The organism is Umbribacter vaginalis, from assembly GCA_001552935.1.
Lineage (GTDB): Bacteria > Actinomycetota > Coriobacteriia > Coriobacteriales > Eggerthellaceae > Berryella > Berryella vaginalis.
In genome coordinates, this window is record KQ959677.1 from 1 (window position 1) to 57,671 (window position 57,671).

At 48.7% G+C, this 57,671-nt stretch carries 45 protein-coding genes and 1 pseudogene (1 of these 46 running past the window's edge); 38 read left to right on the plus strand and 8 right to left on the minus strand.

The window, feature by feature from the left end; all coding sequences use genetic code 11:
* Window positions 1-214: 214 nt before the first annotated feature.
* The 22 genes from HMPREF3190_RS01735 to HMPREF3190_RS01840 all read left to right on the plus strand — a co-directional run bounded on the left by HMPREF3190_RS01735 (window position 215) and on the right by HMPREF3190_RS01840 (window position 23,441).
* Window positions 215-565 carry an Asp23/Gls24 family envelope stress response protein gene (locus tag HMPREF3190_RS01735; RefSeq protein ID WP_066779790.1) on the plus strand — a complete coding sequence of 117 codons (351 nt, stop codon included), beginning with the start codon at window positions 215-217 and terminating at the stop codon, window positions 563-565.
* Between the two features lie 41 nt (window positions 566-606).
* Complete coding sequence (locus tag HMPREF3190_RS01740) at window positions 607-2,244, plus strand: DAK2 domain-containing protein (protein ID WP_066779792.1); 1,638 nt, start codon at window positions 607-609, stop codon at window positions 2,242-2,244.
* A gap of 20 nt (window positions 2,245-2,264) precedes the next feature.
* Window positions 2,265-4,544 (plus strand): ATP-dependent DNA helicase RecG, encoded by a 2,280-nt coding sequence (locus HMPREF3190_RS01745; RefSeq protein WP_066779795.1) that lies wholly within the window; start codon window positions 2,265-2,267, stop codon window positions 4,542-4,544.
* 90 nt (window positions 4,545-4,634) lie between these two features.
* Complete coding sequence (locus HMPREF3190_RS01750) at window positions 4,635-5,228, plus strand: RsmD family RNA methyltransferase (protein ID WP_066779798.1); 594 nt, start codon at window positions 4,635-4,637, stop codon at window positions 5,226-5,228.
* Window positions 5,229-5,404: 176 nt separating this feature from the next.
* On the plus strand, window positions 5,405-5,884 hold the full coding sequence (gene coaD / locus HMPREF3190_RS01755; protein ID WP_055348456.1) for a pantetheine-phosphate adenylyltransferase: 480 nt from the start codon (window positions 5,405-5,407) through the stop codon (window positions 5,882-5,884).
* Window positions 5,885-5,995: 111 nt separating this feature from the next.
* Window positions 5,996-6,475 (plus strand): ATP synthase subunit B family protein, encoded by a 480-nt coding sequence (locus HMPREF3190_RS01760; RefSeq protein ID WP_055348455.1) that lies wholly within the window; start codon window positions 5,996-5,998, stop codon window positions 6,473-6,475.
* Window positions 6,476-6,483: 8 nt separating this feature from the next.
* Window positions 6,484-7,050 carry a DUF177 domain-containing protein gene (locus HMPREF3190_RS01765; protein WP_066779799.1) on the plus strand — a complete coding sequence of 189 codons (567 nt, stop codon included), beginning with the start codon at window positions 6,484-6,486 and terminating at the stop codon, window positions 7,048-7,050.
* 207 nt (window positions 7,051-7,257) lie between these two features.
* Complete coding sequence (gene rpmF, locus HMPREF3190_RS01775) at window positions 7,258-7,437, plus strand: 50S ribosomal protein L32 (protein ID WP_066779803.1); 180 nt, start codon at window positions 7,258-7,260, stop codon at window positions 7,435-7,437.
* Between the two features lie 82 nt (window positions 7,438-7,519).
* The gene (plsX, locus tag HMPREF3190_RS01780) at window positions 7,520-8,512 is read left to right on the plus strand and encodes a phosphate acyltransferase PlsX (protein ID WP_066779804.1); all 993 of its coding nucleotides are present in this window, start codon (window positions 7,520-7,522) and stop codon (window positions 8,510-8,512) included.
* Between the two features lie 12 nt (window positions 8,513-8,524).
* Complete coding sequence (rnc, locus tag HMPREF3190_RS01785) at window positions 8,525-9,571, plus strand: ribonuclease III (protein WP_082715081.1); 1,047 nt, start codon at window positions 8,525-8,527, stop codon at window positions 9,569-9,571.
* 19 nt (window positions 9,572-9,590) lie between these two features.
* On the plus strand, window positions 9,591-13,298 hold the full coding sequence (gene smc, locus HMPREF3190_RS01790; RefSeq protein WP_449676002.1) for a chromosome segregation protein SMC: 3,708 nt from the start codon (window positions 9,591-9,593) through the stop codon (window positions 13,296-13,298).
* A gap of 218 nt (window positions 13,299-13,516) precedes the next feature.
* Complete coding sequence (ftsY, locus tag HMPREF3190_RS01795; protein WP_066779807.1) at window positions 13,517-14,431, plus strand: signal recognition particle-docking protein FtsY; 915 nt, start codon at window positions 13,517-13,519, stop codon at window positions 14,429-14,431.
* Between the two features lie 2 nt (window positions 14,432-14,433).
* Entirely contained in the window at window positions 14,434-15,870 is a 1,437-nt protein-coding gene (gene ffh / locus HMPREF3190_RS01800; protein ID WP_066779809.1) for a signal recognition particle protein, read from the plus strand.
* A gap of 343 nt (window positions 15,871-16,213) precedes the next feature.
* Window positions 16,214-16,456 carry a 30S ribosomal protein S16 gene (gene rpsP, locus HMPREF3190_RS01805; protein WP_066779810.1) on the plus strand — a complete coding sequence of 81 codons (243 nt, stop codon included), beginning with the start codon at window positions 16,214-16,216 and terminating at the stop codon, window positions 16,454-16,456.
* A 5-nt stretch (window positions 16,457-16,461) separates the two neighbouring features.
* On the plus strand, window positions 16,462-16,713 hold the full coding sequence (locus HMPREF3190_RS01810; protein WP_066779811.1) for a KH domain-containing protein: 252 nt from the start codon (window positions 16,462-16,464) through the stop codon (window positions 16,711-16,713).
* A 73-nt stretch (window positions 16,714-16,786) separates the two neighbouring features.
* Window positions 16,787-17,263 (plus strand): ribosome maturation factor RimM, encoded by a 477-nt coding sequence (locus HMPREF3190_RS01815; protein ID WP_156425680.1) that lies wholly within the window; start codon window positions 16,787-16,789, stop codon window positions 17,261-17,263.
* Window positions 17,264-17,446: 183 nt separating this feature from the next.
* Window positions 17,447-18,247, plus strand: a complete 801-nt coding sequence (gene trmD / locus HMPREF3190_RS01820) for a tRNA (guanosine(37)-N1)-methyltransferase TrmD (protein WP_066779814.1) — start codon at window positions 17,447-17,449, stop codon at window positions 18,245-18,247.
* 27 nt (window positions 18,248-18,274) lie between these two features.
* On the plus strand, window positions 18,275-18,856 hold the full coding sequence (gene lepB / locus HMPREF3190_RS01825) for a signal peptidase I (protein WP_449676004.1): 582 nt from the start codon (window positions 18,275-18,277) through the stop codon (window positions 18,854-18,856).
* 367 nt (window positions 18,857-19,223) lie between these two features.
* The gene (locus HMPREF3190_RS01830; protein WP_066780194.1) at window positions 19,224-20,132 is read left to right on the plus strand and encodes a glycine--tRNA ligase subunit alpha; all 909 of its coding nucleotides are present in this window, start codon (window positions 19,224-19,226) and stop codon (window positions 20,130-20,132) included.
* Window positions 20,125-22,314, plus strand: coding sequence for a glycine--tRNA ligase subunit beta (glyS, locus tag HMPREF3190_RS01835; protein ID WP_082715083.1), 2,190 nt, complete (start codon window positions 20,125-20,127; stop codon window positions 22,312-22,314). Before HMPREF3190_RS01830 ends, glyS begins: the two co-directional genes overlap by 8 nt.
* Before the next feature lie 19 nt (window positions 22,315-22,333).
* Window positions 22,334-22,477: a hypothetical protein gene (locus HMPREF3190_RS07395; protein ID WP_156425681.1), complete on the plus strand. Its 144-nt coding sequence runs from the start codon at window positions 22,334-22,336 to the stop codon at window positions 22,475-22,477.
* An 88-nt stretch (window positions 22,478-22,565) separates the two neighbouring features.
* Window positions 22,566-23,441, plus strand: a complete 876-nt coding sequence (locus HMPREF3190_RS01840; RefSeq protein WP_066779819.1) for a pyruvate, water dikinase regulatory protein — start codon at window positions 22,566-22,568, stop codon at window positions 23,439-23,441.
* Between the two features lie 258 nt (window positions 23,442-23,699).
* Here HMPREF3190_RS01840 and HMPREF3190_RS01845 read toward each other — a convergent pair whose 3' ends face one another.
* Window positions 23,700-25,019, minus strand: a complete 1,320-nt coding sequence (locus HMPREF3190_RS01845) for a CpXC domain-containing protein (RefSeq protein WP_066779821.1) — start codon at window positions 25,017-25,019, stop codon at window positions 23,700-23,702.
* Between the two features lie 359 nt (window positions 25,020-25,378).
* Between HMPREF3190_RS01845 and HMPREF3190_RS01850 the strand changes: the two genes are divergently transcribed.
* The 10 genes from HMPREF3190_RS01850 to HMPREF3190_RS01895 all read left to right on the plus strand — a co-directional run bounded on the left by HMPREF3190_RS01850 (window position 25,379) and on the right by HMPREF3190_RS01895 (window position 40,357).
* Window positions 25,379-26,053 carry a response regulator transcription factor gene (locus HMPREF3190_RS01850; RefSeq protein ID WP_066779823.1) on the plus strand — a complete coding sequence of 225 codons (675 nt, stop codon included), beginning with the start codon at window positions 25,379-25,381 and terminating at the stop codon, window positions 26,051-26,053.
* Window positions 26,050-27,072: a sensor histidine kinase gene (locus tag HMPREF3190_RS01855; RefSeq protein ID WP_066779826.1), complete on the plus strand. Its 1,023-nt coding sequence runs from the start codon at window positions 26,050-26,052 to the stop codon at window positions 27,070-27,072. Before HMPREF3190_RS01850 ends, HMPREF3190_RS01855 begins: the two co-directional genes overlap by 4 nt.
* Window positions 27,073-27,174: 102 nt before the next feature.
* Window positions 27,175-27,978 carry an ABC transporter ATP-binding protein gene (locus tag HMPREF3190_RS01860; RefSeq protein WP_066779828.1) on the plus strand — a complete coding sequence of 268 codons (804 nt, stop codon included), beginning with the start codon at window positions 27,175-27,177 and terminating at the stop codon, window positions 27,976-27,978.
* Window positions 27,968-30,049 carry an ABC transporter permease gene (locus tag HMPREF3190_RS01865; RefSeq protein WP_066779830.1) on the plus strand — a complete coding sequence of 694 codons (2,082 nt, stop codon included), beginning with the start codon at window positions 27,968-27,970 and terminating at the stop codon, window positions 30,047-30,049. Before HMPREF3190_RS01860 ends, HMPREF3190_RS01865 begins: the two co-directional genes overlap by 11 nt.
* A 604-nt stretch (window positions 30,050-30,653) precedes the next feature.
* Window positions 30,654-30,881, plus strand: coding sequence for a transposase (locus tag HMPREF3190_RS01870; protein ID WP_066779832.1), 228 nt, complete (start codon window positions 30,654-30,656; stop codon window positions 30,879-30,881).
* An 84-nt stretch (window positions 30,882-30,965) separates the two neighbouring features.
* Complete coding sequence (locus HMPREF3190_RS01875) at window positions 30,966-34,196, plus strand: helicase-related protein (protein ID WP_066779834.1); 3,231 nt, start codon at window positions 30,966-30,968, stop codon at window positions 34,194-34,196.
* 13 nt (window positions 34,197-34,209) lie between these two features.
* Window positions 34,210-34,860 (plus strand): DUF4391 domain-containing protein, encoded by a 651-nt coding sequence (locus HMPREF3190_RS01880; RefSeq protein ID WP_066779836.1) that lies wholly within the window; start codon window positions 34,210-34,212, stop codon window positions 34,858-34,860.
* Window positions 34,860-35,330 (plus strand): hypothetical protein, encoded by a 471-nt coding sequence (locus HMPREF3190_RS01885; protein ID WP_066779838.1) that lies wholly within the window; start codon window positions 34,860-34,862, stop codon window positions 35,328-35,330. Before HMPREF3190_RS01880 ends, HMPREF3190_RS01885 begins: the two co-directional genes overlap by 1 nt.
* 44 nt (window positions 35,331-35,374) lie before the next feature.
* Window positions 35,375-37,282 (plus strand): site-specific DNA-methyltransferase, encoded by a 1,908-nt coding sequence (locus tag HMPREF3190_RS01890; protein ID WP_449676009.1) that lies wholly within the window; start codon window positions 35,375-35,377, stop codon window positions 37,280-37,282.
* A gap of 15 nt (window positions 37,283-37,297) precedes the next feature.
* Entirely contained in the window at window positions 37,298-40,357 is a 3,060-nt protein-coding gene (locus HMPREF3190_RS01895; protein WP_066779842.1) for a type III restriction-modification system endonuclease, read from the plus strand.
* Between the two features lie 307 nt (window positions 40,358-40,664).
* Here HMPREF3190_RS01895 and dinD read toward each other — a convergent pair whose 3' ends face one another.
* From dinD to HMPREF3190_RS07550, 3 genes are read right to left on the minus strand one after another with little or no spacing between them, the layout of a single operon-like run.
* Window positions 40,665-41,525, minus strand: a complete 861-nt coding sequence (gene dinD / locus HMPREF3190_RS01900; protein ID WP_066779843.1) for a DNA damage-inducible protein D — start codon at window positions 41,523-41,525, stop codon at window positions 40,665-40,667.
* Between the two features lie 44 nt (window positions 41,526-41,569).
* Window positions 41,570-42,247 (minus strand): DUF4357 domain-containing protein, encoded by a 678-nt coding sequence (locus HMPREF3190_RS01905; RefSeq protein ID WP_066779844.1) that lies wholly within the window; start codon window positions 42,245-42,247, stop codon window positions 41,570-41,572.
* 39 nt (window positions 42,248-42,286) lie between these two features.
* Window positions 42,287-42,448 (minus strand): hypothetical protein, encoded by a 162-nt coding sequence (locus tag HMPREF3190_RS07550; protein ID WP_449676012.1) that lies wholly within the window; start codon window positions 42,446-42,448, stop codon window positions 42,287-42,289.
* 929 nt (window positions 42,449-43,377) lie between these two features.
* Here HMPREF3190_RS07550 and HMPREF3190_RS01915 point away from each other — a divergent pair.
* Window positions 43,378-43,956 (plus strand): hypothetical protein, encoded by a 579-nt coding sequence (locus HMPREF3190_RS01915; RefSeq protein WP_066779848.1) that lies wholly within the window; start codon window positions 43,378-43,380, stop codon window positions 43,954-43,956.
* A 524-nt stretch (window positions 43,957-44,480) separates the two neighbouring features.
* On the opposite strand, the pseudogene tet reads toward HMPREF3190_RS01915, so the two are convergent.
* Both tet and HMPREF3190_RS07400 read right to left on the minus strand, forming a co-directional pair.
* Window positions 44,481-46,400 (minus strand): annotated as a pseudogene (tet, locus tag HMPREF3190_RS01920) (TetM/TetW/TetO/TetS family tetracycline resistance ribosomal protection protein).
* A gap of 1,494 nt (window positions 46,401-47,894) precedes the next feature.
* Entirely contained in the window at window positions 47,895-48,062 is a 168-nt protein-coding gene (locus tag HMPREF3190_RS07400) for a hypothetical protein (RefSeq protein ID WP_157966984.1), read from the minus strand.
* An 837-nt stretch (window positions 48,063-48,899) separates the two neighbouring features.
* Between HMPREF3190_RS07400 and HMPREF3190_RS01930 the strand changes: the two genes are divergently transcribed.
* Window positions 48,900-50,186 carry an MFS transporter gene (locus HMPREF3190_RS01930; RefSeq protein WP_005987410.1) on the plus strand — a complete coding sequence of 429 codons (1,287 nt, stop codon included), beginning with the start codon at window positions 48,900-48,902 and terminating at the stop codon, window positions 50,184-50,186.
* A gap of 261 nt (window positions 50,187-50,447) precedes the next feature.
* The gene (gene abc-f, locus HMPREF3190_RS01935) at window positions 50,448-51,917 is read left to right on the plus strand and encodes a ribosomal protection-like ABC-F family protein (protein WP_005987409.1); all 1,470 of its coding nucleotides are present in this window, start codon (window positions 50,448-50,450) and stop codon (window positions 51,915-51,917) included.
* Between the two features lie 205 nt (window positions 51,918-52,122).
* On the opposite strand, the gene guaA is transcribed toward abc-f, so the two are convergent.
* Window positions 52,123-53,838: a glutamine-hydrolyzing GMP synthase gene (gene guaA / locus HMPREF3190_RS01940; protein WP_449674006.1), complete on the minus strand. Its 1,716-nt coding sequence runs from the start codon at window positions 53,836-53,838 to the stop codon at window positions 52,123-52,125.
* 457 nt (window positions 53,839-54,295) lie between these two features.
* Here guaA and HMPREF3190_RS01950 point away from each other — a divergent pair, with 457 nt between their 5' ends.
* The 3 genes from HMPREF3190_RS01950 (at window position 54,296) to HMPREF3190_RS01960 (ending at window position 57,166) form a co-directional block, all read left to right on the plus strand.
* Window positions 54,296-55,381: an undecaprenyl-diphosphate phosphatase gene (locus HMPREF3190_RS01950; protein WP_066779852.1), complete on the plus strand. Its 1,086-nt coding sequence runs from the start codon at window positions 54,296-54,298 to the stop codon at window positions 55,379-55,381.
* Window positions 55,382-55,773: 392 nt separating this feature from the next.
* Entirely contained in the window at window positions 55,774-56,571 is a 798-nt protein-coding gene (gene aroF / locus HMPREF3190_RS01955) for a 3-deoxy-7-phosphoheptulonate synthase (RefSeq protein WP_066779854.1), read from the plus strand.
* Between the two features lie 193 nt (window positions 56,572-56,764).
* A complete protein-coding gene (locus tag HMPREF3190_RS01960) occupies window positions 56,765-57,166 on the plus strand; it encodes a chorismate mutase (protein ID WP_066779856.1) in 402 nt (133 codons plus the stop codon).
* Window positions 57,167-57,632: 466 nt separating this feature from the next.
* On the opposite strand, the gene HMPREF3190_RS01965 is transcribed toward HMPREF3190_RS01960, so the two are convergent.
* On the minus strand, window positions 57,633-57,671 hold the 3' portion of the coding sequence (locus tag HMPREF3190_RS01965; protein ID WP_449676015.1) for a hypothetical protein. It continues 132 nt past the right edge of the window; 39 of the gene's 171 nt are visible here — the last part of the coding sequence; its start codon lies off the right edge, out of view; the stop codon is at window positions 57,633-57,635.

Consider the following 57,671-nt stretch of genomic DNA (forward strand, 5'->3'; position numbering starts at 1 on the left):
AGTTTGTGTCTATAAATCTTACATTTCTCCTTGAAGCTCACCAAAATTTTAGAGCTTCTTTTGTTTATGCGTTTCTTTCGTTTATACTATAGTCAATACGCTGAATTTGTTACTGTCAATTGCGTCCTCTTGTATACTTCTTGTAAGTACTATGTACAGGACATATCTTTATAACAGTACATGTATGTCGCGCACCATCGGGAAAGGATGTGTTATGAGTACTTCCATTTCGGGAGAATTACACGTAGCTAATGATGTGCTCGTCGATTTAGTAGCATATGCTGCAGCCGATTGTTACGGCGTGGTAGCTATGTCGTCTTCATCGCAACAAAGTGGACTTTCTAAATTGCTTCCGCTTTCTCGTGTACGCAAGGGTATTGTAGTTGAAACGCTCGATGAGGGCATTCATGTCGATTTGTATGTCATTATTGAATACGGAACCAATATTAATACTGTGTCTCAAAATTTAGTTGATCAGGTTAGTTTCGCACTTACTCAATATGCGCAAGTACCTCTTGCAGGCGTTGAGGTTCATGTGGAAGGCGTTAAAGTACGCAAGCATTAACGAGGCATTTTGTCTCATTGTGGTAAGGAGATCCATTACTTATGAGTGAAACATATACGCTCAATGATGTGAAGCGCGCGCTTGCTCAAGCAAGCCAGATGCTGAGCTCTCAAAAAGATACCATCAACAAGTTAAATGTTTTCCCTGTTCCTGATGGTGATACGGGAACGAATATGTCGCTTACTATCGAGTCGGTTGTGCGCAGCGTCTCCGAGCTTTCTGAGAATACATCACGCGAAGAGTTCGCAAAAGCAGTGGTGCAAGGTGCTCTCATGGGTGCTCGTGGCAACTCGGGTGTTATTACGTCACAAATTTTGCGCGGCTTGTGTGAAGGAGCACTTCGCGCTGAGCATTTTAATACCGAAGGTTTAAGCGTTGCGTTTGCTCGTTCTCAAGAAGTTGCGTTTCAAGCAGTACGAAAACCAGTTGAAGGCACTATTCTTACGGTTATTCGCGATGTTGCCAGTGCTGCTCGCACTGCTCAAAAAAAGAAGCTTTCCACTAACGATGCGCTTGAGTTCATCGTAAACGAAGCGTTTGCAAGCGTCCATCGTACCCCTGAACTGTTAAGTGTACTGAAGGAAAATAACGTTGTTGATGCGGGCGGATACGGCCTTGCGCTGTTCATCGATGCGTTTGTATCGGCGCTGCTTGGGCGTGGTGCAGCACATCAAGATGAAGTGTTGTTTGCGCAAAATACAGCGCCAAAAGTAGAAATCGAGCACATTGAAGATTGGGAAGGCTCGGAATTTCGTTATTGCACCGAGTTTTTAGTGCATAGCGAAACGGTGGATGTGGAAGCGGCACGCGAGTTTTTACCCACTATGGGCGATTGCGATTTAATGGTAGGCGCGCATCCTAATTTTAAAGTGCACGTTCATACGAATCGTCCCGATAAAGTGCTTGCGTGGTACCTTGATCACGATGCGCAAATCTCAGAAGTACACGTGCACAATATGGATCTGCAAAGTGCCAAGCGCAATGAAGAACTAAGTGAAGAAGCGCATAATGAGCCTGCTACTCCCTTTGGTTTTGTAGCTGTCGCAAGCGGAGCGGGCAATGCGAATATCCTGAAGAGCCTTGGTGTAAACGTGGTTGTTTCAGGTGGTCAAACGATGAATCCATCGACCAAAGAGCTGCTTGATGCCATTGCGCGTGTGAACGCTAACAACGTGATTGTTCTTCCGAACAACTCAAACATCATTCTCGCAGCCCAAGCGGCATGTGATATGGCAGAAATTCCCTGTGCATTGGTTCCTACCACCTCGGTTCCTCAAGCGTTTAGTGCGCTGTTTGCCTTTGACGAAGCTACATCGCTTGAAGACAACGTTCACGCGATGACCGAAGTGCTTGATCAGGTATCCACAGGCGAAATTACAACCGCTATAAAAGATTCGCGCGATGCGCACGGAAATCCTCTTTCGGCAGGCGATATAATCGGTATCGTGAACGGGGATATCGAAGCTGTCGGAACCGACATTACCGATGTGTGCTTGCGCATGCTTGATACAATGCAGGCAGATAGCTTCGACAGCTTAACACTTCTTGCTGGCGCCGATTTCACTGATGATGCACTTTCAGCGCTCGAAGCAGCCATTGAAGAGCACTATGACGATCTTGAAATTGAGTCTCATCGCGGTGATCAGCCACTGTATCCTGTTGTCTTCTCGCTTGAATAGTGTTTAAGCGACACGCACGCATGGCTGATGGTCTAACAAACTCGTTACGGAGCGCCTCGCAATTAGCATTGTGCGAGGCCGCAACCACGCTTCCACAGGTAAGCGACAAGCGCGCACTTAAGCTGCAGCGTCTCCATCTGCAAACGGTAGAACAGCTTCTTGAACATTTTCCACGCCGCTACATCGATATGTCTGCCGTAAAAAAAGTAGCGCAGGCAAGCATCGGCTCTCAATGTAGTATTTTTGGAACTATTCACGCTATTACCCTTAAAACACCACGTCCACGCCTCAGTTTAGTTGAGATTTCCGTTCTTGATGACAGTGGGATATTGATAGTTACGATGTTTCGCCAGCCGTGGCTTATGAATAAGTTTCATGTGGGCGATACTGTCGGCGTGTCGGGTAAACTTGAATTCTCATATGGTTATAAGCGTATGACCAATCCCTTTATCGAATTGATAGATGCACCTACGCAGTGTGGTCTTATCGTTGCGCTGTATCCGCTTACGGAAGGTATCACGAATGCCTGGATGACGCGCTTTGTTCACGCTGCGCTTGCAAAAACGCGCGGCATGTACGATTTTTTGCCTCTTGACGTGCGGCTTCGTCGCAACCTTATGAGCCGAACTCATGCGCTTTGTGCGATTCATGCGCCACTTTCGATGGAAGAACTTGCGTGCGCGCGCAGGCGTTTAGTGTATGAAGAAGTGTTTACGCTCCAAGTTTCGCTGATGTCTCGCCACGCGCAACGAAGCATGGTATGTCCTGCTTGCACGCATGTCGTAAACGGCAAGCACGTTCAGGCGTACCTGCGTGCTATTCCCTTTGAGCTTTCATGCGAACAGCAGGCAGCGTGCCGCGATATTTGGGAAAAAATGGCCTTACCAACGGCACTTAATCATATGCTTTTAGGTGATGTAGGATGTGGTAAAACGGTGGTTGCGGGTAGCGCGCTTGCCTGCGTTGCCGATTCGCACACGCAGGCAGCTCTTCTTGCTCCAACAGAAATTCTTGCACGTCAGCATGCAAAAACGCTTGGTGCATTTTTTGATGCTGCTCATATTTCGTGGGCGCTTTTGTGTGGCTCTACGCCTCGTGCCGATAGAAAGCATATCTATGAGCAGCTTGCAAGCGGTAAGCTGAACGTGCTTATTGGCACGCATGCCTTGCTTGAAGATGAGGTTGTGTTTCACCAGTTAAGCTTGTGTGTGATCGACGAGCAACAGCGTTTTGGTGTATCTCAGCGTGCTGCACTTTTGAAAAAAGGACGCAATGTTGATACGCTTTATTTAAGTGCAACACCTATTCCACGTACCTTAGCTATGGCGTTGTATGGTGCGTGTACGTTTTCCTACATAAAGCATCCGCCCGTAAGTACGCGCGGTAAGCGCACAACACATGTGGTAGCAAAATCGCTGATGTATACCGCTTACGATGCTGCGCGCGATGCACTTGCGCGCGGCGAGCAAGTATATATTGTGTGTCCGCTTGTTGGTATAAAGCAAGGCGATAACTCCTTGGTGCTTGAGAGGGGTGGCACAAGCATACATGGTAAGCGTGCATCAGGTGAAAAGCGTGCGCATGAAAATGCGAAAGCGGGTTTAGATGAAAGCTTGACGCGTTCACAGTCTTTGTACGCTGACAATACGCAAGAAACGTACGAATATGCTGCTATCTGTATTGAAGATGAAGCCGATTATGCACCTTGTTCATCGCAAAGCGTGGCAAGCGCTCAAAGCGAAGCTCAGTTTTTACAAACGCAAATATTTCCTGGTGAAAAAGTTGGTTTGCTCTATGGTGGCTTGCCTGCTGAAGAAAAAGCAGCTGTCATGAACGCATTTTCGCGTGGTGACATTTCAGTACTCGTTTCAACAACGGTGATTGAAGTTGGCATTGATGTTGCTAATGCAACGATTATGATTATCGAAGATGCTGACCGTTTTGGCTTGTCGCAACTGCATCAGCTGCGCGGACGCGTGGGACGCTCCAATAAAGATTCGGATGTGTATCTTGTATCATCGTCACAATCACCCGTAGCACTGAACAGGCTTTCTGCTATGACACATTGCGATGACGGTTTCAAGCTTGCCCTGTTCGATTTGGCGCTGCGCCGGGAAGGTGATATTTTGGGCAATCGCCAACATGGCGCTTCGCATTTGTCGCTTGTGAACATTATTCGAGATAGCGCCATTATTCAAGAAGCGTATTCGGACGCGCAAGCGCTCGTTGCGCGCGATGCGTTTTTGCAGCTACCTGAACATTCGCTTCTTGCGCGTGAAGTGCGCACGTTGCATTCGTAATACGTATGTGCGAATGCTGTATTATGGCAGGTATCGAGCTCTGGTGGGCATTGGGGAACTAGCATTGGGAAAGTAAAAAAAGGGGAGTGTATGCGCATTATTGCAGGCAGTAAACGAGGGCAGAGTATAGATGCACCTGCGGGTATGAACACACGTCCCACGACCGATCGCGTACGCGAGTCGCTGATGAGCAGCATTATGAGCCGAAAAGGCAGCTTTGATGGATGCTGCGTTCTTGACGCATTTGCTGGCTCGGGAGCGCTTGCGTTTGAGTCGCTTTCACGCGGAGCTGTTCATGCCACCCTGTGCGATATTTCGCGCGATGCACTCAGCTGTATAAAGCGAAACGCAACGCGCCTTGGATATAGTGTTTATGCGGTATCAGTTCTTCACCTTGATTTGCTGCGAGATTGCGCGCGCTTGCGCACCAGGAGCTTTGATGTTGCATTTTTTGATCCGCCGTATCGTATAGAAGCGCGTGTCGTAGTGAGTCTTATAAATGCACTGTTCATAGAAGGTATTTTGAAGCCCGATGCCTTAGCAGTGTACGAGTTTAGTAACGTTTCCCAAGAAGACTTTAGTGAGCTGCTGGACCATACGCCGCTTCGCCTGGATGCGTATAAATCATTTGGGTCAACACGGTGCGCGTTTTTAGTTTATGATACGCAGAGAGAACGAAACTGACGTGTGCTGATGTATTTCCGCGCTTTTGCGCAAGAACCAACGCCGCAACGTCATCACACGTAAGCAGCGATACCCACATTATTGCTGTGCCCGTTGGCGCGAGCATGGGTTCCAAAAAACTGTAGATCAACCGATAATCGTGCGGTATTTTCCCGCCTTCCACGAAAGGAGCGTTTGTGAAACGAGCACTTACTCCTGGCACCTTTGACCCCATTACTAATGGCCATCTTGACGTTATAACACGTGCTGCACAAATTATGGATGAAGTGATTGTTGCTGTTGCGCGCTCGGCGAAAAAAAAGCCACTCTTTACGCATGAACAGCGCATTGAACTAGCGAAACAGGCAACAAGTCACTTGAGTAATGTGCGTGTTGTTGGTTTTGATAAGCTGCTTGTTGATTTTGCGCGCGACGTGGATGCGCATGTTGTTATAAAAGGCTTGCGTGCTATTACCGATTTCGAGTACGAATTTCAAATGACAGCACTCAATTACCAGCTTTCCCATGCTATTGAAACGCTTTTTATTATGTCACCGCCACAGTTTATGTATCTTTCGTCATCGATTGTGCGTGAAATTGCATCGCTGCATGGCGATATTTCGACACTTGTTCCTCCCGCAGTTGCAAAAGCGCTTCTAGAAAAATACCGCTCATAACGTATAATGCTCTATGATTGTATGATAAAATAATGCCTAGATGTGTAAGACGCTTTGCATGCTCACGTGTTGGTGTTGTGCATTTCGTCAGCTTACTGTGGAAGGAAAATCATGGATGATACTGGAGTTTTAGAGCTTCTTGAGGAGCTTTCTATATTACTTGAAGAGTCAAAACCCGTATTTGGCAAAAGCGGTATGAGACAGGTTGATATTGAAGCTGCATTTAGTATTCTCGATTCGATTAAAGATACCTTCCCAACAGAATTTTCACAAGCACGCCAGTTAGTACGCGAACGTCAATCACTGCTTGACGATGCACAAGCGCAGGCTTCTCGCATGATTGAAGATGCGCGCTCTCAAGCGATGACTATTGCAAGCGAGCAGGAAATTGTTCGTATTGCCCAGCAACAAAGCGATCAAATTCTCAGTGATGCACGTGAACTTGAGCGTCAAACACGCGCTGGCGCAGAAGATTATGCCGATGAAGTATTTGGTCATGTTGAGCAAAGCCTTGATTCGCTGCTTAACAATGTACGCCGTTGCCGTGATAGGCTGAATGCTACCGCTCAAACGAATACGCCCCGTTCATAGTGTGCAGTATGTCTGCATTTGAGGGGCTCACACGTCCGCACGTTTCCATAAAAATTCCCGCAGAGTTGTTTGAACCAGCTGCGCTTGAAACCTTTTCAGGAACGTTATCTCCCGTGGCATTGGTGCGTGGAGCGCAACGCTATAGCTTGAACGAACCACTTACGTATACCCTTACGCTTACGCATACCGGGGAAGCTTTTGTTGTTGCAGGTACCCTGCACGCTTCAGTAACAACTCCGTGTGCGCGGTGTTTAGACGATGCACGCTATGAGTGCAGCGCTTCGTTTACTGAGTATGTGTTTGTCAGTGAAGAAGCTGCTCAGTCTAAAGATTTGGAAGACGACGAATTCTTTGTGCTGCCTGCAAATCACGAGCTGGACATTATTGAGATGCTTTCTTCAGCGCTGGTGCTTGAGCTGCCAAATCTTATTGTGTGTTCTGATGATTGTAAAGGCTTGTGCAGTGTGTGCGGTTGCAACTTAAATAAAGAAACGTGTTCGTGTGCAGAAAAGCGTAAAGAAAGCGATGTCGAACAGCATCCATTTGCACAACTGCGCTCTCTGCTTGACGAATAGTGTGCGCCGCATAGCGCTTGGGCGTGCGCTTTTGTGTGCGCACAGCGTATCGTTTGCTAAGTTGTGGAGATATCGCTTGTTTTCGACATATATTTGTGCGCATGCGTATTTTATCTTGCAGCAAAGAGTGTTTTTTGTTAGTATCATTTTTCGCGTATTGTTACATATAAACGAGTATGAGCAAACTCGATGAAGGAGTAGATTATTATGGCAGTACCTAAACAGCGCATGGGACGTATTCGTACGCATACCCGTCGTAGTGTGCACGATCGCATTGATGCACCTTCACGTTCTGTATGCCCTCAATGTGGCGAAGTTAAGCTGCCTCATCGCGTTTGTTCTAATTGTGGTTTCTATAAAAAGCGCGAAGTTATTGTAACTGAGTAAGTATACTGTACAGTTCTTTGCGTGCCCTCTAGATCGCTTTGGTCTGGAGGGTTTTTGTTTTAAGGGTATAAGGGAGTACGGTATGGACAGTTCCGTTGTTATTGCAGTTGATGCTATGGGCGGCGATTTTGCTCCTGATGTTGTGCTGCAAGGGATTACGCAGGCTCTTGAAGCCGATGCTCAGCTATCCATTATTGTGTGTGGCTTGAAAGACGTTGTTGTTCCTTTTTGCGCGCATCATACGCGCTTGCAAGCAGAATGTTGCTCTGAAGTAATTACGATGGCCGAACATCCAGCACTTGCCGTTCGCAAGAAAAAAGATTCTTCGCTTGTGCGTGCGTGTCGTTTGGTTAAAGAAGGCAAAGCCCAAGGCGTGTATTCAGCCGGCTCAACAGGGGCGTGCCTCACAGCAGCTATTATGCATATGGGACGCATTAAAGGTATTATGCGCCCTGCGTTATGCGTGACGCTTCCTACGAAGAAAAATCCTGTTCTGTTGTGCGATGTTGGTGCAAATGCCGATTGTAAACCTGCCTATTTAGAACAGTTTGCCCATATGGCGCAAGCATATTGTCGTGCTACCTTGACGCTTCCGCATCCGCGTGTAGCGCTGTTGAATATCGGTGAAGAGCGCGAAAAAGGATCTCAGTTTGCACAAGACGTTCATGCTTTGCTGGAAGAACACATTGAGGGTTTTCAGGGCAATATCGAGGGTCGCGATTTGCTTTCAGGGGACGTTGATGTGGTTGTTTGTGATGGTTTTACGGGTAATGTTGCGCTTAAAACACTTGAAGGTACGGCATCGTTTTTGATGGAGGAAATGCGAGAGACTTTCCTTTCATCGCTTACCACAAAATTGGCAGCATTTCTTGTAAAAGATCAGTTTAGAGCTATGAAAGCGCGTTTAAATCCCGATACGTATGGTGGAGCTCCCTTGCTTGGTGTTGAGGGTGTATGTATGATCGGGCATGGCTCGTCGTCCAAAGATGCAATTTGCAATGGTATTTTAATGTGTGCGCAAGCAACACGTGGTAAGCTTGTAGAGTCAATTCGTCATTCAATTGGTGCTGAATAGGGGTCACATCATATGACAGATGATACCGATATTATCGATAGTTATGAAAAACAAGAGAAACTAGAGCGTGCGCAAGAAATTGTGCAACATCGCTTTGCGCGACCAGAAATTTTGCTGGCGGCTATAACGCATCCTTCTGCAAATGAAGGACGTGCTGTGAAGTATTCTTACGAGCGTTTGGAGTTTTTAGGTGACTCAATCTTAGGAGCGCTTGTAGCTGATAGAGTGTTTGAAACGTATCACGATATTGATGAGGGCGGACTGACACGCATTAAAGTAGCACTTGTGTCAGGAACATCACTTTCGCAGGTAGGTCGTGAGCTTGGCTTATCGGATGTTATCTTTTTTGGATCCTCTGAGCGCGGTACGGGAAAACGCGGTTTAACATCTGCACTTGAAAATGTATATGAAGCGCTTGTTGCTGCATTATTCATTGATGGCGGCATGGATTGCGCGCGCGTTTTTGTTGAGCGAACGCTTATTCCTCGCATGTCACTTGATATGGCAAAAGAGCCTGAGAACCCAAAAAGCTTATTGCAAGAGAAATTGCAAGTTGGCGGCATTACGCCTACATATAAGCTGGTAAAAACGCAAGGTCCACCGCATGATAGAACCTTTGTTTCTCAGGTATTTGCAGGCAGTCATGGTCTGGCGCAGGGTAGTGGACGCACCAAGAAAGAAGCTGAAAGTCAAGCTGCAAAGTCAACGCTTGCGCGTTTAAGTGAGTTTTTCGGTATTGGTGTTGATGAATGTGAGCGTGCTCGTAAAGGCGTGGAACATGCCCAAATAAAAGCTCACAAAACACTTACGAATGCACAGGAAAAAGCCGACCGAATTTATGCGAGTGCTCAAGCGAAAGTGCAAAAGGCGGTTGCGCGTGCTGCGCTTAAACAAAAAAAGCACAGCGCTGCGCAGCTTGCAAGCGAGCAGAGCACCAATGATGCTTCTGCTACCAGCGCCAATGCGGCGCCTGGCGCCACTCGTACCAACTCTGTTCCTCGTGCCACGAGCGCTCCCGTTGCGATGACGGATGTTTCTTCGCAGCATCCTTGCGAATAATACGGAGTGCTGCGTTGGTATGTATCTGAAAGCGCTGAACATACGCGGATTTAAGTCGTTTGCTGATAAGGTTTCACTGCGATTTTCCCCAGGTTTAAGCGCTGTTGTTGGGCCTAATGGATCGGGAAAGTCGAATATTTCTGATGCAGTATTGTGGGTTTTAGGTGAGCGCAATGCAAAAAAATTGCGTGGCTCTCTTATGAATGATGTTATTTTTGCAGGATCGAAAACACGTCAAGCGGCATCGTTTGCCGAAGTAGAACTGGTGCTCGATAATTCAGATCACACGCTTGCGCTTGATTTTAGCGACGTGTCAATCATGCGTCGTCTTACAAAAAATGGGGAATCGAGTTATTTCATCAACGGCGTTATGTATAGGCGCTGCGATATTATTTCACTGTTGCACGATACTGCGCTCGGAAGTGGCCTCAATTCGGTTATTGGACAAGGCAATTTAGATGCTATTTTGCAGTCCTCTCCGCTTGAACGCCGTGTTCTTATTGAAGAAGCTGCTGGTATTCTTAAAATAAAGCAACAAAATGAAAAAAGTAACCAAAAGCTTGCGCGTATGGATGACTATCTTGCTCAGGTACATACCTTAGAAGAAGAAATGCAGCGCTCACTTGTTCCCCTTGCAAAGAAAGCTGCGCGTGCTCAAAAAGCGCAAGACTTGCGTACGACCTACGATGCTTTGCGCTTTGATTTATGGACCGATGAGCTGTTAAGCATCTGTAAGCGTATTGATGCTCATAAAGCTGCGCTTGCAAAGCTTGCTGAAGATGCGCGCGAACTGCAAACATTGCAAGAAGAGCATCAGAGGTTCTTGCATGATGAACAGGAAAAACGTCACCAGTTTTCAAAGCAAGAAGAATGCTTGCAAGCACGTGAGCGTAGAGCGCACCATGTGCATGAAAAAATCCAATCGCTTAACAGTGTTATTGCGCAACAATTACGAACGTATAGCGCAATGTATGATTCGCAATTGCGGATGAAAGAGGCATATCCGCACCGTTTTGCAGAATTGAAGTGTCGTCTTGATACCCTCGCAGAACAGATTGTATCCTATCAACATACCTATGATGAACAGCAAGAAAAGCAAAATCAGATACGTGCTGAATTGCAAGAATTACGCTCAAAGCGCGCTGAGCGTACTACCGCTCTTGCATCGAAGCGTGAACAGTATAAAGACGCTCAGAAAGAACGTAGCGCGCATCAACAGAAGCTTTTTCAGAACAAGCAACGACACTCGGTACTTGAAGAGAAAATCTCTTCGCTCACAGCACGCATTGCTGAATTAAACGACGAGTGCCAGGCGTTGAAAACTGAGCAAGCAAACTTACAACAGAGCAGCGCACAGTTTGCGTTGCGCAATGAAGAATTACAACATGCTGCTCACGATGCACGCACGTCACAAGAAACTGCACAACAAGCATGGAGTGCTGCACAAGCACAGGTGCTTGATGTACAAGCTCGCTACCAGGCAGCACAGCAAAAACATGCTTCTCTTCTTGAGTTGAAACATCATATGCTTGCTCCTAATAGTGCGCATACGTGGTTTGCTGAGCACTTGCGCCGTGAAGGCACAAACGTATCATTGCTCATTGATGCACTGCATGTACCTGCTCATTTGGAGAATTTAGTAAGTGTTTTGCTCGGTGATTATGTAAGTGCGTTTATGTTTGATTCGTATGATGATGCACAGCGCTCCTTTCAGGTATTAGAACATATGAAAGAGAGCGGATGCGTATCGTTTTTGTATGGTGCAGCTGATAAAACATCCCGCTTAGAGAGTGCACACCGCGCAAGCTGCGAAGTGACAATGCACGATGCGTTTGCTTGTAGTGCAGACGCTCATGTTCCTTCACGCTACTACGATAAATTACTTGTTCATCAGCTTGATATTCCTGCTACGCTTTCGCCGCATTTGGTAAATTTACTTGGCAGCGTTGTGTTAATGCCCAGCTTTGAGCAGGCATGTAGCGCTGCACAAACATGTAATGAAGCCTTGTGTTTTGCTACACCTGCCTGCGAACTTGCCTATAGCGATGGACGTGTACTTGTCGCGCGCACCCAGCTAAACAGTGCGCAGACACCCTCTTTAGCTGAGCATGCAGGTAATGAACAATTCCATAAGCATACACAGGAAGATATTGAACAAGAACAGCAGGACTACAGTGTAAATCTACTTTCGATAAGTCGAGAATTACGTTCGCTTACATCTTCCATTGACGCACTTAAAGAACAGCTGAACAGCGCACATACGTACCATGATACCTGTAAAGCGCAGCTTGAGCGCTGTGAGCATGCTGCACATGATGCACTGCAAGCAGCACTTGAACATAGTGCAACGCTGCAAACACAGCAGCTCCAGCTTAAACGTATAGCTGACGCTCTCGAGAAAAATACTGAAAAGTGCACGCACATGAAATCGTTGTTAGAACCACTTGAACAGGAACTTCATGATACGAGTGCAGCAAGTAAGCAGCTCTCAGAGCGCTTAGCGCACTGTGAAGACACATTGCAGACGTACGAGCACGATATAGCTATTCTTGAGGACGAAGAAGATCATCAACGCAGCAAGCGCGCTGCGTTGCAAAATAACTTAAATGCTCTACAACTGCAAGCTGCGAGCATGCACGAACGCAGACAATCAGCATTGTTGCAAAAAGCACAAACAGAAGCTGAGCTCAACAAGTTAGAGCGTGAACAGGCTACATATTGCGAGCAAGAACAGCGTTTCCAGCAGCGCAAGGAGCATACGCGCGCTCTGCAAACGTTTCTGAGCGCACTTGATGAAAAATATCATAGTATCATGGGTGTGCTGACACAGGAAAAAGACCAGATAGCGCGTTCAAAATCGCACTTTGAGCAGCAATTTAATGAAACTTTGCAAAAGCGCTTATCCGTTCAGGAAAAGTGGAGTGAGCTACAAGAATTACAAACTGAGCAGCGCGTTGATATTGGGAAATTGGAAGTGTCGCGCGATAGTCTGCTTGAACGCCTTGAGCAAAACGGCTATCGTCAGCCTTATTACCCGTCTTCGCATTTTGAACGCGACCGTGCACGTAAGCAGTTTGAGCAGCTTGAAGTACAATTGCGTCAATTAGGAAATGTGGATGTTCATAGCATCACCGAATATGAAGCACAAAAAGCGCGCTTGACTGAATTACAGGCACAAGTTGCAGATATTACCCGCGCTCGTGAACATATTCAACACATTATAGACGTGCTTGCCAAACGTATACAGGTGCAATTTAAGCAGGCATTTGATGAAACTGCACGCAATTTTTCTGATGTTATTTCATATTTATTTCGAGGTGCTGACGCACGTTTACAGCTTATAACATCTGGTGATGATGCGGAAAATGCAGGTGGCATTGAAATATATGTATCGCCGTCAGGTAAAAAGATTTCATCGTTGCGCCTGATGAGCGGGGGAGAGCGTTCGCTTTGTGCACTTGCTTTTATTTTCGCTGTGTATCGTGTACGAAACGCTCCTTTTTTTCTCCTTGATGAGGTTGAGGCTGCCCTTGATGACGCAAACCTGCTAAGATTGATACGCTATATTGATACGTTACAGCATGACAGTCAGGTTATTATGATTACGCATCAGCGGGCAACGATGGAGCACGCGCAGATTTTGTATGGTGTCTCAATGCGTGGTGATGGTGTAACGCGTGTGCTTTCGCAATCGATTGATGAAGCGCATAAACCAGCGCTCGGGTAAAAACGTAAAATGTTTTCGCTCGTATAGCTAAGATACACGATGTACGCTGCATGGAGTGCACATAAAGCATGAATTACGAAACATGCGTGTCATGCACATAACGTATGACGCCTGCATGATGCACTTGAACACGCGCGTCGTGCATACGTATCGCATTCGAGTTGGTGTGTGCGGTGCATACTAAGCGTGCGGTGCATACGAAGTAAGTAGAGGTTGACATGGGGTTATTTGGTAAATTTAGCGAAGGACTTGAGCGTTCACGTCAAAAATTTCGCGAACACATGAATGTGCTGCTTGATCGCGGCCCCAAGCTTGACGATACCTTTTGGGAAGGCTTGGAGGAAACGCTCATCCTGTCGGACTGCGGTGCGCCGCTTGCAAGCGAGGTTGTTGCCGACTTGCGCCAGCGCGCGCGGCGTTTAGCGCTTCCCGATGCGTACAGCGTGCTTGAGAATTTGAAAGACAGTCTTGAAGAACGATTTACGCCTGCTGAACATGATTTTTTTGCCGAGCCAGCTATCATGCTGTTTGTGGGCATTAATGGCTCAGGTAAAACTACTACGTGCGGAAAAATCGCACGTACGCTGCACGATAGCGGCAAGCATGTGCTGCTGGGCAGCGCTGATACGTTTCGCGCAGCTGCCATCGAGCAGCTAGAAGCCTGGGCGCAGCGCGCTGATGTGGAAATTTGTTCCCGCACGCGCGGTAGTGATCCTGCAAGCGTGTGTTTTGAAACCATCGAGCGTGCAGAAGCATGCGGAGCTGATTATGTTCTTATCGATACTGCTGGGCGTCTCCACACATCGGCCGACTTAATGCGCGAGTTGCAAAAAGTATGCAACGTGGTAAAAAAGCGCGCTCACGTGCCCGTGTATTGTATTTTGGTGCTTGATGCAACAACCGGGCAAAACGGTCTTATGCAAGCACGCGAATTCAATACGGCGCTCGGACTTGATGGGCTTATCATCACCAAGCTTGACGGTAGCGCCAAAGGTGGAATTGCGCTTGCTATCTCGCATGATTTATCACTTCCTATTTTGAAATTAGGTGTTGGAGAACAGCTGTCCGATTTGAAAGACTTCGATGCGCGCAGCTATGTAGATGGTCTTTTAGGTACCTTTAACAAGGAGTAGCTATGTTTGAAAGTTTGTCACAGCGTTTGCAAAACGCGCTTGGAGCCTTGCGTGGAAAAGGCCGTCTTACTGAAGCGGATATTGCGCAAGCGATGCGCGAAGTTCGTCTGGCGCTGCTTGAAGCTGACGTTAACTTCAAAGTCGTATCGCGCTTTAGCATTCGCGCAACTGAGCGCTGTTCTGCAGCAGAGGTTCTGAATTCTCTTACGCCTGCTCAAAACGTTGTGAAAGTGGTTCTTGATGAACTTACCGACATGCTTGGCGGGCAGACGCAAACTCTTGAGCTGGCGCAAAACAAGCATCCCAATGTGGTGATGCTGGTTGGTTTGCAAGGTTCAGGTAAAACGACCGCCTGCGCAAAGCTGGCGTATTTGCTGAAAAGCCAAGGTAAAAGGCCGCTTCTTGCTGCGTGCGACGTGTATCGTCCTGCTGCGGCCGATCAGCTGGAAACGCTGGGTCGCGAACTGGACATTCCGGTATATCGCGGCGATGGACACAATCCACTTGCAATTGCGACGGAAAGCCTTGCGCACGCTACGAGCACCATGCGCGATGTGGTAATTGTTGATACTGCAGGTCGTTTGCATATTGACGACGCCATGATGGATGAAATGTACCAGCTGAAAGTTGCGCTTGAGCCCGATGAAATTTTGATGGTTATTGACGCCATGATCGGTCAGGATGCACTGAATGTAGCACACGCATTTGCGGAAAAAGTTGACTTTGATGGCGTTATTCTTTCGAAGATGGACGGCGATGCGCGTGGTGGTGCAGCGCTTTCTGTACGAGAAACTACCGGTAAGCCTATCAAATTTATTTCCATGGGCGAGAAGCCCGACTCACTTGAGCCGCTGCATCCCGATCGTCTTGCGCGGCGCATTTTGGGCATGGGAGATATGGTAAGCCTTATCGAAAGTGCTGTTAAAGTGCAGCAAGATGAGCTGCGTGAAGAAGAAGCACAGCGCCTTGCTCATGCCGATCTGAACCTAAACGATTTTTTGGAAATGAATAAGCAAATTAAGAAAATTGGCGGCATTTCAAAGTTTATTGGCGCTTTGCCTGGCGGTGATAGAGCGCTTTCATCAGGGAAAGTGGACGAGAAAATTTTCGAGCGCATGGAAACGATCATCTTTTCCATGACAAAAGAAGAACGTGAAAAGCCTGATTGCATCAATGGCAGGCGCCGTGCACGCATAGCTGCTGGTGCAGGGGTAAGCGTTACCGACGTCAATCAACTGATGAAAAAATATGGTGAAACGCGCAAAATGGTGCGCAAAATGATGCCTTCGCTTCAAGAAAGCGCTGAGCATTTCAAGAAAGGTAAAAAGGGTAAGAAAGGAAAGCTGAAGAGGCGTTTCGGCGGCATGCCTGGCATGGGTATGGGGATGCCTGGCATGGGCGATTTGAAAAAGTTGCAAGACATGCTGAAAGATTCATAGTGCGTGTGTTCGCTCGTATTTACGTGCGCTGTTCCACGGAGCTGCGACACATTTCTTGTGTGCGCATGAATGTTTTGGTGACTTAGGCGGCTTACTTGGTTGATGGTTTGCACAGTTTCCCTTTGAATGTTTGCTTTGCATGCAGTGCTGCCAAATGCTCAATGCAAAACGCCGTAAAACGATCTGCGCGCATCTACATGTGCGTATCTTGTAAAAAAATCAGCACAAAGCTTGTAAAAACATAAAAAGGTCAGTAACATATTTGCTTGCTGTTCATAAGACGCAATCCGTATAAACGTGGCGTGCGTCTTGATAACAAAAGAGACATAAAGGAGTTTTCTACATGGCAGTTAAAATTCGCCTTGCACGTCATGGTGCAAAAAAGCGCCCATATTATCGTGTGATTGTTGCCGATTCTCGTTGCCCTCGCGACGGACGCTTTATTGAGGAAGTAGGACGCTATAATCCCTGTGTAAGCCCTGCTCTTCTCAGTCTTAACGATGAGCGTCTTGACTATTGGATGTCATGCGGTGCGCAACCTACCGATACCGTTGCTCGTCTTATTAAATCTCATAAGGGCGAATAATACCAATGGCTGATCAGGCAGAAAAAGTAGCTCAACTGGTACGCAGCATCGTTGTGCCTTTGATTGATTTTCCCGATGAGCTTACTATTAGCTCGCAGGTGTCAGATGAGGGACATTTGCGCGTTGAGGTGCATGTTCATGAAGAAGACGCTGGTAAAGTAATCGGCCGTCAAGGACGTGTTGTGAAATCTATTCGCACGTTAGCACGCGCTGCGGCTGATGGTTCGATTAGCGCTGTAGACGTAGAAATTGTCTAGGGTTGTACACGTGCGCGCTCTTTGCGATGTAGCTTATATTGCGAAAACGATACATACTCAAGGAAGCTTTATTGTGCAAGCAGCACAGGGGCTTCCTTTTTTGCTGGAAAAAGGCATGCACGTAGCCCTTGTTCCTCCTGTTCTTGAAGCTAAGCGATTTCTTGTAGTGAGAGACGTGTCAAACGTGCGTGATACCTCGGCGTACGTCTCGTTTGACGGTGTTGATACCTTAAGTACTGCGCGTGCTTATGTAGGCTGTCATGTTTTGCTTGACAAGCAACTGGTAGCATCGCGGCTGGCTGCTCAGGCTTCTCATCCCTGGATTGGGTGGCGGTTGTGTAGCACAGATAATCGTGCAGCAGGCACTATTGTTAATTACATCGATACGCCGATGAACCCTCTGTTCGAAGTTGAGTTTGATACGCTTCCTGTTGATGTAGATGATACGTGTTTGCTTGTGCCAGCACACAGCGACCTGATTGCTCACGTTGACGAGCATGCGCGCTGTATCTCCGTTCGCATTGCACAAGGATTTTTTACTGGCGAGTAATGGAGCGCTGGCAATACTTGCTGTTTACTATTTGCGTTCAGTTGCGCGGCTGGTGGCATTAGTATCGCATCTGTTAGTAACGCATCTGTTCAACTATTTCATTATGCTCAGACAAAGCCACTGACAGTTAAGCCGCGAACACCTTGTTATCTATCTGGAAAAGGAAAGGATTGCGTAAAGCTTATGATTATAGAAACACTTTCAACTTTTCCCGATATGTTTACGTCATACATGAACGCATCAATGATGAAGCGCGCACAAGACAAGCACTTGCTGAGCTTTCATTCGTATAATCTGCGCAATTGGACAAACGATAAGCATCGCAGTACCGATGATACGCCTTATGGCGGTGGTCCTGGCCTTGTTATGACGTGCCAGCCTATTTTTGATGCTGTACACGATATTTGTCACGGTATCTGTACACCGCGCAATCCGTATTACGCGTGGGAGGGTGAAAAGCCTGTTCACACGAACGCAAGTGATGCAAAAATTGTGTTTCTTACGCCAACCGGTGTGCCGTTTAGCGATGCGCTTGCGTGTGAGATGTGTCAGTGCGAGCGTCTGTTGTTTGTGTGCGGTCATTACGAAGGTATCGATGAACGTGCCTTTGAGCTGGCCGATTACCAACTTTCAATCGGCGATTATGTGCTTACCAGCGGTGAGCTTGCGTCGATGGTCGTTATCGATGCTATCGTTCGTAAAATTGACGGCGTGCTGGGTGCTGATGATGGTGTGTGCGATGAAAGCTTCGTAAGCGGGCTGCTTGAAGCGCCGCAGTACACGCGACCTGCTGTGTATGAGGGCCGGTCCGTTCCTGAGGTGCTGTTAAGCGGTGATCACGCCAAAATCAAAGATTGGAAAATTCGTAAGTCTCTCCAGCGTACTCTTGAAAAACGACCCGATTTGCTTGATGATATAAATCTTGAAAGCCTTGATGCAGCGCATAGGAATTATCTCCATCAGCTGCAACAGCGGCATTCATAGGCATGTTTTAACATAAGAAGGGAAGAGATGAGCTTGTCCTCTGCACAACACGCTTCTCAACCAACACGATCAGTTGCGCGCAGCATTGTTCATTTTATTATTATGCTTCTTGTTGCGTTTGCTCTGGCGGTGTTTTCGCATACGTTTATTTTTGAGCCGTATAAAATACCGTCAGGGTCTATGGAACAAACTATTATGCCTGGTGATTTAGTTATCTCAGAAAAAGTCTCCTACCGTTTTGCCGCGCCAAAGCAAGGCGATATTGTTACGTTTCATGAAGTGAATCCAAATAATAACCCCGAACATAATCGCATACTTATTAAGCGCATTATTGCAACAGCAGGTCAAACTGTCGATTTGCAGGGCGGACACGTTGTTGTTGACGGCAAGCCGCTCAGTGAGCCTTATACGCTAAACAAGCCGAATTATCCGTTAGTGGGATCACATATTTCGTTTCCATTTGTGGTTCCCGAGGGCTGCATGTGGGTGATGGGTGATAATCGCACCAACTCGCAAGATTCACGCTTTTTTGGAGCTGTTCCGCTGCAATCGATTACTGGAAAAGCATTTTGCATCCATTGGCCGTTTAACCATATGAAGTTGCTGTAGTGGGATATTGGAGACTTTATTGCACTGAGGATATGGTTGTCGTTATTGAAGTCGGGATTTTGAAACTGTTACAGCAGTTGGGATTTTGAAGTCGTTATAGAAGTGACTTTTTGATTTCGTGAGTGAAGTACGCAATTTGAAGTTGTTATTGAAGTAAGGAGATGGCATGGACGCTCAACCCATAGGCGCACAAGCACCTTTAGAAAAACGCCCAGGTGCGCACAAGCAGGCAGAACAGACGTCACAGCAGCTTGGAGAAACGTCGCCACAGGCAGCTTTTGCACCTGCGCAGCAGGCAGCTTGCGCAACCGGTAGCGCGCCCGCAATCGCGCAGGGTACACTTGCTCCCACGTTTCAAGAGCTGATCATGAACTTGCAAAGGTACTGGGCAGCGCAGGGATGTGTTATTTTGCAGCCTTACGATAACGAAGTTGGCGCTGGCACCAACGCGCCTGCTACTACCTTGCGCTCGCTTGGCAAGGGTACGTGGCGCACTGCGTACGTGCAGGGATGTCGCCGTCCGGCCGATGGTCGCTATGGCGAAAACCCCAACCGCACGCAGCATTATTTCCAGTTCCAAGTGCTTATTAAGCCGTCTCCCGACAATATTCAAGATTTGTACTTAGGATCGCTGCGTGCTATCGGCATCGACCCTGATAAACACGATGTTCGTTTCGTGGAAGACGACTGGGAAAGCCCAACGCTTGGCGCGTGGGGCTTAGGCTGGGAAGTGTGGATTGACGGCATGGAAGTTACGCAATTCACCTACTTTCAGCAGGTGGGAGGCTTTGAGTGCTCTCCCGTTCCCGTGGAAATTGCCTATGGTCTTGAGCGTTTGTGCATGTACATTCAGTCGGTCGACAGCATGTTCGATATTGTGTGGGCGCGAGGCGATGACGGCGTTACGTTTACGTATGGCGATGTGTATCTCGAAAACGAGCGCCAGTACTCGCGTTATAACTTTGAAGTTGCTGATACCGATTTTTTGTTTCGCGAGTTTGAAGCGCGCGAAAAAGAGTGCAAGGACATTCTTGCGCACAATTTGCCGCTTCCCGCTTACGATTGCGTGTTGAAGTGCTCGCATGCGTTTAATTTGCTTGATGCGCGCGGCGTTATTTCGGCAACGGAGCGCACCAATTACATTTTACGTGTTCGTAGCATTGCAAAAGCGTGTTGCGAGAGTTATATGAAGCATGTTGCGCCACTGTACGAAAAGAATGAGGCTGCAGCGTCTACCCAGGTTAACGCCACTACGAAAGGGGAGCGTCATGAGTAATACCAACGAATGTGCCCACCAAACGCAGCACGCAGCACAAACGAAACAAGTGGCACAAACGGGGCAAGATACGCAGGCGTCAGAAACGGTGCAGAAGGAGCAAACCCCTCAAACACTTGCTTTCGAGCTTGGCGTTGAAGAAATTCCCGCATTTGACCTGCATAAAGCAAGCGAGCAGTTACAACAGCTTGTTCCCGAGCGTTTGTCGGCGCATGCGGTACCTTTTGAAAGTGTGACTGTTTTCTCAACGCCGCGGCGCCTTGGCTTCATTGTGAAGCAAGTAGCTGCGCAAACGCAGGCACAAGAGCTTGATTTTCGCGGACCGTCTGCAAAAATTGCCCTTGATGAAAACGGAAATTTCACGAAAGCAGCGCTTGGCTTTGCACGCTCTAAAAATGTGAGCGCCTCAGCACTTGAATTGCGTGATTGCGCAGGTGAGCGCTACGTGTTCGCGCACGTTTCAAGCCCTTCGCAATCAACCACGCCCGCTATTCAGGCAGCGCTTCTTGAGATTATTACCTCCATTGCTTGGCCAAAGTCGTGCCGTTGGGCATCGCGCAGCGAAACGTTCTCGCGTCCTGTTCGCTGGATTGTGTGCCTGTTTGGCAGCAAGGTAGTGCCGCTTACTTTTGCAGGTCTTCACGCCGACCGATTCACCTGGGGACATCGTGTGCTTTCCGCTGGCAAACACGAAATAAGCTCGGCTGACGCCTTGCTTGACACGTTGCGGCATTTGCAGATTGTTCCTTTTGAAGACCAGCGTAAAGAGCGCATTTTAGATGAAGTGGCTCACTTCGAGAAAAAGCTTGGCTTGCACGCAGAAATTCCTGCAAAAACACTGCTTGAAGTTACGAATTTGTGCGAAGCTCCTCACGTTCTTGTGTGCTCGTTTGATGAGAGTTTTCTTGCTGTTCCGAAAGAAATTATTGTAGACGCGATGCTTATGCATCAGCGCTATTTTCCTTTTTACACCAACGACGGTGCGCTGACGAATTATTTTGCCGTGGTAAGCAACGCGGCTGAAAGTGCGTTTGAACAGGTGAAAGTTGGTAACGAACGCGTGGTTCGCGCGCGTTTGGACGATGCAAAATTTTTCTACGAGGAAGATTTGAAACATCCGCTTGAATGGTATGTTGACAAGCTGAAACAGGTAGTTTTCCAGCAAGATTTAGGCACGATGTACGACAAAACGATGCACATTGAAGCGTGCGCCAAGCAGATGTGTGCCAGCTTAGATGTAACTGAGCAGGAAAAACAGAATTTGTGTCGCGCAGCGCTGTTGTGCAAGGCCGATCTTGTGACGAATGCTGTGGTTGAATTTACTAGCGTTCAGGGCATTATGGGCGGCTACTATGCGCGTGCGTGTGGCGAAAACGACCAGGTAGCGCAAGCAATTACGCAGCATTATCAGCCGCGCTTTGCGGGAGATGCGCTGCCGTGTGATTTAGTTGCGTGTGGTGTTGCGCTTATCGATAAGCTTGACACGATTTGCGGATTGTTCGCCATCGATCAAGCACCAACAGGTTCTTCAGATCCGTTTGCGTTGCGCAGGAGTGCTATCGGCGCGTTGAGTATTTTGGATGCGTATCCTCAGTTGTCGCTGAGTGCAACGCTCACTGCGCTTCTCGATTTGTACGCTCAAGCAGGAGTTTCCTTCGATAAACAAGCTTGTTATCAGGCAGTTTATCGCTTCATTTTGGGGCGTTTGCGTGTGATGCTGAAAGACGAAGGCATTGCGCCGCAGACGATTGACGCCATTGTGGCTGTTCAGCCAGAACATCCTCGCGATATTATGTTGCGTTGCCGCGCGCTTGAAAAAGTTGCACGCGAGCAGCGTGACGATTATGAAAACTTAACAGCTGCGTATGTGCGCGCGTGGAATTTGCACGACATATCTGCTGGTATGAGTGTTGACGATGCTTTGTGTAACGATGCCGAACGAGCGTTGCTTGCAAAGGTTCAAAGCGTAAAACAGCAGCTTGAGCACGACTTAGAACATCAGCGCTATGAAGAAGCGTGCAGTGTGCTTGCGTCTCTTCGCGCGCCAATTGACGCCCTGTTTGCATCGACGCTTATTATGGATGCAGATGAAGCGTTAAAGAAAAACCATCTTGCGGTGCTGAACTGTTTCGTTGATGTGTTTTCGTGCATTGCTGACTTTTCGTGCTTAGCGAAAGGCTAGGAACGCTAGCGGCATTAGAATGACTTGCGGCACCGGAACGCGTGCGGGATGGAACGCTGGTGGCACTGGAATGACGGGCTGTACGCGTGCTGGTGATTTTGCAGGCTGGTGGCATGGCACTGTTGGTGGCGCTGAAAAGCTAGTGGCAGTTCTGCGCTGGTAGCAGCGTCCAGGCGGCCGAGTGCGTTGCGTTCGCTGCGCTATAATAGTTTGAGCGTGGCGCATGTTTCACAAAAGGGGGGAGTACCTACATGAGCGGTAAAGAACAAGACGAAACATCTATTGCATTTCCGCCTGTTTATATCATTAGCGATTCAGTAGGACTTACAGGCTCGGCTATTGCACGCGCAGCTGCGGTGCAGTTTGGTATTGAAAACCCGCGTATTGAAATTTGCGCGAAAGTTACCAGTTTCGATGAAATTCGCAGTTTTTTTGAGCAGCATATCGAAGACGACTTGAAAACCACCAACTGCACATCGGTGGTGGTGTTCTATACGCTGGTGTCTGCTGTTCTTGCGGGTGAACTTCGCTCGTATGTGTTGCAGCATCCCGAGATTGTAGCGCTTGACATTATGACGCCGGCGCTTGATGCGCTTGCGAAAGTTTCAGGGCGTATTCCGTTACGTGCGCCGGGTAAGCTGCATGTAGCAAATCAGCAATATTTCTCGCGCATTGAAGCGGTGGAGTTTGCGATTGCTCATGATGATGGCCGCAATCCGCAAGATCTTACTCATGCTGATATGGTGCTGTTGGGTGTTTCGCGTTCGTCCAAAACGCCGCTGTCAATTTATCTGTCTCAGCAGGGATACAAAGTTGCGAATGTTCCGCTTGATATGCAAACAGAGCCACCAAGCGAGCTGTTCGAAGTTGACCCTGCTCGCATTTTTGGCTTGATGACCTCGCCTGATTTGCTGGTTTCAATTCGCCGCAAGCGCTTAGGTAATGCGGCTGGTGTGGCGCAGCAGTACGCCGATCCGAACTATGTGTACGATGACCTCGAAAAAGCGCGCAACTTTATGCGGCGCTTGGGTTGCATTGTTATTCATACGGAAGGGCGCGCTGTTGAGGAAACCGCGCAAGAGATTCTTACGTATTACCTGGCTGCATTTCCGTATCATTTCCAATAGCACTTGCGCGTGGCTAGCAGCTGGATGTAGATAGCAGTTATGTCTGGATAGCAGTTGCATGTAGATGGCAGCGGCGTTTAGCTTTCAGGTAAGGAGCTTGCAAACCGCGCATCGGCGCTGGTGAACTTACTGCTAAGCAGGTAGTGCAGGTGTCCAATTCTTATGTTATATGTCACGATGTTACGTTTAGCACCATGCGCGGTATGTGTCCGTCTTGCGTTGTCTCGCGTTCAACATCACGATTGACGCTTTTACAAGCTATTGTTCTTGCTCGATAATTTCAAAAGCTGTATTTGCCCACGCTTCGTTAACGTTAAAAGGCTGCTCATCTTTTAAGCTTGACTGTGCTAGATCATTATCGAATAGCTCGCAGGCTTTTCGGTCGACTTCTACGAGTTTTTTGGTATTTCTTACATACAGAGCAAAGCGCAACATATCGCCTGCTACTTCTTCTAAAAATACTTCGTAGGTGTTATTCGTGGTAACGTACCCCTCTTGGCTTGCTTGTCCACGTATACCAAATTTCAGCATTTCAAGTGAGCGGTCGTCAATGCAGGCATCAAAAGCAAGTGCCTTTTCTCGAAATGCACGTGCGTCGGTTACAATTCTGAAGCGGATATGTCGAGCGTTTTCGTTTTGCAACATCTCTGTGAACATAGCTGCTACATTGTTGTACATCTCATTATTTGCAACTAAATACATGCTTACACCATGTAAAGGGTCAAGATATAAACATGGATGTGGAAGTGAAAGCTTAGATCCACACTTTATGCACGTCACGTCAAAAAAAGTGCCAGCAGTGAGTTTTTCAGCAGCATCGGGAGTATCGAAGGTGTTCAAGAGCGTTTGTATTGTAAGCGCTTGTGTGGCGTTACATGCAGGGCACGTAAATGATGTTTCATCGTTTTCTGAATTATTCCAGGGAAAATCTGTGTAGTGCATTGGCATATCGGTGTTAGTTTGAAGATTAGGACGTAATCCTGTTTCACGCATAAAGTCAACGAATTCTGGCGCATACTCGCTTACATCCCAGCTTTCTATCGTGTTTGCGTTGCCTGCAAGCGCACGAGCTGCCATTCCTGTTGGGTCGTCAACAATTTCCCAATCGCTTGGCGTGCACGGATATAAATTTGCAGTGCTCTCTCCATTGTCAAATACGCCTAGATATTCTGGGTTTTCTCGAGAACAAGGCCAATAGTAGCATGCACCGCGCGTAAGCGGCGGATAGGTGTCGTTGTCAAACTGATGGCCTGTAAAGCGTACAACCGACCAATTTTCTTTAATGTTCATCTGTCGTATTGTTAGTTTAAGTAATTTCAGGAAATCGGCAACTTCTTCCTTTTCGTAACGTGTTAAGTATTCATCAATTTCGGCTTGATAGTGTACAAGTGAGTCTTTTTTAATTGGAACAAGGAACAGGGTTTGATCGCTTTCATTTTCTTGGTTTTGGTTGGACGGTTGCAGGAGCTGATTAATGCGTTCAATAAGCTCGTTAGGGTAAAAAATAACTTCAAGCGATTCTTCGGTGCTTTTGGGGAGTAATCCAAGATTGGCGTGTTTTTCTGGAATGTAAGGCATGATTCCTCTTTTCGTTAAAGGAAAGTGTCACTACAGAAGTATAGAATAGTTGCCTTTGTCTGACTATAGTGCTTGTTTTACTGCTTTTACGTTGAGCTTGCACGTTACTTGCTTTGTATATCGAAAATCGGCTGAAAATTGTGTATTAGGTGCGATCCAGCAACAAAAGGCATCGGCTTGCACAGGACATAATGGCTTGCTCTTTTTGGCTATCTGACCTTGATCTATAGCTGAATTCCGTTGCCTGTGTGCGAAGACGTCGCCGGGGCCGCATGGGGGCTGATTCGGCTATGTGACAAACATGTAAGTTTCGAGGCAAGGCCCGCATTGTATAATGTGACTAATAAGAAAGGCCCGCTATGACGAAGATTGCCATCATTGAAGACGATACGACATTGAGAAACGAGCTCGCGCACATTCTCGAGTTGCAGGACTTTCTGTGCGTCGCGTGCGATGATTTCGTTGACGCTGATCATTGGCTTGTATCTGAGGTGCCTGACTGCGTCATCGTCGATCTTGGTCTTCCGGGAAACGACGGTCTTTCTATCTGTCGCGCCTTTCGCGCTCAAAGCCAGGTTCCCATCATGGTGCTTACGGCCTCCGATTCGGAATTCGACGAGATTATGGCCATGGGACTGGGCGCGGACGACTATCTGACCAAGCCGTATCGCCCTGCGGTTCTGTTGGCTCACCTGCAAGCAGCGCTCCGTCGAGCTGGGCAGAATTCGCAAGTATCCTATCGGGCTATCGTTCATCGCGGGGTCGAGTTCAACTCTGCTAAGGGCACCGTCTCGTTCGGAGGTAGAACCATCGAGCTTTCGCGCAATGAGCAGCGAATCCTCGACGTGCTTATGAGCAGCCCCGGGCAAATCGTCACGCGCCAAGAACTTATATGCAAGCTGTGGGACACTGATGACTTCATTGACGACAACACCTTGACAGTGAACGTCAATCGCGTACGCAAGCAGCTAGCTGCCTTGGGTGCGCCCGATGACTTTTTGCAAACAAAGCGCGGACAAGGCTATCTGGTATGAGCAGAGAAGCTGTAAGTCGATTTAGCTTCATCCTGTACTGCAAGGACCACCTTCCTTCTTTCATGGTAGCGGCGTGCACGTTGGCCTGCGTGACGTTCGTGCTACGTGTTTTGGGACTGAACGTTCAGGCGGTCGTCATGGTCTGCTGCCTTGTCGCTGCAGGCATGGCGATAATCTTTCTTTGGGACTACCTGCGCAAGCGCCGCGCCTACAACCAGCTATTGGAAGTCGCGCGCGAGCTGGAGCAGGTACGTCATCTTACCGCCTTCGCCACGGAGCCGTCTTTTCTCGAAGGACGCGTTGCCTGGCGGGCGCTCGAGACGCTGTCGAAGACGGCGGGTGACGAGACCGCGCACATCAACGAAGATGCTGCCGCCTACCAGCGCTACGTCGAACTGTGGGTACATGAGATCAAAACCCCCATCACTGCATGTAAGCTGGTTCTCTCTCGCATGAAGGGGCCTGACGCAACGACCTTGCGCCAAGAGGTTGAGCGCATCGAGCTTCAGGTGGAGCAGGCTTTGTACTATGTGCGCCATCAGGCTCTTTCCTCGGACTATGCGATACGGCGCATATCGTTGGTGGAGGTTGCGAGGGAGTCCTGCAAGCGCAACCAGAATATGCTCATCTCTTTTGGCGTGCGGCCTGTGTTCGAGCTGGGCGAAGCCTGCGCATTCGCCGATGTGCAATGGCTCGGATTCGTCGTCGACCAGCTGGTGAGCAACGCAGCTAAATATGGTGCAACGGAAGTGGTGTTTAGGTCTTTTGCGCAAGGTGAGGCTTCCCAGCAAACGGTCCAGTTCGAGATCGCGGACAACGGCAAGGGCATATCTGCAGCCGACCTGCCCAAAATCTTCGAACGCGGCTTCGTGGGTGAGAACGGTCGAGCCAAGGGCTCGGCCACCGGAATGGGACTGTACCTATGCGCGAACATCTGCAAGCTCATGGGGCTTTCAATCGAAGTGTTCTCACAGGTGGGGAAGGGATCTCGCTTTGTAATCACCTTGCCTGCGGCATAAACCTTACGCGAATGTAAGGCGGATGTAAGGCAAATCGATGGCATCGCCAGAAGCCGCGTGGGAGAATTTCTATCGTTCGATACCCGATAGAAAGGAGTCTTCATGACCGAACTACATGGCGCTCCCGCTGATGCGGCGAAGCGCGTTGCCTGCAGGGTTACGGGGCTGGAACGCGTATACGGAGGTAAAAGCAATGCGACTTATGCGCTCAACGGGATCTCGCTTCAAATTGAGCAGGGCGAGTTCGTGGCCATCATGGGCCCTTCCGGCTCCGGCAAGACGACGCTTCTCAACTGCATAGCAACCATCGATAAGCCCACCTGCGGTACGGTTGAAGTCGGTGGAACGGAGATCACCCGCTTGAAGGGAAAGGCCCTCGCTCGCTTCCGTCGCGAAGACCTCGGCTTCCTCTTTCAGGACGCGAACCTCGTTGAAACGCTGACGGCTTACGAGAACATCGCCCTTCCGCTGACAATCCGCGACGTTTCTGCGCCGTTGATTAACATTCGCGTTCAGGAACTGGCGAAGCTATTCGACGTGGCAAGCGTGCTTGGCAAGCTGCCGGCTCAGATGTCGGGCGGACAGCGTCAGCGCGTCGCGGCGGCACGTGCCGTGGCAGGGAGTCCGAAGCTGGTTCTTGCTGACGAGCCCACTGGCGCGCTCGACTCCCGAAATGCTGTAAGCCTGCTGACAACCCTGGACGCCATGAACAAGGACATGGGCGCCACCATCCTCATGGTCACCCACGACCCTCAAGCGGCGTCGTACGCCACCCGCGCCCTGTTCGTGAAGGACGGTAAGATATTCACCGAGGTCAGGGCTGGAGGCGCCAGTCGAAACGACTTCTTCAACCGCATCATGGAGGTCCAGGCGTTGCTGGGAGGCGGTTTCGATCATGTACGCTAGAATCGCGCTGGGCAACGTGCGTCGCAGCGTGAGGGATTACGCGGTCTACTTCGTGACCCTGCTGTTCGGCGTTACGGTTTTTTACGCCTTTAACTCAATCAAATCCCAGTCTGTTCTGCTGGATGTGACCAACAACGCCATGGGAAGGATGCTTGATATTACTACCTCTTTTATTGGGGGTTTCTCGGTCGTTGTGGCCGCAGTATTAGCCTTCTTGGTGGTGTATGCTAATCGATTCATCATCAAGCGCCGAAAGCGGGAATTTGGCACCTACCTTGTTTTGGGCATGAACTCGAGCAAGGTGGTCTGCATCCTTTTCTATGAAATGCTGCTTGTCGGCGCAGTTTCCCTGGTTCTGGGCATTGCGCTCGGTGCCGTCCTCTCTCAGGCCTTAGCCTTTGCTACGGCGGCTCTGATCGGCTCAACCATTAGCCACTATCAGTTCGTCTTCTCTACCCAAGCCATGTTCATGACGCTAGGCTGCTTTGCTGCCATGTTTGTGATTACCTTGGTCATGAACGTTGTTTACGTCTCCCGCCGCAAGCTGGGCGACCTGCTGACCTGTCGCGATGACGTGAAGCTTGGCTGCAAGATTCCCTTTGGCGTGCGCTTAGTGGTCTTTATTGCGGCAATCGCTTTGATTGGCTTTGCGTATTATGGCCTGTGGCTGAACAAGTTCAAGATGCTGGACGGCTTCTTCGCCCTCATTACCGGCATACTTGTCGTAGGCACCTTTTTGCTGTTTTGGTCGGCGTCGACGATGGTCATGTTTCTTGCGCGGCGCAGCAAGAGATTCTACCTGAAGGGTCTGCGCCCCTTTACGTTGCGTCAGGTATCGAGCCGCCTTACTACCACGTTTAGCTCTATGGCCATGGTGTCGCTTTTGCTGTTCTTTGCGTTGACCACGACTTCCGTTGGTTTCGGCGTCATGAAGATTTTCGTGGGCGACGTGGGGGAGACATCCAAGTACGATCTAAGCCTCAGTTATCGCATCGGTTACGACAGCTCTTCCCATAAACGCATGGTGGAGGGCAGGGAGCGCTACGTCAACGAGTGCAATTCTGACATGGAGACGTTTCTGAGGACGTCTGACTATGGCGAGATGTGGAACCAGCTCATCGATCGCTGTGCGCAGATTGACGTATACACTGTTACTGGTCTTACCTGGGAGGCGGTGTGCGGCGACAACGGCCTTGCCGACGTGTACCGCACGTGGAAGCCTGGAAACACTAACGTAGCGGTGCGAGTTATGGGCGTCAGCCAGTTCAATAAAACAGCGACGCTTACCGGCGAGACTCCTGTTGTCGTGCCTGAAGGTCAGTTCGTCATTAACAACGATGCGGCCGTGGCGGAAGGCATTGCCCAGGCGATGCGTGAAAAGGGAGGCGAAGTGCAGATAGCGGGGCATACGCTGACTGCGAGCCCCGAGCAGGTTGGCCGCGAGATTAGAAACGGCTCGATAAGGAGTGAGGTTTTGGCCCTGATCGTGCCGGATGAGGTCATCGATGTTCTGCGTGATCAGGACGTTTACGTGCAGAGCGTGTTCAACGTGATGTACTCCATGGATCGCGCAGAGGGTGACGCGCTGCTGCAGAAGGACGAAAGCTCGTTGGGCTTCTCTGGGTACTTCTCCTATGCCGATGCTTGTACTGGCCTCGAGATGTTCTCCCAGGCAGGCGGCCTGAAGTTGCTGTGCACGTACCTGGCCCTGTATGTTGGCTTTATTCTGCTGGTGTGCACTGCCGCCGTTTTGGCGATTCAGCAGCTATCCGACGTCTCCGACTCGCTCGGTAGCTACCGGAAGGTCTCCGTGCTGGGTGCAGAAGACGGCATGGTCTTGAAGAGCCTGCGCGCTCAGGTGCTGGTGTCCTTTCTGGCGCCGCTGCCGGTGGCTATCTGTTATTCGGCCTACGCAGTATTCGTCTTGCACATAAACCTGTTCGCTCCGCTCGGCGTGAATCCCTTGGGCGGCATTTTCGTTGCGGCGGCTATGCTATTGGTCATTTACGGCTGCTACCTCCTGGTGACGTTCATGGTTTCCAGAGCCCTGGTCAAGGACAGCATCGTCTAGCATCGTCTAGGCTGCGTCAATTCTTTTCTCCAGCCTGAAGAGGTGGTTTGCCGGCGAAGGTTAAGAGGCGGTATGCCGGGGAAGGCGAATAGTGGTCTGCCGGAGAAGGCGCTGAGGTGGACTGCCGGCGAAGGCGTTGAGGTGGATTGCCGGCGAAGGCGGACAAATTCGCCTCGCAGAGCCCGTGGGTCGTGGCGACCCGCGGGCTTTCGGCTGATATGCCCGATGTTGGCCGAATGCCGCGGGGTGTCACGGCGCACGCCCGGGAAGCGAGACGTGACCTCTTTGCTTGATGCACGCATGCCGTCCTGGTTGGGCGCGACTTATGGTTGCCTGGTAAGGCGGAGTTGTTGCGCACGAACGGTCCATGAAACGCTGCCTTCTCCTTTGCCAAACGAAATATGACGTCACATGGCTACCGCTCACGCCCTTAGGGCGATGATCGCTTCGTGCTCGTTCATCATTAAACATGTGCGTGGATCGGTGCGGGCGCGATTATCAATAAAGGCGAAAGAAGCTGACATCATTCGCCCTCTGGATTATAATGTATCATGGTTTTTATAGCGATTAGGTAACGTCAACTGGGGCTCATTGCGAGGTTGCCATGGAATACTTATCTCTTCATCAAACAGCAGACAAATGGGGAATATCAGTTCGGAGGGCGCAAACGCTTTGCGCAGGCGATCGAATATCTGGAGCCGTGAAAATTGGTTCATACTGGGCAATTCCTGCGGATGCCGAAAAGCCGAAGGATGCCAGAATAAAAAGTGGCAAGTATCTTGGTGCCAGGGAAAAGGCAAAAGAACGAAAAGAAAAGCTGCAATCTCAGTGATGGAGTCCGTTTTTTAGAACACAGCATTTGCTATTGTGTAGATGCGGCAATAGAGCTATCCGGTTCGGAAGGATTATGAGATAGATGAAGATATTGGATAACGTCACGGAGATTGTCCGTGATGATATGGAAAGTACGATTAAACGAGGCAGCAAAGTGTCCATCGCAGCTGCATGCTTTTCCATGTATGCTTACAGCGTCCTGAAGAAAGAATTAGAGACCGTTGATGAGTTTCGATTCATCTTCACTTCTCCGACCTTCGTAACAGAAAAAGTTGAAAAGCAAAAGCGCGAGTTCTACATCCCTAGACTATCGAGAGAGCAGAGTCTCTACGGTACGGAGTTTGAGATCAAGCTTCGTAACGAAATGACTCAGAAAGCGATCGCGCAGGAGTGTGTGGACTGGATTCGCAGAAAAGCACGGTTCAAGTCCAATACGACTGGTGAGAACATGGGTGGCTTTATGACGGTCGCGGCACCTTCAGAAGATGTTGCTTATATGCCCATCAACGGATTTACAACGGTTGATATTGGCTGTGAGCGCGGTAACAACAGCTACAACATGGTTAATCGCATGGAAGCTCCGTTCTCCACGGAATATATGCAGCTGTTTGAGTCTCTTTGGAATGACCGAGGCAAGCTGCAGGATGTCACGGATGTGATTGTTGAAAATATCAGCTTGGCATACAACGAAAACTCGCCGGAGTTCATTTACTTCATGATGCTGTACAACGTGTTCAACGAGTTTCTTGATGATATATCAGAGGACGTCCTTCCAAACGAGGCGACCGGCTTTAAGCAGAGCAAAATCTGGAATACGCTCTATGATTTTCAGAAGGATGCTGTACTTGCGATTATCAACAAGCTGGAAAAATACAACGGCTGTATCCTCGCCGACAGCGTTGGCCTTGGCAAGACTTTCACCGCCTTGGCCGTCATCAAGTATTACGAAAATAGGAACAAAACCGTTCTCGTCCTGTGCCCCAAAAAGCTTTCCGAGAACTGGAATACCTATAAAGACAACTACGTCAATAACCCCATTGCGTCAGATCGTTTGAACTACGATGTGCTGTTTCACACGGATCTTTCCAGAAGCGGGGGTACATCGAACGGCCTTGATTTGGAACGCTTGAACTGGGGAAACTATGACCTTGTGGTGATTGATGAATCACATAACTTCAGGAACGGTACCGGCACCCATGCCAACACGCGGGAGAATCGGTATGTGAAACTGATGGACAAGGTGATTCGCGCTGGGGTGAAGACCAAGGTGCTAATGCTCTCAGCTACGCCGGTCAACAACCGTTTTGTAGATCTGCAGAATCAGCTTGCTATTGCCTATGAAGGAAATTCCGACTTTATCAATGAGAAGTTGGATACCAGCAAGCCTATTGATGCAATCTTCCGTCAGGCACAGAAAGCCTTCAATGCCTGGAGCAAGTTGGAGCCGGAAGCCCGGACGACGGATGCTCTTCTTCGGACTTTGGATTTTGACTTCTTTGAAGTGCTGGACAGCGTAACGATTGCGCGTTCACGGCGGCACATCGAAAAGTACTACGACACTGCTGAGATTGGCAAATTCCCGACCAGAATGAAGCCGATTTCTCTCAGACCGAGCATGACCGATCTGAACAGCACGATTAACTATAACCAGATTTACGAACAGCTGATGCTCCTGACACTGTGCATCTATACACCGTCGAACTATATCTTTCCGAGTAAGCTGTCAAAATACATTGATCTGACGCACAACAAGGGGAACAACCTCACTCAGCGCGGGCGTGAACAGGGTATCCAGCGCCTCATGAGCATCAACCTCCTGAAACGTTTGGAGAGTTCCGTATACTCTTTCAATCTGACACTCAGTCGTATTCTTGCGCTGATCCGCAGCACCATCAATGCAATCAATGACTTTGAAAAGTACGGTGCTGCGGATATTGATATGACGGAAGTGTCCGAAGGCGACTTCGATATGGAAGACGGAAATACGGATTTCTTTACTGTGGGCAAGAAAATCAAGATTGAACTTGCCGACATGGATTATAAAACTTGGCGTACAGAGCTGCAGGCTGATGCGGATACTCTTGAACTGCTCACTCTTATGGTGGCAGAGATTACACCGGAGCATGACCTTAAACTTCAGGCACTTCTACACCTTCTGGAAGATAAGATGCATAATCCAATCAACGAGGGCAACAAGAAGGTACTGATCTTCTCCGCATTCTCTGATACGGCAGAATACCTGTACGATCAGGTAAGTGCGTACATGAAAAAGAATTATGGACTGAATACCGCCGTAATCACCGGAACCATTGATGGCAGGACAACGATTAAGGGGCTGAAAGCCACACTGAACAATATGCTGACCTGCTTTTCGCCTATATCGAAGAGCCGCGATGTTTTGATGCCGGGAAGTACTATGGAGATTGATGTGCTGATTGCAACGGACTGCATCTCCGAAGGCCAGAACCTGCAAGACTGCGACTATCTGGTGAATTACGACATTCACTGGAATCCGGTGCGCATTATCCAGCGTTTCGGACGTATCGATCGTATCGGCAGTAGAAACCACCATATCCAGCTGGTGAACTTCTGGCCGGATATGACATTGGATGATTACATCAACCTGAAACCCCGCGTGGAAACCAGGATGAAAATTTCCATCATGACTTCTACCGGTGATGACGATCTGATCAACCCTGAAGAAAAGGGCGATCTGGAGTACAGAAAGCAGCAACTGAAGCGCCTCCAGGAAGAAGTTGTCGATATCGAAGATATGGCCAGCAGCATTTCCATCATGGATCTGGGACTCAATGAGTTCCGGCTCGACCTGCTAGAATACATCAAAACACATGACGATCTGAACAAAAAGCCCAAGGGTCTTCATGCGGTTGTACCTGCGGATGAAGAGAACCCTGAAGGTGTCATCTTTGTCCTGAAGAACATCAATAACAGCGTCAACATAGATAACCATAACCGGATTCATCCGTTCTACATGGTTTATATAGGTGCAGACGGAGAGATCGTATGCGATTATCTGAATCCAAAAAAGATGCTGGATACGGTGCGACTGCTCTGCCGTGGAAAGAAAGAGTCGATACTTTCTCTGTGCAGGAAGTTTAACGAAGAAACTAACGACGGCAGAGATATGCAGGAAGTATCGGATCTTCTTAATGATGCAATCAATTCCATCATCGACGTAAAGGAAGACAGCGATATCGACAGCCTGTTCTCCGCCGGGGGAACCTCGGCGCTGATGTCGGATATCAGCGGTCTGGAGGATTTTGAGCTGATCTGTTTCCTGGTAATCAAGTAAGGAGGAGTTGCCCATGCTGGGACTTCCTAAGACGACGAAGTTCAACAAGCAGTTTCCAAAGCAGAAATTTTATGGGAAACTGAACGTAACGCCGACACTCAAGCGAGTGTTTATAGACCAAATCAAGGTCATCTACTGGAGAAACAAGATCGCAACCACTACTGTGAATCTGGCTGCGGGTGAAACGGTGACAGAGATTGAAGTTTTTGAAATAAAACTATCTGCTCCACAGCTGGATGTTGCCGTTCTGAAGCAGATTGACAAGGAAATTCCGTATCACATTCTTTTTCTGCTGGAATATGAAGGGAAGTATCAGGCGTGGACAGCATACAAAGAGGCTGCAGTCACCGGCTCAAATGCTTTTAAGGTTGGCACCTACTACCACACGGACTGGCTGCCGGAAGGCGAGCTGCCGCTGAAGGTAGACGGACTGAACATCGATAAGGTTTACGAGAATTTTGTGAGGCAGATTGCCGGTGATGCCCTTCAGACGGACAGCGAGGAATCTCTCAAGGAATCCGTTGAGAAAGATGAACGGCGGCGACAACTGCAGAAGCAGATAGCATCTTTGCAGACAAAGGTTTGGAAAGAAAAGCAGCTGAATAAACAGGTGCAGCTGAACGGAGAGTTGAAGAAACTGAGAAAAGTACTGGAGGATTTGTAATGGACGATAAGTTTCAACCTATTGTTCTCAATAGCCAGCTAGGACAGACGATGGAGAAGTTTAAGAATGTGGAATTGACGCCGTTTACCACGCCAAACCTATATCCCGAATTTGAGATGCCGGAGTTACCGGAATTCGAGGCGATTCCGCTTGCGGAACACATTGAGAGAACAGAGGAATATCAACAGCAGAGCCTTGAAATGCTGAAGTCTATAAATCAGAACACGGCAAACCTATATACGCTCGTAGATTTGATCAGCAAGTCAAATGAAAAACAAGATGAGGTGCTGAGTTTGATATCTGAAATTTTGACTATTGCGAAAGCAAAGGAAAAAAGAGAGGCCGAGTCTATTTTCAAGAGGGTAATGACAAAGATCAATGATACCGTTGAGACTGCCGATTCTACGATTAAATTGGTTTGCTGGGCTACTGAAATTTATAACATGGTACTCACCATGCTGCCGAATTAAGGAGGAACATAGAAGTGGAAAAGATGAGAATGGAGTCGATTGATATGACCGAGAAGAACATCGACAGGATTGCGGCTCTGTTTCCAAATTGCATCACCGAGGCTTTAGATGAGGAGCACAGCACTCCAGACCACAAGGTCTACAAGAAGGCTGTGAATTTTGATATGCTCCGTCAGATGCTTTCTGCGGATGTAGTTGAAGGCGATGAGGCGTATGAATTCACATGGGTTGGTAAGAAGGCCGCTATTGTGGAGGCTAATAAGCCTATACGAAAGACCCTGCGTCCGTGTAAGGAAGAAAGTGTGAATTGGGATACTACGGAGAATCTCTATATCGAAGGCGATAATCTTGATGTACTCAAGCTCTTGCAGGAGAGCTATCTTGGCAAAGTTAAGATGATATATATCGACCCACCTTATAACACAGGGCATGACTTCGTTTATCCGGATTCTTTTATTATGGACAACGAAGAATATAACGAAGGTACTGGTTATTTTGACGAAGATGGAAATGTTAATTTCAAAAGAGAAAATTCTGTAACTGCTGGCAAATATCATTCGGATTGGTGCTCAATGATTTATTCCAGATTGTTGTTGGCGAGAAATTTATTGACAGAGGATGGAGTTATTTTTATCTCTATTGACGACAATGAACAGGAAAATTTGAAGAAAATATGTGATGAGATTTTTAGCCGTGATAATTATGTTGCTGAATTAATTTGGGATTTGGGAACTGGGACAACCGCTGGACATTTTACAAGAGGTCATGAATATATTCTCTGCTATACTAAGAATAAAAATAATTTACCAAATTTTAAAAATTATAATTCAGGAGAAAGTATTGTCCATGGTGCACTAAAGAAGATTTCATATAAAAATCCCGCTGTTGAAATCACCTTCCCTGCTGGATTTGAGTATGAGGGAACTAATGCAGTATTCACAGGGGAGCTTGGCGATTCAGAAAAAGAATATATTCTTTCCGATAAAATGGAATTTAAGGATGGCAAGTTGGTGAATCCAACAACTATACGCGCCGGCTTTGCCATGAGAAAACAAGTAGAGGATTTTATAGCTGGCAGAGAGGTTTTTGACACTAAAGGACAACGCGTAAAGAGATTCTATTTTAACTCAAAGGGAATTCTTTTTTATGAAAAAGAAAAAACCATAATTAATCCAAGGACAGTTTTAACGGGCATAGCTAATACAAAAATGGGAACTACGGAATTAGGCAACTTGTTTGATAACAAATTTTTTGATTTCCCAAAGCCATCGGTAATAATTGGCTATTTGGTTAGATTGGTAACTAATGAGAATTCAATAATTCTTGACTTCTTCTCCGGTTCTGCCACAACTGCCCACGCTGTTATGCAGCTCAACGCCGAGGACTGCGGACACCGCAAGTTCATTATGGTGCAGCTCCCCGAAAAGTGCGACGAGCAGAGCGAAGCCCATAAAGCTGGCTACAAGACCATCTGCGAGATTGGCAAAGAACGTATCCGTCGTGCCGCAAAGAAAATTACTGACGAAAATCCGTCCGCTACCTTTGACGGTGGCTTTCGTGTGTTCAAACTGGATGATTCCAACATGAACGACGTGTACTATTCAGCTGGAGAATATACTCAGGGTTTATTGTCTATGCTGGAGTCCAATGTTAAGGAAGACCGCACCGATCTCGATCTGCTCTTCGGTTGTCTGCTTGAGTGGGGCTTACCTCTGTCAATGCCCTATACATCAGAACAGATTGAAGGATGTACTGTTCATACCTATAACAAGGGCGACCTGATCGCCTGCTTTGACGAAAACATTCCAGATTCGGTTATCAAGGAAATCGCTAAACGTCAGCCGTTGCGTGCTGTATTCCGTGACAGCAGCTTCAATGGAAGTCCAGCCAAGATTAACGTGGGTGAGATTTTCAAAATGCTTGCACCGGATACAAGGGTCAAAGTGATTTAAGGAGGTGGCATCCGCATGAGGATACAATACAAGCATCAAAAATTCCAAGCTGATGCTGCCAAGGCAGTCGTGGATGTATTTGCTGGCCAGCCTTATTTGACACCCACCTACATGATGGATCGCGGCACTGGGACATACCAGATTAATTTCAACGAGGAAGAGGATTATACCGGTTGGAGCAATCACCGAATTATTCCAGAACTGGATGATCAGCGCATTCTGGAGCATCTTCAGAAGATTCAGCGTGCGAATCAGATCCAGCCTTCATCGAAGCTGGAAGGACGCAGTGATGGCTATAACCTGACCATTGAAATGGAGACAGGTGTCGGCAAAACCTATACTTACATCAAGACAATGTATGAACTAAATAGCGCCTATGGATGGAGCAAGTTCATTATTGTGGTGCCCAGCATCGCAATCCGGGAGGGTGTTTACAAGTCCTTACAGATGACACAGGAGCACTTCGCAGAGGAGTACGGAAAGAAGATCCGCTTTTTTATTTACAATTCCGCGCAGCTTACGGAGATTGACCGCTTTGCTTCCGATAGCTCCATCAATGTTATGATTATCAATTCGCAGGCATTCAATGCCAAGGGCAAAGACGCAAGGCGTATTTATATGAAGCTGGACGAGTTCCGCTCCCGCAGGCCGATTGACATCATTGCGAAAACGAATCCGATCCTGGTAATCGATGAGCCGCAGTCTGTGGAAGGTAAGCAGACAAAGGAGCGCCTGAAGGAATTCCAGCCGCTGCTGACTCTACGTTATTCCGCTACGCACAAATCGGATAGCATTTACAACATGGTCTACCGTCTAGATGCGATGGAGGCTTACAACAAGCGGCTGGTAAAAAAGATCGCTGTTAAAGGCATCACCGAAACCGGAACCACAGCTACCACCAGCTATCTCTATCTGGAAGACCTGAATCTTTCCAAGGGTGATCCTACTGCTACGCTGCAGTTTGAGGTCAAAATGGCCAGCGGAACACTGAAGAAAAAGAGCCGCGTCGTGAAAATCGGAGATAATCTCTACGACTATTCCGGCGGGCTGGAAGAATATAAAAACGGTTTTGTGGTAAAACAGATCGATGGCCGGGACAACTCCGTTGAGTTCCTGAACGGTATCAAGATTTATGCCGGTGACGTGATGGGTGCGGTCGATGAAGACCAGCTGCGTCGCATTCAGATCAGAGAGACAATCCTGTCGCACATTCAGAGGGAAAGAGAGCTCTTTTATAAAGGCATCAAGGTGTTGTCGCTGTTCTTTATCGATGAAGTTGCAAACTATAGAGAGTACGATGCAGCCGGACAGCCTGCAAACGGAAAGTACGCCAGAATGTTTGAAGAGGAGTACGAGGATATCGTCGGAAACCTTCAACTTTCTATTGGCGAGGATGAATACATCAAATACCTGAAGTGCATAAAGGCTTCCAAGACGCATGCGGGATATTTCTCAATTGATAAGAAGGGCAAGATGATAAACTCTAAGGTTGGTCGTAAAGAGACAACCTCGGATGACGTAGATGCCTATGATTTGATTATGAAAAACAAGGAATTGCTCCTTGATCGCGATCCGAAGAAGTCGCCGGTGCGCTTTATCTTTTCACACTCTGCATTGCGCGAAGGCTGGGACAATCCCAATGTGTTTCAGATTTGTACGCTGAAGCAGTCCAGCAGCGACGTTCGCAAGCGTCAGGAAGTAGGACGTGGTCTGCGCCTTTGCGTTAATCAGGACGGTGAGCGTATGGATACTAATGCGCTCGGAAACGATGTTCATAACGTGAATATTCTAACGGTTATCGCCAGCGAGAGCTATGATTCCTTCGCTAAAGGGCTGCAAACTGAAATGGCAGATGCCGTTGCTGACAGACCGCGCGCAGTTACGGTTGACCTGTTTGTCGGCAAGGTTATCGAGGACGATAAGGGTAACGAGCAGGTTATCGATCAGGATACTGCCTTGTCGATCCAATATTATATGATCGTCAACGGCTATATCGACTGCAAGGGCGTTCTGACTGATAAATATTACGAGGATAAAGCAAATGGAGAAATCAAGGTTGCAGAAGAAGTTGTTGACTATGCCGCGTCGGTGATTGAGATTGTCGATTCCACCTATGATAGCCGCAGTATGCAGCCTGAGAATGCCCGCAGCAATAACGTCGAGCTTCTGGTGGATGAGGACAAGCTTGCAATGCCGGAGTTTAAAGCTTTGTGGTCGAGGATCAATTCCAAGTCTGTCTACGTGGTTAACTTTGATACCGATGAGCTTATTAGGAAGTCTATTGCTTCCCTCGATGCCAAGCTACACGTTTCAAAGATTTACTTCCGGGTTGAATCTGGAGCAATGGCTACCATCAAATCAAAGGAAGAGCTGGTCTCTGGAGCTTCCTTCGTAAAGGAAGAGTCTGCCAGCTATGGTGCGACCATCACGGCAAACTCAAATGTAAAATATGACCTCATAGGCAAGCTGGTGGATGAGACTGGTCTTACCCGTAAAGCGGTTATCGCAATCCTTCAGGGAGTTAAACCGTGCGTGTTTAACCAGTTTAAGGACAATCCGGAAGAATTCATTACCAAAGGCGCTGCGCTGATCAACGATGAAAAGGCCACAGCAATCATCGAGCATATTACTTACGACGTGCTGGATGAGCATTACGGCATGGATGTTTTCACCGATCCTACCATCAAAGGCAAGCTGGGCGTGAATGCCATGAAGGCAAAGAAGCACCTGTACAATCACATCGTCTACGATTCTACCAACGAGCGCGACTTTGCTACAGACCTTGATACGAATACTGATGTTGCGGTTTACGTGAAACTGCCGGACGGTTTCTATATTTCCACGCCGGTCGGGCACTACAATCCCGACTGGGCGATTGCTTTCTATGAGGGCACTGTCAAACATATATATTTCGTGGCGGAGACGAAAGGCTCTATGAGTTCGATGCAGCTGCGTCTGATCGAGGAGTCTAAGATTCACTGCGCAAAAGAACACTTCAAGGCTATTTCCAGCGGGAATGTTGTCTACGATGTGGTTGATAGCTATACGTCATTGCTGGAGAAGGTAATGAGATGATTTTAGAGGCTGATTCTATATAGCTTGTAATTAAGCCATTTTAGAAAATTTTGCTACTATCGAAGATCGCAGTTTCACCGCTCTCCGTGCGCCGCACCATTTTTCGGATAAAACTCCCACACGGGGGAGTTTTATCCCCATTCAATAATTACCATGGCGTATTTGTTTCTTTAATTTTATATCAGTATCTTTTAAGCTTCTGTTTTTAGCTATTTTTATGCCTGTTTATTATAGTTTTTGAGATTTTCAGTATCGAAACAGTATCAATGGTGATACTACAATATGAATGATTTTTTGCGGGCAAAAGTTATTCATCCAACATCAATTTGCCCTTTTTCGCTTTATCTTTTAAACGCTTCATTTGTTCTTTTTCTATCTGTTGAATACTTTTCTCTGGAACAGGTAAATCTTCCGGCATAGTGCCACCGATTTTTTTAATAGCACTTCTTACTTCTTTTCCTACTGAGTAGTGAACTTTTGTTGCTGCTTCTGTACCTTCAACTTTGTCTTTCCTTAACTTTTCTTCCGTTTGGGATATTCTGAATAAATTAGCAATCAATTCGGTGCTTCCCATATAATCCAAAATTTTTTGTCTTGCTGTTAAGCCTTTTCTGTCATGTATATCTTCTACATCTAATCCACCGTACAACCCCATATAGCCTGCATTCTGGAATATAGCAAATTCTTCATTTGTTATAACGCCTGCATCGTGTGCTGTTTCTACCAAAAGTTGATTCCATTGTTTTATATCACCACGAACAACAAGTCTTCTTCTATCTTCATCAAGCTGATTAAAATGGTCAGCTATTTCCTGACGATATGTTTGTATGGCGAAATATGTTTGCCCAAGTGCGATCACTTCTTTTCTCGGATCTCCGTTTTGAACAATCAAATAGCAAGCATATCTCGTAAGCTCATAATCTCTGATAGACTTACTTGTAGCACCTGCTTCCACGATTTTGCTGACCTCAGCAAAATCGTAGGTTACTTCATGTCCGCTATTCTCGCATGCAATCATTGCTCTATCAATGACCTTTTGAAAGTTGCGCCATTGAGAATAATCAAGCACATCAGCAAGTTCTCTTGCACTCCAATACTCACTTCCATCTTCTCTAACATACTTAATATCTTCAAATTTCTTATATTCTTGTGCTTTTAAATTTGACATAAGCAACCTCTCATTATTTTTATGATATCTAACTTATATATCAACTACTTTTCTTTATCTCTATAGTTTTTAATAGAATTCCCTTGTGAATCTTTCCATTCTACCCACCCATTATTAGATTTTCCAATAACTATCCAACCGGCACTTGATGGATTCATGCATACAATATCTTCTTGCAATATATTATCTTTTATAGTCGTATTTCTTCTTATAGATGGTATATAGCCTTTTTCAGTATTGCCACACAGACTTCCTTTTAACACGGTAAATACTCCGTCTTTAACTGTAGCCTTCCCCTCAACTTTTCCGAAATCTTTTATAGTACGATTTAATACATACTTCCCATCCGGAATAAATCCTCCATCCGCTTTAAGTTTAATCTCTTCTGTTGATTCCTTGAATACTTCTTTTTTACTTTTATCCTTAGGATAAATTTGTTTGCCATCTAAAGAAGCTAATAAGGATTTAGCAATCTCTATGTCTAATGCAAACAACTCAGTATCGGCAATTCTACTTTTACTAAAGATATCATGGATAAGTTTTTCTTTGTCATCGTATCCATCTACTTCTATAGCAAACTCCCTTTTTAATCCTGTGATATTGGCATATCCATTACTTTCTAAAACTCTCATTCTATTTTCAAATTGGTCATTTCCAGTTTTGCCAATTTTGATAAGACCGGAAACGACTGTAGTCATTAAATATATTATTCCTTTTGCCATAACTAACTCCTATCACTCATTTGAATTATATATTCGTAACTATTTACTAAAAAACAGCGCTTCATCTAATCTATAAATAGCTTTTCTAAAGTAAGAATCCGCATTTCCTCTCTTATTTTTTAAAAGCTTTTTATATAACTCCAATAATATAGATTTGTAGTAAGCTTCGTTTCCAATTATTTTTATATCATCTAAATACATAAATGACTGTAGCGACCATATTTGATGTTTTTCTTCTAAAAATTCTCTAAAAGTATTTGTAATTCTGCATATTTAATTTTTTGACTTCTGCTCCTATATCTATAGTATATGACACCAATCCAATCCTTTTATATCTGAATAGCGTTTAGGAAATATCTTTTGGTTGATTGTATAATCAACCAAAATTTTAGACTGAAGACTTATTAAGGGTTCATTAAGGGTTTATGGGGGTATTTATTGTTAAATATACGATTTATACCCCCATAACTCGGATATTCTTATTCCCACTCGTTCACATGTGTTTACCGCCTGCGATGTGACGGGTCAGGTCGTCTGGCCTGAAATTAAAGTACTATAGACATGTATCGGGGATGATGAAACATAGCTTTTCTCCATCCCGAGGCAAAGAAAGACACCTGTAAAAAGGGAGAGTAGGTCTCTTTCACATATAATTCTGGAAACTTTTCTTTAATTTTGTACGCCTGTCGTAATCTTGCCACGCTCCATAAGGAGAATTTCCAATGATTTTGTCGTATATCGGCAATTTCGCGACTCGATCAAAAAAAATCGTCAAACAGGACACCAGCCTGCCTGACGAAGGTCGCGTTGTTGTCTCCATGCTTTCCTTAAAGCTTCCCTACTGCATTTTGATCAATCTCGAATGTATCAATTTGAGGAGCGGGCAGTATCAGGGGCCCAGTAATAAGTGCCACGCCAACAGACTGTGGAATGCTCGAGCTTCACCCAACCGTGTGTTTCGATACTCCTTGCGTTTTCTGAAACTGTGAGATAATGGATCGAGTAGGGGGTGCGGTAATCCTGGATGATTAAGCAGCATCTCAAACGGAGTTGTTGACGGTTCTTTCTGGTCTCAGCCGAAGAGGCAAGATCGACTATTAATTGCAGTCCAACCGAGAAAGGCTGAAAGAATGGACGACGAGGAGCTCGGCCTGCCAAAGCCGAAAAAATACGAAGGCGAACGATTCTCAGCCTTGGATTACAAGACGGAAGAATACGCGGAGGTGCAGACGCTCGGTGAGGCTATCACCTTAAGGGGCGACAAGGCGTTCCTCAGGGATGTGACCCCTGATGACTTTCTGGACGACACCCCGCCGGGTGTCGAGAAAATCGGAATCGCGGACCTTTGGTCTGATTCCACCTGGGAGAAAGGTGAAACTGAACGTAACGTCGATCTCGAGAGGTCGGCGGCCTCTCTTAAGGCGGGCGATCTGCTTAAGGTGCGCCCGTGCTCGGAGGACATCAGCGAATGGGGCTACAGGTTCCACCTGGTTGATGGAACCACGCTGCCATACGAGCCCTACCATGATTACGACGACCAGCTTTTTGAGGATGCTCTCGAGAACCTGTTCAGCGGCGAATGGCTTGCTTGCCGTGTTAGAGAGGTATCCTGCTTCGGAGAAGATGGTATCGAGGTCGACCCTAAGTTCTGCTGGCGAGTTTATTCATGCAAGGTCACGGTGTATCGCTGTGGTTCTGCGAAGCTATAAGCTCCGGATTAGCACCGCGACATCCCGAATTGGTCGTGGATGCGTATCCACTTAACGCCCGATGTCTTGCAACTGCGGTTCATCTCGTGCACGAGGTCCTGTACTGCCGAGTACTCCGCTGTACCGCCCAGTAGGGACAGACGGGAATAATTGGGTCTTTTTTTCCAGGTAGAGATGTAAAAAAGAAAGCCCTCAAACCAGAGGATTCGAGGGCTTTTATTCCCAATATTTCGCTGGTTGCTTTGCTCTGAGGCGATGCCGAAACAGTATCGGGCGATATTCGGCAGCACCAAAACGCGAGTTCAGAAGGCAGTTCCCGTTACTCCCACTCGACAAATTCAAGTATATGAGGAAGTATTTCTCTTGAATTTACAGGTAAAATATTCGCAAATTTGCTAATATTTTACCTGCTATTTTCGGCTGTCAATTTTCTTAGTATCAAAATAGTATCACAAGAGGCTGGAAAATGCAACAGAATTATGTGGAGCTCTACATAATTCTGTAACCTTCTTTGCTGTGGTGTATCAAGTAATCTTACTGAACATATGGCGCACCTTGTCCAGGCGGCTGTTTGGACGGCGGGGCTGGATGACCGGCTCGCCGACAGCGGCCTGATACCCTTTCAGTTCTGTAAGACATACGCTCCGCCCGTTGGTGTAAAAGGCCAGATCAGTACGGTATGCCTGTATATAGCGGGCGGGAATTTCGCCAGTAAAGACAACTTCATCCTTTTTTACCTGGGCCGTTTCGATAGCGGCACAGTATTTTGGCGCATCGTGATAAGCCCTGGAAAGGTATTCCTGGGGCGCATAGAGGGTGAACGAGAGATAAGGTTCCAGCAACTGCGTTCCTGATTTCTTCAATGCCTGTTCCAATACAATCGGGGCCAATGAGCGAAAATCCGCCGGCGTGCTGACCGGGCTATAATAAAGCCCGTATTCAAAGCAAATCTTACAGTCCGTTACGTTCCAGCCGCACAAGCCTTGTTCCAGCCCGTAACGGATACCATCCATGACAGCGTTTTGAAAACTCTGGTTCAAGTATCCCAGGGAAACCCGGCTCTCGTATTGTACACCGGAGCCAAGCGGGAGCGGCGTAACAGACAGTCCGATGGATGCCCAAAATGGGTTGGGCGGCACCTCAATATGGATAGTGTGGCTGGCTGCTTTGAGCGGCCGCTCTAAATAAATGACGGTAGGTTCCTTCACCGCTGTTTCAATCTTGTACTTTTCTGCCAGCAAAGCGGAAACAACCTCCAACTGCACCCGGCCCAAAAAAGAAAGAATGATCTCATGGGTGATGGAATCCACCTCGTAGCGCAAAAGCGGGTCAGTATCCGCAATTTGCGTAAGAGCGTCCAGCAGCCGTTCTCTTTGCGCTGCCGTTTTCGGCGTGATCGCCGTCCGCAGCATGGGGAGGGGGGCATCGCACCACCTTTCACGAGGAAGCCGGGTGTTGTCCCCTAATACGTCGTTTAATCCCACGCTGTCGCTGGGAAGGATGACAATTTCGCCCTTGTGGGCGGTGTCTGTCCGAACAATCTCCCCTTTGGATGGAATACGCATCTCTGTGATTTTCAGCTTTTCTCTCCCGGCCAGGGCCACCGTATCCCGCAGGCGCAGCGTTCCGCTGTATAGCCGCAGATAGATAAGCCGCTGGTCACAATCTGTATACTCCACCTTGAAAACGTTGCCGCATAGGGCGGCGCTCCCCTGTTCCCCAATCGGTTGGAACAGCCCTGTCACCGCATCCATCAACGGTTGAATGCCAAGGCCCTTTTTGGCGCTGCCGTGATAGACCGGGAATAGGGAGGCGTCTTGAACCCGCCGCTGTTCCTCCTGCGCAAGTTCTTCCCGGCTGATTGGTTCTCCTGCGATATATTTTTCCAATAATTCATCGTTATTTTCGATGACCGCATCCCATGCTTCTATGTCGGTATTTTCATCCAGGACTATTTCCGGGGACAGCGACACCGTCTGCTTGATGATAATATCGGCGGAGAGCTTATCCCGAACAGACTGATACACACCCTGCAAATCAACGCCAGCCTGGTCGATTTTGTTGATAAAGATAACGGTGGGAATGTTCATTTTCCGCAGGGCATAGAACAGAATACGGGTCTGGGCCTGCACACCATCTTTAGCGGAGATCACCAAGATAGCCCCATCTAAAACGGCCAAAGAGCGGTACACCTCCGCCAAAAAATCCATGTGGCCGGGCGTATCCACTATGTTGACTTTACATCTGCGTCACAGGAAGGAAGTGACTGCCGCTTGAATGGTAATCCCACGCTGCCGCTCCAACAGCATGGTGTCCGTCCTCGTTGTCCCTTTTTCGACGCTCCCCGGTTCTGAAATGGCTCCGCTGGCATACAGCAGGCTTTCAGTCAGTGTCGTCTTGCCGGCGTCTACATGGGCAAGAATCCCGATATTGATTATATTCATGTCTATCCTCCATACAAGGCCCAAATGGGCGCAAAAATCCCCAGCGGCTAATACTTTTACCGCTGGGGATCATGACTTCGGACACACAAAAACACACACGGCTTACATAAGCTGCTGTCCGTCACGATATTTGCTTAAAAGGCAAAAGTATTCTTAAATTGGGTACAAAAACCAAGCCCCTGCAAGGGGCAAGCATTTTTGCGCCCATTATCAAATTTTATTTAAGAATACCTTGCCGCATATTTGGTAGACTCCTCAAATCAGGATAATAACAGTATATCATAGTGCGCTCTAAAAAACAAGAAATTATTTTACCCGATTCCCCAAATAAAACTGGAGGGCATTCACTGGAACACCCTCCATTTTTGGTGATTATCGCAACCGAATCAGGACGCCAGGCTAGGCGGTGAGCTCCGCTCGCACCTGCGTATGCTGAGTTTTTACTCCCCATTGCATGCAAAGGCATTTTCGACGCACCCGGGGAGTAAATGACGCAGTGGCTTACACGGCGGCACGCGGTAGTACGCCGCGGCATTTCCCCTGATTACTCCCGTTTTCATTGAGACGGAAAGATTCTTTACTCCCCATTAGCCACCTGGGGTAACGCCGTACGGAGACCGCAAAAACGCCCATTGAGTTCGATTTGAGTTTCACAGGCCACGAGACGGTCCCGTTTTGCCCTCGGGGACAAAAAGCGCGCGTCTACTCACTCGGGATGAATCCTTACTCCCATTCCTCCGAATACCGCCCCGTGCCTTGCCGTCTTGAAATACGGGGAGTAAATGGCGAAATCGCAGGTGAAAGGGAGTAAAAAGGCAAAGAAAAAGCCTCCGTCCCAACATGGAAACGGAGGCTCGATAATCGGTTTTACTCACCAATGTCGCTGGCGGCTTTGCCGTGGCTCTCGTACGAAACGAAACTCAGCAGCACAGTGCGGCACTCAAAGATGCAGGTCAGAACCCTGTCAGCCTACTCCCACTCGGTGGTTATAGTTTTGCCGTCTCGTCACTCCAGTTGCACCCAGTTTTCGGCGGCATCTCGAAGTGAGTGCCGCTGAATGACGCGACGTCGCGTTTCATCGGCTTCGGAGACAAAAGCTGGGACAACTTCAAAAACCATTTTCAAACTCAGAGTATTGAGTTTTTATTTTTGTCCCAAGGGGCACGGAGAGCCGCCTTTGGAGGCTCGATATCGCCGAAAAACGCCCGTTTTGAAACTCAACCGCCTTTGAGCCTGCAAACCACCAGCTTCAACAGTAAGTGAGTCGACGCGGGTGGCTTACGAGCCGTTCACAAAACCGCAGGCCACAGGTCTTTGTCAACGATAAGCAAAGTGAATAGTCTCAGGTGGCTTGCCCATGAGTTGGCGTAAGCCTGTTTAGCAAAAGGCTAATCGGACACGACAGGCCGCCCGCATGGCGACGGCGTTTCCCGTGCGGGCACAAACAGCCCTGCGTGCCCTGTCGCGCGATATCCCAATGCGACGTTCAGAACCCTACCCGCCAAGCAGCCACCTCGCGAAATTCAGCACGAGCACGCCCTCCCGGGTATGGGGCTCATGCCTCGTGCGAGTGATGAGAATCTTCGGGAATGCATCCCCGATGGATAGAATCGGCGCAATCTCCCTCTCGAGCGTCGAATCGGCGCCGATATCGTCGCTCACATACACTTTCCTTCCCGGTTTCGAAACTTGGAAGGCAGTATGCGCAAGGATGCGTCGAGGTGCGATCCCAGTCGTACCATGCCAGCAGAGATGTCGAGGCACATTCGTTCATGCTGCAATGCGGGCATCGGAGATGAAAAACAGCCCGTCGGGTAGTCATGGGCGTGCGGGAGCCCGCATCAGTAACCTGCCTCCTCGGTTGTCCCTTCTTTGCATGGTCGTCTACATAAAGGAGGAACCAGCCATGCAGATCAGCATGCTTGCCCTTCTTGGGTCACGGACCGGGGAGGCGAGGGCCTCCGTCGGGACCGCCCCGAGCAACCGGCATATCCAAGGAATGACAAGGCTCGATCGCTGTGCTGGTCAGGATGCCGAAGCGGGCCGTCCGCCAATCGGAATGCGGGTCAGGATGCTGCAACGTGATTCCAGCTGCAGGATACGGCTCCTTTGCGGTTGCCGCAAAACCTGCTGGCAACATTCTTACTATCCGAATGATGTACGCATCCCTTGGGATCGTTTCGCCTGACCAGGGCCATCTTCAGCGCCTCATCGGCCAGCTCGGCAGGCGCCTCTTCCACGCGTAATAGCCCTGGCGGGTCACCTATGCAACCAAAGATACAAAAGGAATCGAATGGCCAGAGAGGATTGCCCTTACCGATGCTCGATTCTTGACAGGCAAACTCAAGCCGTGTTAATATTACATGGTTTGCCAGACCGAATTAACAAAGGAGGGGTGTCGTGGTTGGTCTTTTCCGCACGTGGATGAGCGCCTAGAAAGCGGCGCTGTTGTGGCGTCGCGCTGTTTTTCTGCACGCCATTTCACGATTGGACATAACCATGATATTTGAAACCTCTCGGGGCAGGTCTGTTCTGCTGTGCCATTCATGGCAATTCAAGCTTTGTTTCGTATGGGGCGGGGAGCTCGTTTCGACATTGACGAGTTCGATTCTCCAAATGGGTCTTATTTGGCATCTCGCCCTCACGACAGGGTCGTCTTCTCTCCTCTCCTTAGCATCGCTGGCAGGCTTTCTGCCGATTGCTTTGTTCGGAATCCTTGCGGGCGCCGTTGTCGACAGACTGCCTTTGAAACGTGTCCTCATCGGCGCCGACCTCTTCATTGCCGCGGTGGGTGCCGCCTTGGCGATTGCCTCGTTGGCCGGCAGCTTACCTGCATGGCTAATTCTCATCGCCCTGTTTCTCCGTGCAGTTGGTACTTCGTTCTACACGCCAGCCTCCCAATCTCTCACGCCCCATCTCGCCCCGCCAGAGCATCTCGTTCGCCTATCGGGGGTGACTCAGGCGATTCAGTCCGGCGGATACATTCTTGGCGCCGCGCTTGCAGCAGTGATTTATCCCGTGGCGGGCATTACCGCTATGATTGTCCTCGACGTGCTGGGAGCGCTTTTCGCTTCTTTAGCCGTCCTCGCCGCACAGATAGACGCAGGGGGCCTCGATGAAGCCGACCGCAGCTTGTCCTTTTCCAATAAGGTTCGAGAGCTCTTCTCTGAGATTTCGGACGGCTACAAGCTGATTAGGGAGTACAGGGGGCTGTTCGCCCTTCTTTGGTGCGGGTTCGTCTTCGCTTTCGCGTTCTCTCCGCTCGCGGCATTGTTCCCAATAATGACCTTGGGGCATTTTGGCGGTAGCACGGGGGATGCCGCTTTGGTGGAAATCCTTTTTTCTGCAGGCATGCTGGCTGGGTCCGGCATTTTGGCGGCCACGGGAGGGTTCCGCAATAGGTCGTTCACCATGGTCGCCGCGATTGCCGGCTTCGGCATTGCCGCAATCGTATCCGGATCGCTCGGCCCGTCATTGTTCGCTGCTTTCCTGCCGGTGAGCTTTCTTATGGGCGCATGCTCCCCGTTGTACGCGGGAACCCAGACTGCCCTTATGCAGGAGCAGATACCTCCTGAGTACCTAGGCCGCGTTTTCGGCCTCTACGGAACCATCATGGCGTGGGCCATGCCCATGGGCCTCGCAGCCCCCTCCGTTTTTGCGGATCTGCTTGGAGCTCCGTTATGGTTCGTCGGCTCTGGAGCGACCATGGTACTGCTTGCGATGGCTATGCTGCTTGCTCCGAGCGTCCGAAACGCGGGGAAAAGAGATACCGGGCAGATTCAATAGCCCAAGTATTCGAAAAAAAGAGGCAGCAGCCATCGGTTCAAGCGTCAGCCTTCAAGCCCTTGCGACGACGAGGTATTGCACCGACATTCCGCATCGCGCTCCTTATTCGTCGCCAACTATCATTTTCGGATTTGCCGGCTTGCGCAAGGTCAAAACGCTCGCGCCGGCAATTGGGCAAAGGCGAAAAATCGACGTGAGCAATCTTTTTTGGCATGGCTGCGCTTCCAGTAAAACGCTAATACACAAAAGGCGGTTCAACCTATGGAACTCATAGTCAAAGCTAAAGACATCTTTTTGGAATATGCCGGCCGCGATATCCTAGATATCGAAGAGTTGGAAATCTACTCCTACGATCGCATCGGCTTGGTGGGAGACAATGGCGCAGGCAAAACCAGCCTGCTTAAAATTCTGAGCGGCAATCTTACCATTGCGGACGCCGACGTCAGGCGCTTCGGCAGCATTGCCCTCATCGGCCAACTCGATGAACTCGACCTTGATGCGGCTCAGGACAGTGGTGAGATGCTCTCCCGTCTCAACGTCGCCGGAGTGGCGCAGGAGACGATGAGCGGCGGGGAGGAAACACGCGCCAAGATTGCCTCTGCACTCTCCCAGCATGCAAGCGCGATCTTCGCCGACGAGCCTACGAGCCACCTCGACCAAGACGGCATCCGCCTTCTCGTCGGACAACTCAAGGCATTTGATGGGGCTCTGCTCATCGTGAGCCATGACCGTCATTTTCTCGACCAGGTGGTAGACAAGATCTGGGAGCTCAAAGACGGCGGTATTTCCGAATTCTGGGGTGACTACTCCGACTATCTGCGACAGAAAGAAGAAGAGCGCAAAGCTCAGGCGACTCGATACGAAGAGGCGATGCGCGAGCGCGATCGCCTCGAAGCCGCCATCGAAAAACAACGGAAAAAAGCACGGCAGGTCGACGCCAAGCGGAAGGCTGCGAAAAAAAGCAACGAGTATGCAGGTCGATTGGGGCATCAGAAAGCAACCGGCACCAAACAGAAGAGGATGTACCAGGCGGCTAAGGACATGGAGAAGCGCCTCGAAGCGCTCGAAGGGATTGAGGCCCCAGATAGCATTCGCGCCGTGCGGTTCCGCCAGAGCAAGGCCCTGGAACTGCATAGTAAATTTCCCATCTCGGCAGACGATTTCAGCTTGAGCTTCGGCAACTGCATGCTCTATGACCACGCGAAATTCGAGATACCGCTCGGTGCCAAAGTGGCCATCACCGGTGGCAACGGTACAGGAAAGACCAGCCTGCTGAAGGCAATCGCTCGACGCGCCGACGGTATCAACATCTCTCCCAAGGCAGAGATCGGTTACTTCGAGCAAACAGGCTACAAGTTCGACGCCCGTCAGTCTGCGATCTCGTTCATGCAGGATGGTTGCGAGTACAGCATGACCGAAATTCGAGGCATCCTCGCCTCTATGGGAATCGGACCGCGCGACCTGACAAAGGACGTTGGCGTTCTCTCGGGAGGCGAAGTCATCAAGCTGCTACTCGCGAAGATGCTGCTGGGCAGATACAACATCTTGCTCATGGACGAGCCTGGAAATTACCTGGACATCAAGAGCGCCGAAGCCCTCGAGCAGATGATGAGCGCCTATGCCGGAACGATAGTGTTCGTCTCCCACGATAAGAGGCTGGTCGAGAACGTCGCAGACATTGTCTACGAAATAAAGGACACCAAGCTAGTCAAAATCTTTCAGCGCGAATAGCCCTAAATGAGCAAGAAATAATCCCCGAACGGAGACAAGGGAGTAAAACGGCAAAGAAAGAGCCTCCGTCCCAACGCAGGGAACGGAGGCTCTTTAATCGCTTTTACTCATCTCCGTCGCTGGTGGCTTTGTCATGACTCTCGTACGAAACGAAACTCAGCGGCACAGTGCGGCACTCAAAATCGCAGGTCAGAACCCTATCGGCCTACTCCCACTCAATAGTGGCGGGAGGTTTGCTGGTGATGTCGTACGCAACGCGGTTCACACCAGGAACTTCAGCAACAATGCGTCCGCTTATCCGTGCCAGTACATCATAAGGCAGTCGCGCCCAATCAGCCGTCATCGCATCGCTGCTCTCAACTGCCCGCACGATGATAGGCCGCGCGTAAGTGCGTTCGTCACCCATAACGCCAACGCTTTTCACATCAGGCAAAACAGCGAAATACTGCCATGCAGCATGCTGTGAGTTATGCTCGCCCGTTTCCTCATACAGGCGCTTGTTATACGCATCAAGCTCCTCGCGCACAATCGCGTCCGCGTTTTTAAGGATGGCAAGCTTTTCCGCGTCAACAGCGCCAATAATGCGAATTGCCAAACCAGGCCCTGGAAACGGCTGGCGATACACAATGTGCTCGGGAAGTCCCAGCGCCAAACCCAGCTTGCGAACTTCGTCCTTGAAAAAGTGATCGAGCGGCTCAATTAAGTCGAAATGCACGCCGTCAGGGAAGGGGATAAGGTTGTGGTGGCTTTTGATGGTTGACGCGCTGCCTTGCGTTTTGCGCGCGCCCGACTCGATAATGTCGGGGTAAATAGTGCCTTGCGCCAGGTAGCGCACGCCTTCCAGCTGCTGCGCCACGTTAAAGAACTCTTTCCAGAATTGCGTTCCAATGCGCTTGCGTTTTTCCTCGGGGTCTACAACGTCTTTCAACAGTTCAGCGTAGCGATCTTCAGCATGAACGTGAATAAAGTCAACGTCGAATTGCTGCGTAAACACCGCTTCAACTTCTTCAGGCTCATTTTTGCGAAGCAGCCCATGATTGATAAATACGCAGGTCATCTGCTTACCGATGGCGCGCGCTCCCAGCGCTGCCACAACCGAGCTATCCACGCCGCCCGACAGCGCCAAAATAACGCGGTCGTTTCCGACGTGTTGTTTCATCTGCGCACACAGGGTTTCAACAATGTTGTCCATGTTCCACGCAGGCGTTAGTTTTGCAATGTTGAACAGGAAGTTTTTCAGCATCTGCGTGCCGAATTCGGTGTGTGCCACTTCCGGATGAAATTGCGTTGCATAAATGTTCATGCTTGCATTTTCCATGGCTGCAACAGGGCAAATGTCGGTTGATGCCGTTACGCTAAAGCCTTCGGGAACGTGTTGCACGCTGTCTCGATGACTCATCCATACGGTTTGTTCATGGGGCGTATCTGCCAGCAAGGCGCTTTCGCAATGTGCGGCTTTGATGAGGCGCGCTGCCCCGTATTCGCCCTTTTCAGTATGCGCAACACTGCCGCCGAGCGCATCAGCTATGCTTTGGTGGCCATAGCAAAATCCCAACAGGGGAATGTTCGCATGCAAAATTGCGGGGTCGATGTGGGGCGCTTCGGGCTCGTAAACGCTTGCAGGCCCACCCGAAAGAACAATTGCGTCGGGTTTTCGCTGGAAAAGTTCGTCAGCAGAAATTGTTCCTGGCAAAATTTCGGAATATACGTGTAGGTCGCGGATGCGCCGCGCGATAAGCTGGCCATATTGTGCCCCAAAATCGAGCACTGCAACTGTTTGCGTTTTTTGTTCCGTGCTGGTATCGAGCGTTGCGTTTTGCACCGTAACTCCTTTTTCTTGTGTTTTACGACGACCTTGCATTCCTGCAACTTTGCTGCGTGTACGCGGGCTGCTGTGCGCTTTTGCAAGCGCGGTTTTCACGCTGCGTGCGTTCCTGCGTCTTTGCTACTGCGTCCCTTTGGCGTTCTGCGTGTCTTGCTAGGCGCATGTGCGAACAGGTATTTTTAACGTCTTGCGCGCTGCGTGCGCGCGTACTTCTACAGCAATATTGTATAAGCTTACGCGCCACTCTATGAGATATTTTTGCGAGTATGCTAAAATTCCACGACTGTTTACACTCCTTGAGAAACGCGCTGGAATGCCTGGGAAACCCATGGGAATGCCTGGGAAACCCATGGGAATGCTTGGGAAATGCGTGGGAACACACTCCATGTGTTTTTCACAAATTGCCCTCTGCCGCGTTTGCGATGGATGTAAACGCGGTATCATACACGTGTTAGAGATGTAACCCGGCGCGCGTCACATCGTTAAAGATGTGTGCTTGGGAAGCATAATACCTGTTTACAGCAAGGGCTTGCTCTTACCGATAAGGATACCTATGAACGTTCTCGATTATCTGCACGTGATATTTTTCGGCATTGTTGAAGGCATAACCGAATGGCTGCCCGTGTCGTCAACTGGGCATATGATGCTTTTTAACAGTCTGTGGCCTTTAGATGTGTCGCCCGAATTTTACGATACGTTTCTGGTAGTGATACAGCTGGGCGCAATCTTGGCTGTTATCGCTGCATTTTTTAGGCGTCTAAACCCGTTTTCGTTTAAGAAAAGTTCCGCCGAAAAGCGTGCTACGTGGCGCCTGTGGCTGCTGATTGTTGTGGGCTCAATACCTGCGGCAATTGTTGGTATTGCGCTTGACAAATGGATAGAAGCGCACATCATGAACGACGCCTCCTTATCGTATAAAGTGGTTGCGGGTGCGCTTATTGTATACGGATTTATATTTATTATAATGGAACTTATTTTGAAGCGTCGCATTGCCAACAGCGCTGTTGTGCGTGGGAAGCATGCGCGTTTATCCAGCTCGCGGGCTTGTACAGGGAATGCAAGCACCGCACCAGCGAGTGCGCCCAGCACTGACGGGGAAGTGGGCGGTGTCGCGGAGAACGATGTGACTAGATCGGGAAAAGCTGCTGGCACGGCAAACGGAACTGCTGCGCCCGTTCGCACGTTTTCGTTTGATAAGCAAACGCCCCGTTCAGCGCACGATTCTTCCGAGCTTGTTGCCAGTGTGACGTCGTTTAGCCAACTGTCACTTACACGAGCGTTTGCGGTTGGCGTGTTCCAGTGCCTTGCCATTATCCCAGGTACATCGCGCAGCGGCGCCATCATCATCGGTTCCATCTTGCTGGGCACCTCACGCACGATTGCAACCGAGTTTGCGTTTTTCCTGGCTATACCCATTATGTTTGGCTGGGGCTTGATCAAGTTTATCCGTCACGGCCTTGCATTTACTGCGTATGAGTGGAGCGTTCTTGGCATTGGCGTTCTTGTGGCGTTTCTGGTATCGCTGCTTGCGATAAAGTTCCTGGTCGGGTTTATAAAACATCACGATTTCACGGCATTTGGCGTGTATCGCATACTTATTGGTGTACTTGCGCTGGCGTATTTCATGTTGCACGTATAAAAGCATGCGGCGAACGTAGTTTTGCGAAAATAGCGCCCGAATAAAATTTGCATGCATGCATGGGCGTGCGTTTTGCTGGCGTGTTCTCGTTCCCGTTCCCGTTCGTCCCGCACACCGCACTCATTCCCGTTCATCCCGCACCTCGCAGGCGTTCTCGTTACCGTTCATACCGCACCTCGCAGGCTTCCAGCATTCGTTCTCGCGCCAGCGTTCAACTTTGCAAATTTGTAAAAAATGTACGTTTCTGCTTATTTCTTATAAGCTTGTAGTATGGTTGTGCGTAATCAAAAATGCGTCTTAAGCGCGGCGGCTTTGTGTGTTTGACAAGCACGATTTGTGCGTCTTTGGTGAGCCAGATCACCTGCGCAAACGCGGTACAAAGGAGGCAACACGTGGCAATCGCTCAGCAAGAATTACCCGATTTATCAGGTAAAACAGACAAAGTTATCATGTTTGTGGGCCCTTGTTCTATTGAGTCGGAAGAACAGTTCGCCCAAGCGGCAGAATGCTTTCATGACATGGGGCTTTCGTGGATTCGCGGCGGCACGTTCAAACCGCGCACCAATCCGCATTCGTTCCAGGGTTTAGGCTTGCCTGGCGTGAAAATCATGCACGACGTTTGCGCTCATTATCACCTTAAATCGCTTACCGAAGTGCTCGATACAGAAATGTGCGAAACCGTTGCCAAGCAGGTAGATGGCCTGCAAATTGGCGCGCGCAACTTCCAGAACTTTTCGCTGCTGCGACGCATGGGAAAAGTGGCGGCCGAGCACAATTCGCTTGTTATGTTCAAGCGTGGTTTTGCGGGAACGATTGATGAATGGCTGGCTGCCACCTCGTATATTACCAACGAAGGCGCCAAAAACGTCATGCTGTGCGAGCGCGGCTTACGTACCTTTGAAACAGCAACGCGCTTTACGCTTGACATTTCAGCGGTGCCCGTTTTGCACAAGCTGTCAACGTTTCCTGTGTGCGTTGACGTTTCGCACGCGGCCGGTCAGCGCGATTTAGTTCCGTCTTTGGCAAAAGCGGCGCTTGCGGCTGGCGCTGATGCTATTATGATTGAGGTGCACCCGAATCCACATGTTGCGCTTTCTGACAGTGCTCAGCAGCTTACGCTTGAACAGTTTAAGCGCCTGTTCGATGAGTTGAGTGGTATCGCTCATGCCTTGGGAAAAACACTCGTTTAGCTGGTGTTATTGCGTGCTTGACGGGTGTTGGTGAACGCTCGGGAACGCGAGGCTCGCCTCGTGGGCGCTTCTCGGTTGCGTTGCGCATCATGCACAAGATGCGACATTCGTGTAGAATTGGTGCGATAGATTGGCAGCTTGGCACATTGCATATGCCGCTTGTGGCTGCACGCACGGAAAGTAGGAGAGTATTATGGCTGTTCAGCATACAGATAAAACGCAACAAAACGATGCTTGCACGGGGGAAGCGTGCGCACCGCGTCCATATACGAAAAACGAACACGATGCCGCTTTGCGCGATGCAGTTGTCGCAGGCACGTCAACACCCGATGCTGCAACGTGCCAGCAGTTGTTAGCAACGTGGCGCGAGAGCATTGATACTATCGATACGCAGCTGGTGTATCTTCTGGGGGAACGTTGCCGCTTTTCGCTTGCTATTCGCGCTATTAAACAGCAGCTGGAACAGGGAATATTTGATGCTGCCCGCGAAGAAGAAATCTTTGAGCACATTGCTGCGGTGAATAATACGCCCTTTGATGCAACACAGCTGGAGTCTATCTTCAAGGCTATTTTACGCGCCTCCAAAGAAGCATAAGCGCCAGCAGAGCCGCCATCGGTGACCTTTTATATCGTTGCAATTGTCACGACTGCCGCAAGCGCTGCCATCTGTGCAAACATTGCTGTAACCACCTTCAACAAAGCTCCATTTTCACCTGCGGTTTAATTCTTCTGCCTCAATACCTGCGCCTTTATGGTGCGTCAATCAAGCGGCGTGTTAAAAGTATGTTTCTCGCAAGCAATTTCGAAAAAATTCGCGCCACCTTACGCCTAATAAGAGTATACTGTCACTACTTTATGAGATGCGATGACTTGGAAATACAAAGTTCTTCATTTCACAGAGAGTTGGCGTTAGCTGAAAGCCAACAATGAACGCTTTGAATGTCACCAACGAGCAGTTCTTGTGAACGCATGCGTGTATGAAGTCACCCCTTCCTGCATGTATGTAAGTAAGCTTGAGCCGGAAAGCCCCGTTACAGGCACTTGATAATGAAACATATTGCTTAGTTACCAGCCTTGGTAAGAACAGGTTTTGCGATATC

Excerpts from the sequence above, each read along its gene's own strand:
- HMPREF3190_RS01735 (WP_066779790.1), top strand. The coding sequence starts at position 215 with ATGAGTACTTCCATTTCGGGAGAATTACACGTAGCTAATGATGTGCTC.
- HMPREF3190_RS01740 (WP_066779792.1), top strand. The coding sequence starts at position 607 with ATGAGTGAAACATATACGCTCAATGATGTGAAGCGCGCGCTTGCTCAA.
- HMPREF3190_RS01745 (WP_066779795.1), top strand. The coding sequence starts at position 2,265 with ATGGCTGATGGTCTAACAAACTCGTTACGGAGCGCCTCGCAATTAGCA.
- HMPREF3190_RS01750 (WP_066779798.1), top strand. The coding sequence starts at position 4,635 with ATGCGCATTATTGCAGGCAGTAAACGAGGGCAGAGTATAGATGCACCT.
- HMPREF3190_RS01760 (WP_055348455.1), top strand. The coding sequence starts at position 5,996 with ATGGATGATACTGGAGTTTTAGAGCTTCTTGAGGAGCTTTCTATATTA.
- HMPREF3190_RS01765 (WP_066779799.1), top strand. The coding sequence starts at position 6,484 with ATGTCTGCATTTGAGGGGCTCACACGTCCGCACGTTTCCATAAAAATT.
- rpmF (WP_066779803.1), top strand. The coding sequence starts at position 7,258 with ATGGCAGTACCTAAACAGCGCATGGGACGTATTCGTACGCATACCCGT.
- plsX (WP_066779804.1), top strand. The coding sequence starts at position 7,520 with ATGGACAGTTCCGTTGTTATTGCAGTTGATGCTATGGGCGGCGATTTT.
- rnc (WP_082715081.1), top strand. The coding sequence starts at position 8,525 with ATGACAGATGATACCGATATTATCGATAGTTATGAAAAACAAGAGAAA.
- smc (WP_449676002.1), top strand. The coding sequence starts at position 9,591 with ATGTATCTGAAAGCGCTGAACATACGCGGATTTAAGTCGTTTGCTGAT.
- ftsY (WP_066779807.1), top strand. The coding sequence starts at position 13,517 with ATGGGGTTATTTGGTAAATTTAGCGAAGGACTTGAGCGTTCACGTCAA.
- ffh (WP_066779809.1), top strand. The coding sequence starts at position 14,434 with ATGTTTGAAAGTTTGTCACAGCGTTTGCAAAACGCGCTTGGAGCCTTG.
- rpsP (WP_066779810.1), top strand. The coding sequence starts at position 16,214 with ATGGCAGTTAAAATTCGCCTTGCACGTCATGGTGCAAAAAAGCGCCCA.
- HMPREF3190_RS01810 (WP_066779811.1), top strand. The coding sequence starts at position 16,462 with ATGGCTGATCAGGCAGAAAAAGTAGCTCAACTGGTACGCAGCATCGTT.
- trmD (WP_066779814.1), top strand. The coding sequence starts at position 17,447 with ATGATTATAGAAACACTTTCAACTTTTCCCGATATGTTTACGTCATAC.
- lepB (WP_449676004.1), top strand. The coding sequence starts at position 18,275 with ATGAGCTTGTCCTCTGCACAACACGCTTCTCAACCAACACGATCAGTT.
- HMPREF3190_RS01830 (WP_066780194.1), top strand. The coding sequence starts at position 19,224 with ATGAACTTGCAAAGGTACTGGGCAGCGCAGGGATGTGTTATTTTGCAG.
- glyS (WP_082715083.1), top strand. The coding sequence starts at position 20,125 with ATGAGTAATACCAACGAATGTGCCCACCAAACGCAGCACGCAGCACAA.
- HMPREF3190_RS07395 (WP_156425681.1), top strand. The coding sequence starts at position 22,334 with ATGACTTGCGGCACCGGAACGCGTGCGGGATGGAACGCTGGTGGCACT.
- HMPREF3190_RS01840 (WP_066779819.1), top strand. The coding sequence starts at position 22,566 with ATGAGCGGTAAAGAACAAGACGAAACATCTATTGCATTTCCGCCTGTT.
- HMPREF3190_RS01845 (WP_066779821.1), bottom strand. The coding sequence starts at position 25,019 with ATGCCTTACATTCCAGAAAAACACGCCAATCTTGGATTACTCCCCAAA.
- HMPREF3190_RS01850 (WP_066779823.1), top strand. The coding sequence starts at position 25,379 with ATGACGAAGATTGCCATCATTGAAGACGATACGACATTGAGAAACGAG.
- HMPREF3190_RS01855 (WP_066779826.1), top strand. The coding sequence starts at position 26,050 with ATGAGCAGAGAAGCTGTAAGTCGATTTAGCTTCATCCTGTACTGCAAG.
- HMPREF3190_RS01860 (WP_066779828.1), top strand. The coding sequence starts at position 27,175 with ATGACCGAACTACATGGCGCTCCCGCTGATGCGGCGAAGCGCGTTGCC.
- HMPREF3190_RS01865 (WP_066779830.1), top strand. The coding sequence starts at position 27,968 with ATGTACGCTAGAATCGCGCTGGGCAACGTGCGTCGCAGCGTGAGGGAT.
- HMPREF3190_RS01870 (WP_066779832.1), top strand. The coding sequence starts at position 30,654 with ATGGAATACTTATCTCTTCATCAAACAGCAGACAAATGGGGAATATCA.
- HMPREF3190_RS01875 (WP_066779834.1), top strand. The coding sequence starts at position 30,966 with ATGAAGATATTGGATAACGTCACGGAGATTGTCCGTGATGATATGGAA.
- HMPREF3190_RS01880 (WP_066779836.1), top strand. The coding sequence starts at position 34,210 with ATGCTGGGACTTCCTAAGACGACGAAGTTCAACAAGCAGTTTCCAAAG.
- HMPREF3190_RS01885 (WP_066779838.1), top strand. The coding sequence starts at position 34,860 with ATGGACGATAAGTTTCAACCTATTGTTCTCAATAGCCAGCTAGGACAG.
- HMPREF3190_RS01890 (WP_449676009.1), top strand. The coding sequence starts at position 35,375 with ATGACCGAGAAGAACATCGACAGGATTGCGGCTCTGTTTCCAAATTGC.
- HMPREF3190_RS01895 (WP_066779842.1), top strand. The coding sequence starts at position 37,298 with ATGAGGATACAATACAAGCATCAAAAATTCCAAGCTGATGCTGCCAAG.
- dinD (WP_066779843.1), bottom strand. The coding sequence starts at position 41,525 with ATGTCAAATTTAAAAGCACAAGAATATAAGAAATTTGAAGATATTAAG.
- HMPREF3190_RS01905 (WP_066779844.1), bottom strand. The coding sequence starts at position 42,247 with ATGGCAAAAGGAATAATATATTTAATGACTACAGTCGTTTCCGGTCTT.
- HMPREF3190_RS07550 (WP_449676012.1), bottom strand. The coding sequence starts at position 42,448 with ATGTATTTAGATGATATAAAAATAATTGGAAACGAAGCTTACTACAAA.
- HMPREF3190_RS01915 (WP_066779848.1), top strand. The coding sequence starts at position 43,378 with ATGGACGACGAGGAGCTCGGCCTGCCAAAGCCGAAAAAATACGAAGGC.
- HMPREF3190_RS01930 (WP_005987410.1), top strand. The coding sequence starts at position 48,900 with ATGATATTTGAAACCTCTCGGGGCAGGTCTGTTCTGCTGTGCCATTCA.
- abc-f (WP_005987409.1), top strand. The coding sequence starts at position 50,448 with ATGGAACTCATAGTCAAAGCTAAAGACATCTTTTTGGAATATGCCGGC.
- HMPREF3190_RS01950 (WP_066779852.1), top strand. The coding sequence starts at position 54,296 with ATGAACGTTCTCGATTATCTGCACGTGATATTTTTCGGCATTGTTGAA.
- HMPREF3190_RS01960 (WP_066779856.1), top strand. The coding sequence starts at position 56,765 with ATGGCTGTTCAGCATACAGATAAAACGCAACAAAACGATGCTTGCACG.